The organism is Streptococcus hyovaginalis DSM 12219 (assembly GCF_000420785.1).
Lineage (GTDB): Bacteria > Bacillota > Bacilli > Lactobacillales > Streptococcaceae > Streptococcus > Streptococcus hyovaginalis.
The window spans coordinates 115,343-173,013 of sequence record NZ_ATVP01000005.1 but is presented as its reverse complement, the minus strand read 5'-3'; the positions used below and the strand labels follow the sequence as shown (position 1 = coordinate 173,013).

Annotated in this window: 54 protein-coding genes and 1 riboswitch (2 of these 55 running past the window's edge); of the genes, 13 read left to right on the top strand and 41 right to left on the bottom strand. The window is 40.4% G+C overall.

Annotated elements, in window-relative coordinates:
- The 15 genes from G574_RS0105060 to mnmM all read right to left on the bottom strand — a co-directional run.
- On the bottom strand, positions 1–299 hold the beginning of the coding sequence (locus G574_RS0105060) for a PTS mannose/fructose/sorbose/N-acetylgalactosamine transporter subunit IIC (protein ID WP_029691246.1). It extends 502 nt beyond the left edge of the window; the window shows 299 of its 801 coding nt (coding positions 1–299); its start codon is at positions 297–299; its stop codon lies beyond the left edge, outside the window.
- 180 nt (positions 300–479) lie between these two features.
- A complete protein-coding gene (locus tag G574_RS0105055) occupies positions 480–3,131 on the bottom strand; it encodes a valine--tRNA ligase (RefSeq protein WP_029691245.1) in 2,652 nt (883 codons plus the stop codon).
- 42 nt (positions 3,132–3,173) lie between these two features.
- Positions 3,174–3,764 carry a GNAT family N-acetyltransferase gene (locus tag G574_RS0105050; RefSeq protein WP_029691244.1) on the bottom strand — a complete coding sequence of 197 codons (591 nt, stop codon included), beginning with the start codon at positions 3,762–3,764 and terminating at the stop codon, positions 3,174–3,176.
- Between the two features lie 317 nt (positions 3,765–4,081).
- Positions 4,082–5,122, bottom strand: coding sequence for a hypothetical protein (locus G574_RS0105045; protein ID WP_029691243.1), 1,041 nt, complete (start codon positions 5,120–5,122; stop codon positions 4,082–4,084).
- Positions 5,123–5,131: 9 nt separating this feature from the next.
- Complete coding sequence (locus G574_RS0105040) at positions 5,132–7,276, bottom strand: hypothetical protein (protein WP_029691242.1); 2,145 nt, start codon at positions 7,274–7,276, stop codon at positions 5,132–5,134.
- 8 nt (positions 7,277–7,284) lie between these two features.
- Positions 7,285–7,488: a hypothetical protein gene (locus G574_RS0105035; protein ID WP_017770538.1), complete on the bottom strand. Its 204-nt coding sequence runs from the start codon at positions 7,486–7,488 to the stop codon at positions 7,285–7,287.
- On the bottom strand, positions 7,488–8,303 hold the full coding sequence (locus tag G574_RS0105030; RefSeq protein WP_029691240.1) for a hypothetical protein: 816 nt from the start codon (positions 8,301–8,303) through the stop codon (positions 7,488–7,490). The genes G574_RS0105035 and G574_RS0105030 overlap by 1 nt, the downstream gene beginning before the upstream one ends.
- An 8-nt stretch (positions 8,304–8,311) precedes the next feature.
- On the bottom strand, positions 8,312–9,097 hold the full coding sequence (locus tag G574_RS0105025) for an ATP-binding cassette domain-containing protein (protein ID WP_029691239.1): 786 nt from the start codon (positions 9,095–9,097) through the stop codon (positions 8,312–8,314).
- 7 nt (positions 9,098–9,104) lie between these two features.
- Complete coding sequence (locus G574_RS0105020) at positions 9,105–9,644, bottom strand: hypothetical protein (protein ID WP_029691238.1); 540 nt, start codon at positions 9,642–9,644, stop codon at positions 9,105–9,107.
- Entirely contained in the window at positions 9,641–11,233 is a 1,593-nt protein-coding gene (locus G574_RS0105015; RefSeq protein WP_029691237.1) for an Hsp70 family protein, read from the bottom strand. Before G574_RS0105015 ends, G574_RS0105020 begins: the two co-directional genes overlap by 4 nt.
- A 136-nt stretch (positions 11,234–11,369) precedes the next feature.
- Positions 11,370–13,259: a zinc ribbon domain-containing protein gene (locus G574_RS0105010; protein ID WP_029691236.1), complete on the bottom strand. Its 1,890-nt coding sequence runs from the start codon at positions 13,257–13,259 to the stop codon at positions 11,370–11,372.
- Between the two features lie 12 nt (positions 13,260–13,271).
- The gene (locus G574_RS0105005; protein ID WP_029691235.1) at positions 13,272–14,339 is read right to left on the bottom strand and encodes a DUF6574 domain-containing protein; all 1,068 of its coding nucleotides are present in this window, start codon (positions 14,337–14,339) and stop codon (positions 13,272–13,274) included.
- A 233-nt stretch (positions 14,340–14,572) separates the two neighbouring features.
- Complete coding sequence (locus G574_RS0105000; protein ID WP_029691234.1) at positions 14,573–16,639, bottom strand: cation:proton antiporter; 2,067 nt, start codon at positions 16,637–16,639, stop codon at positions 14,573–14,575.
- A 5-nt stretch (positions 16,640–16,644) separates the two neighbouring features.
- Positions 16,645–16,884: a hypothetical protein gene (locus G574_RS0104995; RefSeq protein WP_017770547.1), complete on the bottom strand. Its 240-nt coding sequence runs from the start codon at positions 16,882–16,884 to the stop codon at positions 16,645–16,647.
- A 50-nt stretch (positions 16,885–16,934) separates the two neighbouring features.
- The gene (gene mnmM, locus G574_RS0104990; protein WP_029691233.1) at positions 16,935–17,486 is read right to left on the bottom strand and encodes a tRNA 5-(aminomethyl)-2-thiouridylate-methyltransferase MnmM; all 552 of its coding nucleotides are present in this window, start codon (positions 17,484–17,486) and stop codon (positions 16,935–16,937) included.
- A 118-nt stretch (positions 17,487–17,604) separates the two neighbouring features.
- Between mnmM and G574_RS0104985 the strand changes: the two genes are divergently transcribed.
- Positions 17,605–18,624 carry a YeiH family protein gene (locus G574_RS0104985; RefSeq protein WP_029691232.1) on the top strand — a complete coding sequence of 340 codons (1,020 nt, stop codon included), beginning with the start codon at positions 17,605–17,607 and terminating at the stop codon, positions 18,622–18,624.
- Positions 18,625–18,684: 60 nt separating this feature from the next.
- On the opposite strand, the gene G574_RS0104980 is transcribed toward G574_RS0104985, so the two are convergent.
- From G574_RS0104980 to G574_RS0104955, 6 genes are all read right to left on the bottom strand, one after another.
- Positions 18,685–19,338, bottom strand: a complete 654-nt coding sequence (locus G574_RS0104980; RefSeq protein WP_029691231.1) for a phosphatase PAP2 family protein — start codon at positions 19,336–19,338, stop codon at positions 18,685–18,687.
- A gap of 74 nt (positions 19,339–19,412) precedes the next feature.
- Positions 19,413–19,967 carry an ECF transporter S component gene (locus G574_RS0104975; protein WP_029691230.1) on the bottom strand — a complete coding sequence of 185 codons (555 nt, stop codon included), beginning with the start codon at positions 19,965–19,967 and terminating at the stop codon, positions 19,413–19,415.
- A gap of 71 nt (positions 19,968–20,038) precedes the next feature.
- A riboswitch (FMN riboswitch) is annotated at positions 20,039–20,233 on the bottom strand.
- A 213-nt stretch (positions 20,234–20,446) separates the two neighbouring features.
- Positions 20,447–21,649, bottom strand: coding sequence for a glycopolymer--peptidoglycan transferase LytR (gene lytR / locus G574_RS0104970; RefSeq protein ID WP_029691229.1), 1,203 nt, complete (start codon positions 21,647–21,649; stop codon positions 20,447–20,449).
- Positions 21,646–22,170: a GNAT family N-acetyltransferase gene (locus G574_RS0104965; RefSeq protein WP_029691228.1), complete on the bottom strand. Its 525-nt coding sequence runs from the start codon at positions 22,168–22,170 to the stop codon at positions 21,646–21,648. The genes lytR and G574_RS0104965 overlap by 4 nt, the downstream gene beginning before the upstream one ends.
- Positions 22,163–22,606: a tRNA (adenosine(37)-N6)-threonylcarbamoyltransferase complex ATPase subunit type 1 TsaE gene (gene tsaE, locus G574_RS0104960; protein ID WP_029691227.1), complete on the bottom strand. Its 444-nt coding sequence runs from the start codon at positions 22,604–22,606 to the stop codon at positions 22,163–22,165. Before tsaE ends, G574_RS0104965 begins: the two co-directional genes overlap by 8 nt.
- 110 nt (positions 22,607–22,716) lie before the next feature.
- A complete protein-coding gene (locus G574_RS0104955) occupies positions 22,717–24,165 on the bottom strand; it encodes an NCS2 family permease (RefSeq protein ID WP_029691226.1) in 1,449 nt (482 codons plus the stop codon).
- Positions 24,166–24,348: 183 nt separating this feature from the next.
- Here G574_RS0104955 and G574_RS0104950 point away from each other — a divergent pair, with 183 nt between their 5' ends.
- From G574_RS0104950 to G574_RS0104925, 5 genes are all read left to right on the top strand, one after another.
- The gene (locus G574_RS0104950) at positions 24,349–25,161 is read left to right on the top strand and encodes a Cof-type HAD-IIB family hydrolase (RefSeq protein WP_029691225.1); all 813 of its coding nucleotides are present in this window, start codon (positions 24,349–24,351) and stop codon (positions 25,159–25,161) included.
- A gap of 291 nt (positions 25,162–25,452) precedes the next feature.
- A complete protein-coding gene (locus tag G574_RS0104945; RefSeq protein WP_029691224.1) occupies positions 25,453–26,445 on the top strand; it encodes a PTS sugar transporter subunit IIB in 993 nt (330 codons plus the stop codon).
- A 60-nt stretch (positions 26,446–26,505) separates the two neighbouring features.
- Positions 26,506–27,318: a PTS mannose/fructose/sorbose transporter subunit IIC gene (locus G574_RS0104940; RefSeq protein WP_029691223.1), complete on the top strand. Its 813-nt coding sequence runs from the start codon at positions 26,506–26,508 to the stop codon at positions 27,316–27,318.
- Positions 27,319–27,334: 16 nt separating this feature from the next.
- On the top strand, positions 27,335–28,249 hold the full coding sequence (locus tag G574_RS0104935; RefSeq protein ID WP_029691222.1) for a PTS system mannose/fructose/sorbose family transporter subunit IID: 915 nt from the start codon (positions 27,335–27,337) through the stop codon (positions 28,247–28,249).
- 719 nt (positions 28,250–28,968) lie between these two features.
- Entirely contained in the window at positions 28,969–29,328 is a 360-nt protein-coding gene (locus G574_RS0104925) for a DUF956 family protein (protein WP_029691220.1), read from the top strand.
- A 21-nt stretch (positions 29,329–29,349) separates the two neighbouring features.
- On the opposite strand, the gene G574_RS0104920 is transcribed toward G574_RS0104925, so the two are convergent.
- Positions 29,350–30,417 carry an acyltransferase gene (locus G574_RS0104920; RefSeq protein WP_029691219.1) on the bottom strand — a complete coding sequence of 356 codons (1,068 nt, stop codon included), beginning with the start codon at positions 30,415–30,417 and terminating at the stop codon, positions 29,350–29,352.
- Positions 30,418–30,704: 287 nt separating this feature from the next.
- Here G574_RS0104920 and serS point away from each other — a divergent pair, with 287 nt between their 5' ends.
- Complete coding sequence (gene serS / locus G574_RS0104915; RefSeq protein ID WP_029691217.1) at positions 30,705–31,982, top strand: serine--tRNA ligase; 1,278 nt, start codon at positions 30,705–30,707, stop codon at positions 31,980–31,982.
- A 38-nt stretch (positions 31,983–32,020) separates the two neighbouring features.
- On the opposite strand, the gene G574_RS0104910 is transcribed toward serS, so the two are convergent.
- The 3 genes from G574_RS0104910 to G574_RS0104900 all read right to left on the bottom strand — a co-directional run bounded on the left by G574_RS0104910 (position 32,021) and on the right by G574_RS0104900 (position 35,277).
- Positions 32,021–32,647, bottom strand: a complete 627-nt coding sequence (locus G574_RS0104910; RefSeq protein WP_029691216.1) for a ribonuclease P — start codon at positions 32,645–32,647, stop codon at positions 32,021–32,023.
- A 315-nt stretch (positions 32,648–32,962) separates the two neighbouring features.
- A complete protein-coding gene (gene rlmD / locus G574_RS0104905; RefSeq protein ID WP_029691215.1) occupies positions 32,963–34,318 on the bottom strand; it encodes a 23S rRNA (uracil(1939)-C(5))-methyltransferase RlmD in 1,356 nt (451 codons plus the stop codon).
- Positions 34,315–35,277, bottom strand: coding sequence for a hypothetical protein (locus G574_RS0104900; RefSeq protein WP_029691214.1), 963 nt, complete (start codon positions 35,275–35,277; stop codon positions 34,315–34,317). The genes rlmD and G574_RS0104900 overlap by 4 nt, the downstream gene beginning before the upstream one ends.
- 60 nt (positions 35,278–35,337) lie before the next feature.
- Between G574_RS0104900 and G574_RS0104895 the strand changes: the two genes are divergently transcribed.
- The 4 genes from G574_RS0104895 (at position 35,338) to G574_RS0104880 (ending at position 37,927) form a co-directional block, all read left to right on the top strand.
- Positions 35,338–36,117 (top strand): aminoglycoside phosphotransferase APH(3'), encoded by a 780-nt coding sequence (locus tag G574_RS0104895; protein ID WP_029691213.1) that lies wholly within the window; start codon positions 35,338–35,340, stop codon positions 36,115–36,117.
- A gap of 2 nt (positions 36,118–36,119) precedes the next feature.
- Entirely contained in the window at positions 36,120–36,896 is a 777-nt protein-coding gene (gene recX / locus G574_RS0104890; protein WP_029691212.1) for a recombination regulator RecX, read from the top strand.
- An 80-nt stretch (positions 36,897–36,976) separates the two neighbouring features.
- A complete protein-coding gene (gene ntdP / locus G574_RS0104885) occupies positions 36,977–37,510 on the top strand; it encodes a nucleoside tri-diphosphate phosphatase (RefSeq protein WP_029691211.1) in 534 nt (177 codons plus the stop codon).
- A gap of 102 nt (positions 37,511–37,612) precedes the next feature.
- On the top strand, positions 37,613–37,927 hold the full coding sequence (locus G574_RS0104880; RefSeq protein WP_017770574.1) for a DUF960 domain-containing protein: 315 nt from the start codon (positions 37,613–37,615) through the stop codon (positions 37,925–37,927).
- Between the two features lie 153 nt (positions 37,928–38,080).
- Here G574_RS0104880 and G574_RS0104875 read toward each other — a convergent pair whose 3' ends face one another.
- Genes G574_RS0104875 through G574_RS0104865 form a run of 3 tightly spaced genes read right to left on the bottom strand, consistent with a single transcriptional unit; the run spans position 38,081 to position 40,072 of the window.
- Positions 38,081–38,770 carry a Bax inhibitor-1/YccA family protein gene (locus G574_RS0104875; RefSeq protein ID WP_029691210.1) on the bottom strand — a complete coding sequence of 230 codons (690 nt, stop codon included), beginning with the start codon at positions 38,768–38,770 and terminating at the stop codon, positions 38,081–38,083.
- A 17-nt stretch (positions 38,771–38,787) separates the two neighbouring features.
- Complete coding sequence (locus tag G574_RS0104870) at positions 38,788–39,291, bottom strand: HD domain-containing protein (RefSeq protein ID WP_029691209.1); 504 nt, start codon at positions 39,289–39,291, stop codon at positions 38,788–38,790.
- A gap of 40 nt (positions 39,292–39,331) precedes the next feature.
- On the bottom strand, positions 39,332–40,072 hold the full coding sequence (locus G574_RS0104865; RefSeq protein ID WP_029691208.1) for a TrmH family RNA methyltransferase: 741 nt from the start codon (positions 40,070–40,072) through the stop codon (positions 39,332–39,334).
- 44 nt (positions 40,073–40,116) lie between these two features.
- Here G574_RS0104865 and G574_RS0104860 point away from each other — a divergent pair, with 44 nt between their 5' ends.
- Both G574_RS0104860 and yidC read left to right on the top strand, forming a co-directional pair.
- Positions 40,117–40,395, top strand: coding sequence for an acylphosphatase (locus tag G574_RS0104860; RefSeq protein WP_017770578.1), 279 nt, complete (start codon positions 40,117–40,119; stop codon positions 40,393–40,395).
- 81 nt (positions 40,396–40,476) lie between these two features.
- Entirely contained in the window at positions 40,477–41,397 is a 921-nt protein-coding gene (gene yidC, locus G574_RS0104855) for a membrane protein insertase YidC (RefSeq protein WP_029691207.1), read from the top strand.
- A gap of 509 nt (positions 41,398–41,906) precedes the next feature.
- On the opposite strand, the gene greA is transcribed toward yidC, so the two are convergent.
- From greA to G574_RS0104790, 13 genes are all read right to left on the bottom strand, one after another.
- Positions 41,907–42,398 carry a transcription elongation factor GreA gene (gene greA, locus G574_RS0104850; protein WP_029691206.1) on the bottom strand — a complete coding sequence of 164 codons (492 nt, stop codon included), beginning with the start codon at positions 42,396–42,398 and terminating at the stop codon, positions 41,907–41,909.
- A gap of 76 nt (positions 42,399–42,474) precedes the next feature.
- A complete protein-coding gene (mltG, locus tag G574_RS0104845; RefSeq protein ID WP_029691205.1) occupies positions 42,475–44,322 on the bottom strand; it encodes an endolytic transglycosylase MltG in 1,848 nt (615 codons plus the stop codon).
- An 85-nt stretch (positions 44,323–44,407) separates the two neighbouring features.
- The gene (locus tag G574_RS0104840; protein ID WP_029691204.1) at positions 44,408–44,905 is read right to left on the bottom strand and encodes a GNAT family N-acetyltransferase; all 498 of its coding nucleotides are present in this window, start codon (positions 44,903–44,905) and stop codon (positions 44,408–44,410) included.
- A 186-nt stretch (positions 44,906–45,091) separates the two neighbouring features.
- Entirely contained in the window at positions 45,092–46,423 is a 1,332-nt protein-coding gene (gene murC, locus G574_RS0104835; RefSeq protein ID WP_029691203.1) for a UDP-N-acetylmuramate--L-alanine ligase, read from the bottom strand.
- Positions 46,424–46,433: 10 nt separating this feature from the next.
- A complete protein-coding gene (gene zapJ, locus G574_RS0104830) occupies positions 46,434–47,123 on the bottom strand; it encodes a divisome accessory protein ZapJ (protein ID WP_029691202.1) in 690 nt (229 codons plus the stop codon).
- Positions 47,124–47,185: 62 nt separating this feature from the next.
- On the bottom strand, positions 47,186–50,281 hold the full coding sequence (locus G574_RS0104825) for a pilus expression-regulating Snf2 family helicase (RefSeq protein WP_029691201.1): 3,096 nt from the start codon (positions 50,279–50,281) through the stop codon (positions 47,186–47,188).
- Between the two features lie 768 nt (positions 50,282–51,049).
- Complete coding sequence (locus G574_RS0104820; protein WP_029691200.1) at positions 51,050–51,577, bottom strand: hypothetical protein; 528 nt, start codon at positions 51,575–51,577, stop codon at positions 51,050–51,052.
- A 41-nt stretch (positions 51,578–51,618) separates the two neighbouring features.
- A complete protein-coding gene (gene der, locus G574_RS0104815) occupies positions 51,619–52,929 on the bottom strand; it encodes a ribosome biogenesis GTPase Der (RefSeq protein ID WP_029691199.1) in 1,311 nt (436 codons plus the stop codon).
- Between the two features lie 60 nt (positions 52,930–52,989).
- The gene (gene dnaI / locus G574_RS0104810) at positions 52,990–53,892 is read right to left on the bottom strand and encodes a primosomal protein DnaI (protein ID WP_029691198.1); all 903 of its coding nucleotides are present in this window, start codon (positions 53,890–53,892) and stop codon (positions 52,990–52,992) included.
- Positions 53,893–53,894: 2 nt separating this feature from the next.
- A complete protein-coding gene (locus G574_RS0104805) occupies positions 53,895–55,070 on the bottom strand; it encodes a DnaD domain protein (protein ID WP_029691197.1) in 1,176 nt (391 codons plus the stop codon).
- Complete coding sequence (gene nrdR / locus G574_RS0104800) at positions 55,067–55,546, bottom strand: transcriptional regulator NrdR (protein ID WP_029691196.1); 480 nt, start codon at positions 55,544–55,546, stop codon at positions 55,067–55,069. Before nrdR ends, G574_RS0104805 begins: the two co-directional genes overlap by 4 nt.
- A 262-nt stretch (positions 55,547–55,808) precedes the next feature.
- Entirely contained in the window at positions 55,809–57,320 is a 1,512-nt protein-coding gene (locus G574_RS0104795; protein WP_029691195.1) for a HAMP domain-containing sensor histidine kinase, read from the bottom strand.
- Positions 57,301–57,671, bottom strand: partial view of a response regulator transcription factor gene (locus G574_RS0104790; protein ID WP_017770836.1) — the 3' portion only. Its footprint extends 319 nt past the window's final position; 371 of the gene's 690 nt are visible here — the last part of the coding sequence; its start codon lies beyond the right edge, outside the window — the gene reads right to left on this strand; its stop codon occupies positions 57,301–57,303. Before G574_RS0104790 ends, G574_RS0104795 begins: the two co-directional genes overlap by 20 nt.

Sequence of the window (57,671 nt, the reverse complement as noted above, 5' to 3'; positions counted from 1 at the left end):
GAAATTCCAATAGCAAACTCAATTCCATTATTACTAGCAGAAGCTAAAGCTGTCCCAATAATAGCTCCAGTTCCAAAGTCAGGTATTGACGCTCCACCAAAGGTCCCCACTCCTAAAACCATCAATTGAAGTGTGGCACCAACAACAAGTCCCGTACCAATATCTCCCATGATAATACCTGCCAAGAATCCCGCAATAACAGGTTTACTTAGTTGTAAACCAGAAATATAAGGATCTATACCGGCCAATATAGATAACAGGGTTAATAATATAACCTGTATTGTAGAAATATTTGACATCTTCAGAATCTCCTTATTATTCAATTGATAGCGCTAACATCTATATTATAACTATTTTTTAGAAATTCAGATGACTTTTACTAAACTTTTACTAGTCGTGGTGCTAGTTGATTTTCAGCGACAATAAAAACCCCAGCAAATTACTGGGGTTGAACGGTTTATGATTCACCTGTGAGTGACTTATTTTACAAGTTTCTTCATCTCTTCAATTCGTTCTTGTGTCGCGTCGTATTTGGCTTGGTAGTCGGCTTGTTTGTTGCGTTCTTTTTGGACGACTTCTGGTTTGGCGTTGGCGACGAAGCGTTCGTTGCCGAGTTTTTTGCCGACCATGTCCAATTCTTTTTGCCATTTGGCAAGTTCTTTATCAAGTCGAGCTAATTCTTCTTCGACATTGAGCAAGTCTGCTAATGGCAAGAAGATCTCAGCTCCTGTGATAACCGCTGACATAGCCAATTCTGGTGCTGTCAAATTAGCTGAAATTTCCAAGGTTTCTGGATTTGTGAAGCGTTTGATGTAATTGACGTTTGATGTGAAGAAGCTTTCCAACTCAGCGTCACTTGTTTTGACCAAAATAGTGATTGGTTTTGATGGGGCTACGTTGACTTCCGCACGCGCATTACGAACGGCACGAATCAAGTCTTTCAAGCTCTCAACACCCTTATGGGCGTCAGCATTGTCAAAGGCTTCATTGACCACAGGGTAGTCAGCTGTTACGATTGATCCTTCAGCATACTGGGCAAAGATTTCTTCCGTTACAAACGGCATGATTGGATGAAGCAAGCGGAGGATCTTATCAAGTGTGTAAAGAAGAACAGCGCGCGTCACCACTTTCTCCTCTTCATTGTCACTATAAAGCACTTCCTTAGTCAACTCAACATACCAGTTGGCAAACTCTTCCCAAATAAAGTTATAAAGGATGTGCCCCGCCACACCAAACTCGAACTTATCAAAGTTTTCAGTGACTTTAGCGATAGTTTCATTGAGGTTATGGAGAATCCAACGATCGGTGACATTACCAGCCTGACCGCTAGCCACTTGCGCAACTTTGTCAGTAGCAGTGTCCAAGTCCAGTCCTTCATTGTTCATGAGGATGTAGCGTGAAATATTCCAAATCTTGTTAATGAAGTTCCAAGAGGCGTCCATTTTTTCGTAAGAGAAACGCACGTCTTGACCCGGTGCAGAACCGTTTGAGAGGAACCAACGAAGGGCATCGGCACCGTATTTCTCGATAACATCCATTGGGTCGATACCGTTTCCAAGAGATTTAGACATCTTGCGACCTTCTTCGTCACGGATAAGACCATGAATGAGAACGTTTTGGAATGGTTGACGTCCGGTGAACTCAAGAGATTGGAAAATCATGCGAGACACCCAGAAGAAGATGATGTCATATCCCGTTACCAAGGTTGAGGTTGGGAAATAACGTTGGAAGTCTGCTGAGTCTGTATCAGGCCAACCCATGGTTGAGAAAGGCCAGAGAGCAGATGAGAACCAGGTGTCAAGAACGTCTTCGTCTTGCACCCATCCGTCACCTTCTGGTGCTTCTTCGCCAACATACATGTCTCCATTCTCATTGTACCAAGCTGGGATTTGGTGTCCCCACCACAGCTGGCGAGAGATAACCCAGTCATGGACATTTTCCATCCAGCTCATGAAGGTATCATTGAAGCGTGGTGGGTAGAATTCTACTTTATCATCAGTATCTTGGTTGGCAATGGCGTTCTTAGCCAATTGATCCATTTTAACGAACCATTGCGTTGACAAGCGTGGCTCAACCACAGCACCTGAACGTTCAGAATGACCGACAGAGTGCACACGTTTTTCAATCTCGACGAGGGCACCAATTTCTTCCAACTTGGCTACTACGGCTTTACGGGCTTCAAAGCGGTCCATACCGACGAATTCAGCAGCTAGTTCATTCATGGTACCATCATCGTTCATAACATTAACTTGTGGCAAATCATGGCGCTGACCGACCAAGAAGTCATTAGGGTCGTGAGCTGGTGTGATTTTCACGACACCTGTCCCAAATTCAGGGTCAGCATGTTCATCCGCAACGATTGGGATAGCTTTATTAACGATTGGCAAGATAACGTTTTGACCAATCAAGTCTTTGTAACGGTAATCATCTGGATTAACGGCAACCGCTACGTCACCAAACATAGTCTCTGGACGCGTTGTCGCTACTTGAAGGGCGCGTGAGCCATCTTCAAGCATATAATTCATATGATAGAAGGCACCTTCCACATCCTTGTGGATAACCTCGATATCAGAAAGGGCAGTCCTGGCTACTGGGTCCCAGTTGATAATAAATTCACCACGGTAAATCCAGCCTTTTTTGTAGAGGTCCACAAAGACTTTACGAACGGCTTTTGACAAACCTTCGTCAAGGGTGAAGCGTTCACGAGAATAATCGACAGAAATCCCCATCTTACCCCATTGGTCTTTGATGGTTGCTGCGTACTCGTCCTTCCATTCCCAAACTTTGTCCAAGAATTTCTCACGACCTAAGTCGTAACGCGTGATGCCTTCACCACGCAAGCGCTCCTCAACTTTAGCTTGAGTGGCAATACCCGCATGGTCCATCCCTGGCAACCAGAGAGTATCAAAGCCCTGCATGCGTTTTTGACGAATGATAATATCTTGCAAAGTCGTATCCCAAGCGTGACCCAAGTGCAACTTACCAGTAACATTTGGTGGTGGAATAACGATAGAGTAAGGCTTGGCAGCAGGATTACCTGATGGTTTGAAAACATCTTGGTCCAACCAAGCTTGGTAACGCCCAGCCTCAACCTCGGCTGGATTGTATTTTGGTGATAATTCTTTTGACATTTATTTTTCTCCTTTATATAGTAAATCATATTATTTCTCATCTTAACCGCGGGAACTCTTCATCTTCTCCCACTCACTTTTTAGCAGACCGTATCGTAAATCATGACAGCGATTGCCTTGAATATCTTTTCGGTCACGAATGCTAGCTTCCAGAGTAAAACCGAGTTTTTCAGCGATACGTCTGCTTTGTCTATTGTAGTCATAGCAAACAATTTCGACTTTATGAAGGTTAAGAAGTGTAAATCCAATCTCAATTAATGCCTCTACAGCTTCTGACATGATGCCTTTCTCCCAATAATCTGGATGGAGCATGTAGCCAATTTCAAAGACATCATCTTCATGACGGTGATTGAAATCGCAAGAGCCAATAATGCGGTCGTTCCCCTTGACTGTTATACCATAGCCTGATGGCAGATTTTCTTTTTCAAGATTTTTGTAGTAGTGATTTTCAAAATAATCATACTCGTCTTCCAAGGTTGCAATGGGGGGCAGACCAGCTGGATAAGCCACATTTTCTAAGCTAACGTAAGCAAACATATCTGGCACATCATCTATCGTCCGCTGTCGTAAAACAAGACGGTCCGTCTCCACAGCTGGTAACATCTTATCTTTTAGTTCTCCAACAACTTTCATACTTATCTCCTTGTTATAATACTCATAAAGCATCAAAAATCCCCGCCTAGCATGCGCTAGACAGGGACGAAAGTCATATAAGATTTCCGCGGTACCACCCACATTCGGGCTAATAATAAACCCGCAACTCAATTCTTCAATTTATCACTCAGCAACCAGTTTTGACATGTGTGCGGATTTCTCAGTCACACCGCTTCCTGTGACACATGGGATTCAAAACACCTCTGATAAAAACATTATAACAGACCTTTCAAGGAAACTCAATGGTAGGGTTAACTTATGGGCAATGCTTTTAACAACCTATGGAATCCGTAATATTAGTCTGTCTTAGCCTTTCCGAGCAAGTCGTTATAAACGCTTTGCATTTCAGAAGGAGCCTCGGTATATGTAACTGAGCTAGCTAACCCATACTCCTTTGCATAGTACACACGCCCATTATTGGCTAGTACGATGTGGAGGCTATCTTCCTGATCATCCACTTGGTTCTGGTAGAAATCAGCATAACTCGTTCTCACTAAGCGCTCTTTTTCTTCTTTTACACTTGCATAATAATGATGCCCAGACGGATGATAGTAAACACGAAAAGCTGCTTTTGTCTGGAAATCAGCCAATGTCTTCCCTTTTAGGTTAAGGTCAAGCAAACTAGTCGAGTAGGATTGAATCTGATGATCCAAATTATCAAAACCGGTCATATCATCACCCGACAATCCTGCGAAAACGGTGAGATTATCCACCTTGAAAGCCTGTACGCTGACGGGCTCTCCTATTGATTCTGAAAGATCATTGAAAGAGCCTCTAACGACGACTGCATCACGACCATAGGAACTGTCATATAGCCATTTGCCAAATGCTTCTATCACTTGGTCAATAGCCTTGGCATTCAAGTTTAATTTTGTGCGAACAGTTGTTGCTGACTTAGGTTGATTTTCCGTTAAATCATTGGTTTCCAGAGAATTCGGCTCTGATACCATGACTACCTTAGAGGTATTATCAACGGTACGGTATTTTTCTGATGTCAAAATCCCTAACTGGGCTTCCTTCCATGGCAAAAGACTCTGCTGGAGGGCTAACTTGCCACCATTGTCTGGCAATTCAATCACCCAAGCACCATTTTCACGCTTGTCCGTAATCTGACTAGCAAAAACCTCACCAGTAGATAGCTGGATTTTTATGCGCTGATCATCAAAACGCTGCACTTGGAAAAGAACCTCTTCCCCAGTCTGCTTATCCTCTGTCGTCACTTGGTAAGCTTTAGCTGGATCTTTTAAAATCAATTGTTGACGGTAGCGACCCGCTAGTAGGCCTAAGAAGAAGGCTAACAGCAGCAAACTAGCCAATAATTTTTGATGTTTAGACATAAATCACTCTTATTCTTTAGTAAACTGTACCATTTCGTTATAGCGATCATTTTCAGGATCAAAATCTGCCCCTATTTCGCGAATCCATTGGCCATAAGCTAGACTATTGCCATCCAAGGTAAAGCCAAACTCAGCGTCAAATCCCGCTCCACCAATGTTGCTTTTTGTAATACCAGCAATCGAATCGTAATCAACAAAACGATAGTGAGTGTCACTGACTTTTTCAACCTTAGAAACTTTAGAAATCATGTTTGTTTGCGTTGTACCATCATCATAAAATTTTGTCACTGTGCCATCAGCAGCAAAAACCACTTTGGTATCAAAATCATCTGGATTAGTATTGACCCATTCACCGATTAATTCTGGTGGAAATATCCCATCTGTTGTTTCCGTTTGCGTTTCAGACTCACTGGCAGTGTCAGAGCTAGCAGAATTTGCAGATGACGCGCTAGACTTGCTCTCAGATGACGTGCTAATTTCTTTTTCGTCACCCAATTCTTCTAACAAGCCTTGATAGGCTTTTTGCATATCATTTGGTGCTAGTTCATAGGTTTCTGCTGGTTTATCTGTTATACGATAATCTGTGACATAGTAGACTTTACCATTTGATGCTAAGACGATTTGATAGCTTGGTTTCGCATGATCTACTTTTTTCTCATAGAAAGGCACATAACCATAATCCATGGCTGCAGTCGTTTCCTCTGCTGATAGGTCACTATTAGCTAGCAAACCTTCACTTTCTTCAGCTGTCGAATCAAATCGTTGCTGTTTGACCTCTTTTAGAGTGTAGAGTCGGAAAGCTGCACTTGATTGGAAATCTTCTGCTTGCGAGCTGGACAAATCATTGCCAAGAAGCGTCAAATCAAACTCGGAGCGACTGTCATCCAAGGCTTTACCGTCAGATGATTTGTCAGCAACGATAGCTCTCTCAATATCACTAATCGCACCTGTTTCTTGACCATAAAGATAGGCAAGTGCAGGACCATCTTCCGTTTTGATTTGCCAAAAATGAGGATCCACGCCTACCTTGCTATCTGTATCATCGACTTGAGCCTGAACAAGTACGCTATCCTTAGCATAATCGCTGTCAAACAGCCAATCACCAAAGGCTTTAGCAATAGCTTCTGCACTGTCAGCAGTAAGATTATTAGTATCAGTCACTGTAAACTGGACAGGTTCTTCTGAAGCTTTGGTCTCACTTGGTGATTTCGTTTCTGTTTTTGATTCCGAAGAAGATGCTGTTGTTTTGCTATCTTCTAAGAAGATCACATTGAACCCTTCACCTGAAACGAGGATACGGTCTTTTGTGTCATCATCATAGGCTTCAAAAATGGTAGAAGAGCCACCATTGACGTCTTTCGGTGTTGCCATACCAGCCGGAATGACTGTGAACTGCCCTGGAAAATCAGTAGCAGTAAATGTTGCCATACCATCTGATTCCTCAAAATCAGTATAAGTAACATCTATGTTATTGATACTACCGGTACCATCCGCAGCAAAAACAAATGGTGTTCCACCATTTGCGCCCTCATAGGAACCGCTGATTGAAGAAAGGTCTCCTTTAGCAATCGATGCAATATCAAGTTTAGATGTCGTGGCAGTTCCGTTTACCTTAGTGCTTTTATCAGTACTTGATGATGCAGAAGATTTGGCAGTATCATCCTTTTCTTTTTGAGATGATGAGGCTTTAGACTGGCTAGACTGAGCAGCTTGTGATGCCTTTGTTTGGGTTGAAGACGATTTAGCCGTATTTTTTGGCGGTGTTGCTACTCTTGTAGCCTGTTGATCCGCTTGCGTGTAGTTTTTACTCTCAACTGCCATCTTGGTTCCAGACCATGGTAAAGCCGGAGATGCTAATTGAATACGCGTGCCACGGTCTGCTGGTAATGCGATCACCTTACCAGGTTTTTCTTGGTAAACTTCTTCAAAAACAGTTTGTTTGCCTGTTTCCAAGTCCGTTTTGGTCACCTTGGCCTTTTTATCATCCATCAATTCCACTTCATAACGATACTCTTTACCTGTTTTTTTATCCTTTACTGTCGTTGCATAGACATAATTGGAATTCAGCATCGATTTACTCTGAGTATACTTACCAGCTACTAAAAAAACTAAAAAGACAACCAGTAATCCCGCGATAAATTTTTTCTGTTTCATCTGTCACCTCACACAAACAAGTAGCCAACGATATAGCCAAAAATTGCCATTAGAATGATCATCGCTATTTTTAATAGCAAGTTTGCATCAAATTTTCGAGTTTTGGCTGATGCTGCTTGCGTTCCTCCACTTAATGCTGCTTGAATTTCTGCTTCTGTAGGAAAGCGACCATTCAATACTTGAAACTCTTTAATCCACTCTTCTCTTGTCATCATTTCTCCTTTTTAAACCGTAAAATAACTAAAAACAATAAGGCATATAGACCTGCGTGCACTAACAACCAAAACCAGTGATTCAAAATCATCTCACGACTAGCATCAAAATGTTCCAATTGGCTTTTAGGAATCGGAACCTGAAATTTTGCCATGGCAGAGGGCTGGTCTTCTAAAGCATTAGACATGCCAAATACCTTGTGCCCATAGCTTAGAAAAACAGCCGAGCTAATTCCCCTAATAGCCTTAGGTAATTGTAAAACCGTCCCTGCCAAAGAAAACTGCATAATGCCTACCATAACTGCCAAGATAACAGAGGTAATGTCACTAGCACCCACCAAAGCCGAGATGACCAAGGCCGTAAAATGAGCACACAGAAAAACGAGAAAAACTGTTACCCCAATCTCCAGTGAAAAACTGTCGAAAAGCTGTCCTTTCGTTTCCAAATCTTTATCAAAAAATTGACTGATGCTCTGAAAACCCAGGATAAAGACAATCGTTTCAACAAAAGTAAATAGAACATTAAACAAAAGGGTTGCCCAACCAAAAGACCACCGACTTAAGGTAGAGAAAAAATCACGATTTAATATAGTTTTTTCTTTACTAATGTAGATACTATTTTGAACCAAAATCAATAGACTAGACGAAAACAAAAGTAAAAATAGGGTCATTCGGGTATTTTCAAAATTGACCAAAAAATCTTTCTTCTGGATATAAATGATCAAAACTTCGAAGACTAAGATACCCACTAGAACCTTAATAAAATCACTGTAATTATGCTTAAATTTATACCAACTTAACCGTAACGCCGCCATACTCCCACCTATATTTTATAAATTTTTCCAGAAGCTAGCAACTCTTGATAGATATCTGCAATATTTAAATCTAAATACTTGCTAATCGTATAAGAATCCGTTGTTTTAAACTCATAAAGCAACTCCTCAAAGGTACCTACAAATTTAGGAAGACCTTTAGATAAGAAAATCAAACGATCAAAAATTGCTAAGTTTTCTGTGTTATGTGTTACGACGACAATCGCCTTGTTAGACGTTTTGGCCAAAATACGCAAGGTCCTCAATAAATTACGGTCGCTCAAAGCGTCTAAACCACTCGATGGCTCATCCAGAATAAAATATGGCGATGGACTCAGTAGCTCGATGCCGATACTAACCCGCCTTTTCTGTCCGCCACTAAGGTCACTAATCTTTTGGCGCCAAAAATCAGACAAACCAAGATCTTGAACAATAGCTCTCACACGTTCTTGCTTATCGGCACTTGGCAGACCTTTCAGATAACTATCCGCATAGACATTAAAAATATCACTGACCTTCAGATACTCTCTTAATAGATTTTGCTGAGGGACGTAACTCCACTGCGGTCTTTGATTGGTCACAACCTGGCCATCTTCAATGATTTGAAACTCTTGGCAAGTTGGTTTTAGTCGCTCTAGTAAAATCTCCGTCAAGGTCGTTTTGCCACTCCCAGATCCTCCTAGAATACCAACAACCTCTCCTGTCTTTAGAGTGACATCTAAGTGGTTAAAAAGCAAGTCACTCTTAGAACCATATTTAAAACAAATATGCTTAAATACTAACGTATGCTGTTTCATAAATCTCCTAATTTGAGAGAAATAAACTAATGGTTACCATTACCAAAAGAACAACCAAGACCAGACTCGTATCCAAGTCCAGAAAAACCATCATTGCTAGCAAGGCTACGACAATCACAATTTGTAGCAACCACTTATGCCACCAGGGTGTTGCCATTGGTTTACTCTCAGTATTTCCTTCTGGCCATGACAAGAGCGCCTCTCTATCTGGCATATCTTGTTCCTCTGTTGCCAATTGCTCCTCTTGTGATACTTGAGAAGGCGTTGTATGATTCAAATAATATTGAACCAATTGATAATCATAGGTCGTTTTCCATTTCTCACTTAAAAATTGGCGTTTTATAGTCGGCAATGCTTGTGATAATGCTCGACTATTCTCCGTAAACTCTCCTAGGGTTTCTCGATTATCTAGCTCTTCACCTATTGTCACCAAAGCAGTATAAATCTGACTGGCAGAGTCCTCTTGACGAATTTTTCCTCGTAACTCTGCTAAATAGGGAAGCTCTACCCCTGTTTCTAAATCAATTCCTTTGTAGTAATCAATCATAGTATCAATGCATCAAACAAAGCTTGCACTTCTGTCAAATCTTCTTCAACAACTTCTTCAATGGTATCAATGTTAGCATTGATTTGATAAGAACTCAACACCGCTTTTGTGATCCCATCAACAACATGAATATGGATAATTTGCTCTTCATCAAATTCAAACTGAATCTCCGCAACCTCTTGGCCTAGAGAACGTTTTTGGCTTAAATACTCCACAATCTTCAAGATAGGTTTCACATTCATAGGATTCTCATAGTTCCCTTCTGTCAACCGCAATTGAAAATTAGATTGCCCATCTGCTACCGCGTAAATTTTTTTCGTGAATCGAGCTGGAATTGGAGTATTACGAGGGACCACCACACTATTGAAAAAGTCACCAACAAAAGCATAAGACTTGCGAGGGTTCTTCTTCAACAACATACCTATGCCTTGTGAGGTCACATCACGAATCACGATTTGCGACGGATCTTGTTGGTCACCCTTGTTGGTCTCTTTAAAGCTAACTTCCTTGTTCACAATCAAATCAGCAATAATACTCGCGCCTTCTGCGACGATAGTATCTGGGTTAATGTCATATTCTGGACGTTTGCTTAACAGTCTCTCCATCATTTGCCTTACAACAGGAATACGGGTCGAACCACCAACAAGTATGGCGTGGTCTATGTCAGATAAAGAGAGCCCCGCAGCCGATACTGTCTCTGCAACTTTCAACTCTGTATCTTTAATTAAATCAGCAATGACAACTTCAAATTCCGAGCGTGACACTTCAACGCCATATTCTCCTGTTTCGGTGACAAATTCATAAAAGGCAAGATCGTTAACCGAGAGGGCGATTTTCATCTTCTCTACTTGATAGCGCAATTGCATCTCTTCTTTAGGCGTCAACATGGTCATATTGAGCCCTTGCTCTTCAAATTTATCCTTGACTAACTTGACCATGCGCTTATCAAAATCAAGGCCACCAAGTCGGTGATTGCCATCTGTCGCTAAAATGTCATACTGATTTTGGGACACATGCATCACAGTAACGTCAAAGGTGCCTCCACCTAGGTCATATACCAAGACATTTCCTTCAATCCCTTTTTTATGCGCATAGGCAATGGCTGCGGCAGTGGGCTCATTGATTATCCGTAAAACATTGAAGCCAGCTAACTTGCCCGCTCGTTTAGTCGCTACCCGTTGCTCAGACGTAAAGTAAGCTGGAACTGTAATCACAGCATCTTGGATAGTATCTAATCCCATTTCCATGGCCAACTTATCCGAACGCAATTTAAATTCATGCAAAATGAGAGCAGATAAGATCTCAGCACTCACCCTTTGCTGATCAAGAGCTTCGCTCTCAATATTACGAGCCATATCTCGCTTAAAATCATTCTTGAAGTGATCAATACGGCCAATCTCTGTGCCTCTGCTAATAGCATCTTTGCCATAAAAAACACGATTTTTACCATTTATCTTCGAAAAATAAATAGCAGACCTCAAAATGGTCTCATCATTAGCACCTATCGGGATAATCTCTGGATTACCCTCTTTAACAATCGCCATAGCTGAGTTGGTTGTCCCCAAATCAATACCTAAAGCTTTTTTCATCTCTCATCTTCCTTTTTATGCAAAATAAGGGAGTTAAGTATGCTCCAAAATCGATGGTTTAGAGTCTTACTTTAGCTCCCATTAGTGTCTTTGTTAGCGGTACACTCTCCAATGATGTTACTTTTCCGCCAATGTCCTAGTTAACTGTATCCTCACGGTTGATGAGTTTAGAGTCACTGGCCTTACCCGTAATGCGATAATCGGTGTAATCGTTAAAACTGTAATCCGAGTCCTTAGATTGCCCCACATACTCTGCATTCACTGACCAAGCAGTTTTATCATCATAAAAACCTGAGTTTCTAAACTTAGAATCATAAGCATAGTAGAAACTATTGACCACCGTAAATTCAATAACATAATTTTTCGCACCAACTTGCTTAACATTGGTAACATCAATATCTTCAAAACTAATAGACTCTGCTGGACGATTCTTAGCATTTGTCGTATTGGTTTCGATCATATTAACAACATCTTGATACATGCTGTTGTCCGTTCCACCTTGGAAAATCTCTGTCAAACCATCTGGCGTGGTATGCGAATCTTCATACAAGTCCAATTTATTATAGGCTGCAGTGACCAAATAATCTGCCGTATCGCGATCCAACAAGCCTTTAGCATCTAAAGTAATGGTATCGCCATCCTGCAAATCTTTAATAGCGTAAGTCTCTGATTTTAATTGAGAAGAATCTTCAAATGTCTTTTGCACAAAAATTTTAGCATTCTTTGTAACAGCCAAATTCGAAACATCTACCATACCATCTTTTAGTGTGGCTATTTTCTTGGAACCAACATATAGATCACCATCAGAAACATTACTATTAACAGTAAAGGATAGATAGTTGATGTCTAAAGAGACCTCTTGTTTGCCACTGAGGGCTTGTTTCGAACTAGCCTCTACAGACTGATCACCAACCTTACCACTTAAGGTGAACTGATAAGTTCCAGGATAGAGACGAATAGCTTTTGAAAATTGGTCAGAATCAGACCGCACCCATTTTTTGCCATTGATCATCACGTCCATATCCTCAGTATTTGTAGTGACAGTCGTATCAGCTGGAGTAACAGCAACTTTCCAATCTGGGAAAAGCAACCATTTTCGTCCAACCTCTTTCATAGATGATCCTGTTGTTAAAGCAACCAATTCAGGAGCTTTTTGATCCGTTGATTCTAAATAACTGATTTCCGATTTCTTAATAGGATTCGTCGAATCAGACCACACCTCATAATCAAGACGTTCAGCCACTTTAGAACTATACTGCTTTAAATAGCGCTTAGCTACAGACTCCCTAGAGTAATAATGATTGCCAAATAGAAAACCAACGACCAGTAAGAAGGCCGCTATGCCACCTGCTATGTAAGCATATTTCTTCATAGGAGTCAGTGGTTTTTTAGCTACTTTTGCCCTATTCGCTAAAAATTGATTAATCACGCGCAAATCGAAATCACTGGATTTCCCTAATTTAAATTCTTCTGGACTAGGTTTACGACCGACATAGTGCTCAAAAGCTTGGAGCCACTCTGCTTGTCGCGAATTTGCTTTAGGTGCCGAAGTTGGAGCATTACTCTTAACATCAGGTGTCTTGGGTGCTGCTACTGGCATGTGCACCTCTGGTTTTGCTTCTTGATAGCCCTCATCTGCGACATCATACAATAGCTCTTCTGATGCTTCTGGGCGTGACTCTGGCACAGCTACCTCTTCAGTATGATCCGCACCCGCTTCAAAGTATGAATCATCCGAAACATCATAAAAAATCGCTTCTTCTTGAGCATTAGTTGCGGTTGCTGAAGTCCCTTGATCCTGTGATTCAAAATCGTCAATATTTGGATCATCTAGCGTACTTCCTGATACCCTATCTTCAAAATACTTCTGATCAGGTGTATCAGATAAAGTCTCTGCGATTCCTGCAATTTGAGGGATATCAGATTGTAAAAATCCCTTTTCTTTCCCCTCTTTAAACTCCAAGGGACTTGGTTTACGACCCGTTGCCTCTTCAAATGAACGAATCCATTGTTCTTGATTTGTCATCAGAAAACCTCCCTAAAATAACGACATGTCTTTTAGTGAGGATAAGGAATCCAATACAGATGACAAGAGCAATTTATCTAAGAAATAGACAACAATCAAGAAAACAAGAACCGAAACAATCGTCGTATAGGTACTGTTTAAGGCAGATACTGACGTCGAAGTCGTTTTAATCATTGACACTAATAGTACAATCAAACCAATTATCGTAAGAATCAACAGATAAGTTGCTACTGAAACGAGGGATTGTAGTGCTGGGATCTCTCTAATCAAAGACGAGAAACCTGATAACATTTCGTTCAATTCGCCACCGGATCCTATGACCGTAGAGGATAGACGAGAAACATACTCAGAGCTGATGAGTAAAGAATCTTTAACCAAAAAGGTCACTAGAAAAGCAATAGCATTTAGAACCAATAATAACGGCGCTGTTCCGAGCAATTTTCCAAAGCGTTCCTTAAAAGAAAGCGATGATTTATCAAGCAAGGCCGGTATAGTATAAGCGATGCCATAGACAAGCAGTAATAAAAGAAAGAAGTAAAGCCACTTGCCGAGACCAAATTGGCTAGACACAAAATTATTTAAGCGATCATAAACTTCTGGAGCATCAGTTTTGATAGACCCGTCTGGTGTTGACAGATTAATAATGGAGAATAAGAAACGGCGGATATAATTCAACAAGGCTCCTGCTAATAGTGCAGCTGCTAAAACCAGTGAAATACTTCCAAACACAAACTGATCCTCATCAGACGTCACTTGAGGATTTTTTAAAGCCTTAACAAGCCATGAAAAGTAATTTTTCCCATAGTGCTTTACTTTTTCACTATTAGCCTTAGTTGACTGCGATTGCAAAGGTTCTTGAGGTAAAATAACCTCCTGATTTGACTGTCTAGCAGCCGTCTGTGTTGTAGTTTCTACCGACTCTTCCTCTGCAACATCATAGATGACTTGTTGCGCAACAGGTTCAGATGGCACGCTATCCGCTTCGAACTCCCCATTGGCTAAAGCTTGTGCCAATTCTTGATCCGTTGCCGATCTGCCATTAATCGCTTCAAAATACTCTAACCATTCCTCTTTTTTCATAGTAATCTCCTAATCTCTCTTAAAAAATTGGTTACATTATACCATGTTTTACTTTAAGTTTCAATTAAGCTTTCTAACAACTCTAACTTATTTTAGTGTGGTCACCTGATCTTTCCATACCCGTTAGATATTGCCTTCCGAACGATGCCGCAGTGACAAAAAAATAACCTAGAAACAGGTTAGTGACCACGTGTATTCTAGATTATCTTTTGTTCAAAAAGAGTTATTAAATCTCACTGCTTTTGCCTAGCAAAACTTAGAAATTCATATGAGAGACTTGTTGTTGTATCGTTTAAAGAATAGTTTTCCAGCTCGTTAACATTGCTCCTAAGTAGTTGTGCATAGGTATTGGAAATTAAACCTTGTTCCTCAAATTCAGCAATAGTCTTTCGTTCTAAATAATAACCTCTTAAAATATCGTCATTACTATTTGGAATAAGATGCATGATGATCCGCTCTACAAAAAGCCCCGATTTAATAAGCTCAGCATCTCGTAACCGCGCATTCTGCAAGAAATCAATCAAGGAGAGGTTATAGTAACCTCCCAGAGCTTCTAGGCCTTCCAAGATAATCTCGGTATTATTAAGATACAAAGATGTAATGCGATCACGATTCTCATCAGTCAAGCGCCGCGTTGTTTTGGCTCGCTTTTTAAAAGCTCTAATGCGTGAACCAAATGTCACAATTTCATGAAGACTAGCTCTGACCACACGTAGAAAAATGCGAAAGCCATAAGTAAAACTAGAGGTAAAGCTACGGTTAACCTGCTTTTCTAGTAGCTTAATATATCTCTGGTAAATCCGATATTCCTTAAGATCAATCTCACCTTGATCAAATGCCAACTCTAAACCTTCACTCTCAATACCAATAATAAAGAGTTGCAAGTCAGCTAAATCCTTCTTAACTTGATTAGGTTCCTGCTCCAAAATCAGGTGTTCGATACGCGCATTGTAATTATCAATAACAGCATATAGAGACGCTTTCTGAGGATTTTGCCGACTATCCTCCTGTAGCATCGTCAATACCTTAGTCAAAATAGAGATTTTTATGAGGTTATCGACTGGCTCTTCAATCGGAGGCGCTAAAAAGGGAAGGACAACCAAACCTGTCAAAAAACTCAATAAGGTCACCGTAGCTACCATAAAGAGTAAAAGGCTATACTGTAGGTTATCCAAACGCGGTAATAGTAAAATCGTTGCAATAGAGACCGTTCCTTTAACACCTGAAAATGTCAGTAACAAAATATCCTTGAAAGACCGACGGAAAGAGCGATGCCGCTTCCACTTCCGATATAAATAGACCAGACTGATCATCACGAAACGGATTGCAAAAAGAAATACTGTCAAACCAATCACTAATGCCGCGAGATAGCCATTACTGTAGTCAGGACTTGTCAATACTGGCACCACGATAGAAGTCAATTCCGTCCCAAAGATAAGAAAGACAACACCATTTAGCATAAAGTTGACGGTTCGCCAGATCACATTGGTTACCCGGTAAACTTGCGCATCAAATAAAGTGACTTTACGTAATCGCCCGGCCTGCATCACTCCTGCAATAACCACAGCAATAATCGCAGAAACATTTAAAGCTGAAGCTACAAAGTAAACCACAAAAGGCAAGGTTAACTCTAAAAGGAGAGCCCCTGTTACATCTGCTGCATCAAATTTCTCCAAAATAGATAAGAAGATACGGTTCAAAAAGACAAATAGAAAACCAATTAAAACACCACCTAAAATAGCCAAAATCAATTGGAGGCTAGCTTTACCTAATGAAAAATACCCTGTCACCAAAGCTGTAACCGCAAACTGAAAGGCTACCAAACCACTGGCATCATTTAGAAGACCTTCTAGCTTCAAAATATTTTCAATACGCTTAGGAAAGGCGAACCGTTTAGAAATCGAAATAAAAGCAACCGCATCTGTAGGACCTAAAGCAGCACCCAAAGCAAAATAAGCTGCCATAGGCAGTTCGATGGGTAATAATTTGCTGGCCAAGGCGCCCACTCCTAGAGTAGTGACAAAAACCAGAGGCAAGATCAGGTATAAAATAAAATCACGATACCTCAAAAAACTACCAACATCAGCTTCCTCACCTTCGCGAAAGTTCAGTGGAGCAATCACAAATGCAAGAAACAGTTCTGGATTTAAATTAATGCTTTTTCCACCACTCAACAGGCCAAAACCAATTCCCAACAAGAGTTGAACCAGAGGCAGTGGCATTCGTGGAAAAATACGATTGATAACATTCGAAACAATTAATGAAAAAAGGAAGGCTATGACAAGAATGGGTAATTCCATACTGACTATCCTCCCTCATTTTTAGAACGACATGCCTGTTTTAAAGAAGCAATCCGTTCATCCACATGACGATGATCTCGGTGTGCCATCTTTAATTGACAGCGTTCCATTTCTAAAGTCATTAATTTTTTTTTAATCCGTTTTGATTGTTCAAATGTCCCTTGTTTCAATTCCTCTGAAACGGGATCGTCAATATACTTTCGTCGTAACTCAAAAAGACGTTCCGTTAATGATTGTTCAGACATGTTAATATCTCCTTTAATCACTAGATTATAACAAATTTTTCTCAAGAGGACTAGGAAGAAGTCCGTTTCTCAATCATGATTAAAAATGGCGGCGTATTAATTTGGTTCAAGGTTTGGTATAGCATTACCGTATACTTTTTCTGATCCAGTTGCTTCACAAAATCCAAGACAGCGTCTTTTTCCATTTCACCACCTTCATGGCCATAGTAAATCATTACAGCTATGCGCCCCTTATCTTTTAAAGCCGTCAAAGCCTTGCTAAGTGACTCTAGTGTTGTATGCGGTTTGGTGACCACACGTTTATCAGCCTTAGGCAGATAGCCTAAATTAAAAATAGCCGCATCTAGAGGCTCATCAATGTAGTGATCAAGCTTTTCATGACCATCTAAAATAATGTCAACATTGTCTAACTGTTGCGCTTTTAAGCGTTCTTTAGTTGCCAAGACAGCTTGTTCTTGGATATCAAAGGCATAAACCCATTTCACGCGCTGCGCAAAAAAGGCAGTATCGTGCCCATTTCCCATAGTGGCATCTAGGACAACGCTCTTGTCATCAAGAATGTCCATTAAAAAGTCGTGTGACATCTCAAGTGGTCGCTTCATCTTATCTCCTTTTGCTTATTCTGTTCTAGAAAAGTTTTGTGTGATTTTTCTAACATTAACTATACTTTCGTGCTCATGAATACTATAATTAAAGCAAAAAGATATCCAGGAGGCAACCATGCCCACTTTTAAAAGACGCCTACCAGGTCTCAGTCTCTGCATCAGTATTGCTGCAGTGGCTTGGTTCTTAGGCGAACAAATGCCCCTTATCGGTGCTCCCGTTTTTGGGATATTCATTGGTATGATTGTGGCGATTTGGCATAGCAATCGTGATATGACGGCAGAAGGAATCACCTTCTCCTCTAAAATCATTCTGCAAACGGCCGTAGTTCTTTTAGGTTTTGGTCTCAACCTAAAGCAAGTTTTAGCTGTTGGAACTCAGTCCTTACCGATTATCATCGCAACAATCTCAACAGCACTATTGATCACCTTTCCCTTAAAAAAATGGCTTAAACTAGATCGCCATATCTCCATTCTAGTAGGCGTTGGTTCTTCCATTTGTGGTGGATCAGCTATTGCAGCTACCGCACCTGTCATCAAAGCAAAAGAAGAAGACATCGCCCAAGCCATATCTGTTATTTTCCTCTTCAATATCTTAGCAGCCATGATCTTTCCCACGATAGGATATTATCTCGGATTATCCAACGAAGGTTTTGCCTTATTTGCAGGTACTGCTGTTAATGATACTTCCTCTGTAACAGCTACAGCAGCATCTTGGGACCGTCTCTACCATGCTAATACCCTAGAAGGTGCTACTATCGTCAAACTAACCCGAACACTTGCTATTATACCCATCTCACTAGGCTTATCACTCCTAGAAATGAGGCAAAATCAGAAAGCGAACACTAGCAAAGAACAGCAAACTTTTCAAATCAAGAAGATCTTTCCTATGTTCATCTTCTATTTTGTACTGGCTTCACTGATAACAACGCTATTTCCCCTACCTCTCCCTCTAGTTTCTAGCTTAAAAACAATATCAAAATTCTGTATTGTCATTGCCATGAGCGCTATAGGACTCAACACTAATATTTCAGGATTAGTCAAGCGTGGTGGTAAAGCCATCATCCTCGGTGGGATTTGCTGGGCAGCCATTACTTGTGTCAGCCTCATGATGCAAAAACTCACTGGTTTATGGTAATCCCAAATCCTATCCCTTTAAGAAAGCATGCAAACAAAACTAGTTGGACCTGTTGTCCAACTAGTTTTGTTTGCTTTGAAAACGTGCTTCGAAACGTTTTTGATCATAGAAGGGATAGATAAAGTTCAAGCATGCAAACCCTAGCAAAAAGCCTCCTAAAACATCTGTAGGGTAGTGTACCCCCAAATAAATGCGAGATAAGCCAATTAAAACGATAAATAAACCTAATAAGGCTTCAACCGCGATTCGAAGCCCCTTCGACTGAATACGCTGACGAACAATAATCAAGAGAAAGCCATAAATCATCATTGCCCCCGTCGAATGACCACTTGGAAATGAAAAACCATGAGCTGAAACAAGATGCTCGATCGTCGGTCTAGCTCTGCTATAGAGGTATTTAGCCCCCACAATCAATGCCCCTGAAAGACCTCCAGTTAAAGCAAGAAACTGTGCCTCAACCTTCCACTTTTTCAAAGCATATAGACAGACGCAAGCTAAAATAACCAAGCAAACAAAGGTCAAGGTGTTACCCCAAAAAGTGATGCCACTAAAAAAAGTCGTTGCTTGATTAGGAAGATTTCCTCTCACTGCCGTCTGAATCGTCTCATCAACAGCTACCAAATGCTCAGGATAAAACTTTACAGTATAACCTAAGATCATAAATAAAACGAGGGCAACTGACCCTCTTAACAGATACGTTTGTTTATTTTGCATAGAGGTATTATACCATACTTCACTAAAGTTTCAAAAAAACTAGCCAGATTATTCTAGCTAGTTTAAGGGTATTTCTAATAACGTTTGAGAACGTTTTTGGTACCTAGATAAGCTGGATAAAAGACTAGTGACAGGATGAGCCCTTGCAAAAGGTTAAACGGTAAAACTGCTGGCACGATATAAGAAGACATAGTTAAAGCTTCCGGCGGCCATCCCGCAAACTTCACATAAAGAGGAATCGCGTAGAAGAGATTCAGTACCAACATTGCCAATGTCAAGATTACAGTAGCAATAACAGAGGCGACGATGTAATTTATGAGTGTTTGGCGCTTTTTCCAAACAAAGGCAAATACCGTCACAAATAAACCTAAAGCAACCACATTCATCGGCATACCAACCCAGGTATTAACCCCTTCAAAATTCAGAATAAATTTCAATAGTGTGCGTAAAAGCAAGACAACGTAAGCCGATTTTAAATCAAACAACAATAAGGCTAATAAAACCGGAATAACACTAAAATCAATTTTCAAGAAACTAGCCACTGGTAAGATCGGAAAATTTAAAAATAGCAGCAAAAATGAAATAGCTGAAAGAATGGCAATATAAGCCAACTTACGTGTGTTTGTCATAAAAAAATTCCTCCAATTTGAACAAATTGAAAGAAGTTCCGTTCTTAAAGCTCGCCAAAAACAAGCTAAATTCCGGTCTTCTCCCATCCAGACTTTACTGTCGGTTGTGGAATCTCACCACATCAGCTTTCGCTCACGGACTTCAAATCTCCCCATTCTCATCAACCTACTTTTCCACAAACTATCAGCTTGCATCAAGTAGATCTTTGCAAATCGGTTAACCTGTCACCGCCGGTCGGGAATTACACCCTGCCCTGAAGACTGTCTTATTATAACAAACTTCTCACTACTTAGCAAGAATTAGTTTTCTTGTTCACAATTAAAATTGAAAAAGAAGCTGGTAAGACCCGCTTCTCTTTCACCATATAACAAAGTAATTGTCGCATAGACTACCTACCCTAGAATTTCTTCGTGCAGAAAACATGAGAAACATTGCTTCTTAGAACAAACATCTAGCAAGTTTTTACAAACATTATCTCTTAATAACCAACCTGTGCTTCACCTATAGTAGATTCCGGATAAACGACACCTTGACTTTGATCATAGTAAATCGTCCCCTGATCTACTGCTGGGACAGAAGGTTGTGGTACTTCTACACTGTAACTCCCGTCATCATAAGGGATACTTGCTTCGACTTGACTACTACTTTCTCCGTAAGTCGAAAGACCATATAGCTCTTCATAAGTGATCACATTGGTCTTGAGATTCTCCAAAGTTCCTTTGCGTTTGCCTAATTGTTTCTTGATAGTGTTTTGAGTCTTTAGGATGGTTTCCGCTGTCGGAATTTGATAAGATCCCCCATCAACCGTTGCGTCTTCACCTCTAAGTTGGTATTCTTTGACATGTTGAACAGTATCAATATATTTAAATAAACTTGGTATGGTAGCATTGTTAATCAAAATATCCGTCTGCATATTGCCACTAACGGCTAGCAAAATCTTTTTATAAGAGGTCACGCTATTGCCTAATTGCAAGACCTTCCTCATAACCTTTTGAATCACTTCTCGCTGACGCTTTTGACGACCGTAGTCCCCCTCAGGGTCATCATATCTCATGCGAGAATAGACCAAGGCCTGCTCCCCATTAATACGATGGGTACCTGGTTCCACTGTCGCTGTATAGTCTGGTTCGTTTTGAGAAATAGAGATCGGAAAATCAAAATGATTGGTAACGGTAATGCCATCAACAGCATCTACCAAATCCATGAGCCCTTGCATATTGATCTGCATGTAGTAGTCAATATCAATATCCAGCATTTCCTCAACTGTCATCATTGCCATCTCAGCACCACCAGCAGCATAAGCCGCATTCAATTTTGCGCGCTCTCCAGTCTGGTCGTTACTTTTAGGACCTTTTAGAGTTACCATAATGTCACGCTCTAAACTAGTCATAGTCGTTTTCTTAGTTTTAGGGTTGACTGTGACCAAGATCATAGAATCGCTGTTGCCTTCCCAAGTTGATTGTCGCTCTTGGATTCCAGTGTCAACCCCCATTAACAAAATCGAAAAAGGCTCCGTTTTATCAATAGCTTCGCTGGTTTTTCCATCGTCATAGTTTTTAAATGTCTTTGATAAAGCATCGCTTGAAAAAATATAGGCCGATCCAAGATAAACACCTATTGCTACTATTGTTGTGGTGATGATTAATGTCATCATTAGAACAATTTTTTTACCTAATTTCATTTGTTCTCGTTACCTATCATTTTACTCATCATTAAAATATCCAAATACTCGTCATTCACTTTAACGGCTGCTTTTTGAACGCCTTCTCGCTCAAACTCAAAATCCTCATAAAGTTTGATTGCTCTGGCATTTCGTATTTGAACACTTAGCTCCAAGCGTCGTATTAAGGGGCTTTGTTCAGCCCAGTCACAGATCATTTCCATAAGGTAATGTCCAATACCATTTCCTGAATAAGCTTGACTCACTGCAATAAAAAGATCACCAACATGATTGAAATGCGGATCATCACTACTAGCAACATTGGCCATACCAATAATGCAATCCTGCCATTTCGCTACTAAACAAATGGCATTTAACTGCTCCAAGTTGCTCTCTATAAAGCGAGCAAGGTCATCTTCTGAAAGCAGTGGCCCAGACGCCACAATCAAATCGGTCTCTTCGCAGACTTCTCTCAAAAACGTGACCATAGCTTGAGCGTCACCTACTTGAGCTTCTTCTATAATCAATTCTGCTTCAGACATGGGCCAGTTCTCTCACCAATCTCTCAGCTCTCTGTCCATGGGACTCCAAGCGAATCTGACGACCATCACCCTTGACAGAAAGAGTGAGCTTCAAATACGACAATGGCAGATGACTTTCGACCAGCTCCCCCCACTCGATAACTGTCACACCACCTGAAAATAAAAAGGCATCCAGATCAATCGAATCCGGATCATCACCAATACGGTAAACATCCAGATGATATAGTGGAAGTCGTCCCTCATATTCTCGAACTATAGTATAGGTCGGACTCTTGATCATCTGATCAATCTCAAGCCCCTTAGCAAGACCCTTGGTCAAGGTTGTTTTGCCTGTTCCCAAGTCCCCTGTTAAAATCAAGAGGTCTCCTGACTCTAACAAGGTCCCTAGTTTTTGACCAAAAGCTAGTAATTCCGATTCATTTTTAAGCTCATACATAGCCTCCATTATATCATAGAGATACCTCTTTGTCATGATTCAATCCCATCTCTGAACCATCAAAAAATCACCAGTCCTTAAAAACTGGTGACAAATCTGATGAGATTTTTTTATAGAATGGCCAAAATCACAAAATTAAGAACAAAGAGTGCTGTAGCTCCCCATAAGATTGGGTGAATCTCGCTCGCTTTTCCTTTGACCACTTTCACTAGACAATAGAAGATGAAAGCTGCTGCAATACCGTATGAAATAGAGTAACAAAGTGCCATAAAGAAGGCTGCAAAGAAAGCTGGAAGTGCATCTTCAAAGTTGCTCCAATCCACATCAAGGAAGGATGATACCATCATCACACCGACAATGATCAAAGCTGGCGCCGTTGCCGCAGCTGGTACAATACCGATTAGAGGCAAGAGAAACACAGACAATAAGAATGCCACCGCTGTCGAAACAGCCGTTAAGCCTGTACGACCACCTTCAGCAATCCCTGCAGCAGATTCCACGTAAGTAGTTGTGTTGGATGTCCCAAACAAAGCACCAATTGAGGTTCCGATAGCATCCGCAAAAAGGGCACGATCCATTTTTGATGAAAATCCTGAAGAATTTTCAAGAGACGCTTCATCCTCTGCAGAAAAGATTCCCGTGCGGCGACCAGTACCGATAAATGTTCCCAAAGTATCAAAAGTATCAGAAAGTGAGAAGGCAAAAATCGTCATTAATACAAGAGGCAAACGCGTCGAGTCGCTAAAGAGAGACCCCATTCCGTCAAAAGCTGCCAAAAAAGTTGTCCCCAACTCATCAAAAGCAGAAGCTAGGTTGTTTGAGAAGCTCACACTAGATAAATCAACAACTCCCATAGGAATCCCCAAAAGTGTCGTCGCAATAATACCAATCAAAATGGCACCACGAACATTTTTAATGACCAGTATAGCTGTCAAAAAGAGACCAATAACTGCTAAAATAACTGCCGGATCAGTAAAGGTAGAAATAGCTGGTACTACACCTCCGTTAGCAGCGATTGAGCTGACACCCTTCGATAAGTCAGCACTTGCAGGTGCTGCCCCATTGATGGCTACAATATTATCTGCCGAGAGGGAAAAATCAATAATATTAGCATTTTTAAAACCAAGATAAGCAACAAAAACTCCAATCCCACCACCAATGGCATGCTGGAGACTAACTGGAATGGCTTTGATGATGCTTTTACGTACCTTGGTAACTGTGATAAAAATATTAAATAATCCACAGATAAAGACCATAGCCAAAGCTTCTTGCCAGCTAAAGCCCAAACCAAAGACAACCGTGTAAGTAAAGAAAGCGTTGAGCCCCATCCCTGGTGCCAAAGCATAAGGAACATTGGCAAATAATCCCATAATCAAGGTTGAGATCACTGATGAAATGATAGTTGCTAGAAAAACAGCTTGAGTTGGCATTCCTGCTGCCCCTAAAATCGATGGGTTTACGAAAAGAATATAACTCATCGCAAAGAAGGTGGTCAAACCAGCTACAATTTCCGTGCGGACAGTTGAACCATGCTCTTTTAACTTAAATAATTTTTCCATTTTTAAAAACAGAACTCCTTTTTTAGAACGATATATCAATATTATCACAATAATGTTCGTTTTTCAATCCTATATCAAAGCTTTTTCGATTTATTTTCAAGTAAAAGAATATATTTCTACCTTTTTTAAGAACAATAGGTATGACAAGTGAGTTTTTATGCTATCTTTTGGTATAATACTACTATGACAAAAAAAATGATTGCTATTGATTTAGATGGAACCTTACTCCACAGTGATAACACAATCTCAGACTACACCGTAGATGTTATTCAAAAAGTTCAGAAAAAAGGGCATAAGGTAGTTATCGCAACTGGGCGTCCTTACCGCATGGCTATAGACCATTACAAACGCTTAAAATTAGACACTCCCATGATTACCTTCAACGGCTCACTGACCAATCTACCTGGACATCGTTGGGATTTTGAACAATCGGTTACCTTGGATAAATCTTATCTTCTTGATATCCTCAAACACAGTAATTTTTACGAAATGGACTTCATTGCGAGTGAATACCGCAAAAACTTCTATATTACAATGGATCATACTGACCGCATCGAGCCCTCTTTATTTGGGGTCAAAAAAATCACAGAAAGCATGCGTTTAAAACCTGAAAAAATTACTAGAGATCCTAACGCCCTGCTCATGCAGACACGCTCTACGAATAAAATCGCTTTAGCCGACACCATTCGTGAACACTTCCGCAACCAAATTGAAGTAGATTCTTGGGGAGGACCACTTAATATTTTAGAAGTTTCTCCAAAAGGGGTTAATAAAGCCTTTGCGCTTTCTTACCTGATGACAGTTTTTAACAAAACTGCTGATGACTTGATCGCCTTCGGAGATGAACACAATGATACCGAGATGCTCCACTATGCCAAAACAGGGTATGCTATGAAAAATGCCAGTCAAGTCCTACTTCCCTATGCCAACGAGCAACTAGCCTATACAAACGAAGAGGATGGAGTTGCCAGACAACTGGAAGCACTTTTTCTGTAATTTTCGCCCTAATTTCTTTATTTTTAGAAAATATCATTTAAACCATCAGAAAAGAGCATTTTTTAGGAAATGCCTCTTTTTTTCTGTCGATTTCGATCACATTTATTGACAGTTTTTGAAAAACACCGCCATCTTTTGCATTTTTTTGTCAAATGGACTTGCATTTTTAGTGAAAACGTTTTAAAATGAGTTGTTCTTAATTTTTAGGATAAAAAAGAGTGCCTTTTGGCCATATCTGGAGAGATTCTTCTTTATCCTAAGAAAAATAAATTATTAGGAGGAAGAACACGAATGGGTATCGGTATTATTATTGCCAGCCATGGTAAATTTGCTGAAGGTATTCATCAATCTGGTTCTATGATCTTTGGCGACCAAGAGAAAGTTCAAGTTGTCACTTTCATGCCAAGCGAAGGACCTGACGATTTGTATGGACACTTCAACAATGCTATCGCTCAATTTGATGCTGATGATGAAATTCTTGTCCTTGCTGATTTGTGGAGTGGTTCTCCATTTAACCAAGCAAGTCGTGTTATGGGAGAAAACCCTGACCGCAAGTTTGCCATCATCACAGGTCTTAACTTACCAATGCTTATCCAAGCCTATACAGAGCGTATGATGGACGCCAATGCAGGTGTGGATCAAGTTGCGGCCAATATCATCAAAGAATCTCGAGATGGTATTAAAGCACTTCCTGAGGAGCTCAATCCATTGGAAGAAGCCTCACCAACTGAGAAAGTTGTCACTGCACTTCAAGGTGCCATCCCTCCAGGGACTGTTATTGGCGATGGGCAATTAAAAATTAATCTAGCACGTGTTGATACACGTCTCTTACATGGTCAAGTCGCAACAAACTGGACACCAGCTTCAAAAGCTAACCGTATCATTGTTGCTTCTGACACTGTTGCTAAAGACGATTTGCGTAAGCAATTGATCAAACAAGCAGCTCCTGGTGGAGTAAAAGCTAATGTTGTTCCAATTGATAAACTTATCGAAGCGTCAAAAGATCCTCGCTTTGGAAATACACACGCTCTAATTCTCTTTGAAACACCACAAGAAGCCTTGCGTGCAATCGAAGGTGGCGTCCCAATTAAAGAACTTAATATTGGTTCAATGGCTCATTCAACTGGTAAAACAATGGTTAACAATGTTTTGTCTATGGATAAGGATGACGTTGCTACATTTGAAAAGCTACGTGATTTGGGCGTTGAATTTGATGTTCGTAAAGTTCCTAGTGACTCACGTAAAAACCTCTTTGATCTTATTAAAAAAGCTAACGTTAAGTAGTCCCTTGTTATTAATTTGGATTACCGTTAGTACCTTGTTATTACTCGAAAGGATTTCAAAATGTCAGATATTTCATTTATTTCTGCTATTTTGGTCATTGTTGTTGCCTTCTTTGCAGGTCTAGAAGGTATCCTCGACCAATTCCAATTCCACCAACCACTTGTTGCTTGTACCCTCATCGGTCTCGTTACAGGTAACCTCACTGCAGGGATCATGCTTGGTGGTACACTGCAAATGCTTGCCCTTGGTTGGGCTAACATCGGTGCAGCCGTTGCCCCAGATGCTGCCCTAGCTTCTGTAGCTGCTGCTATTATCATGGTAAAAGGGGGAGATTTCACTCCAAAAGGAATTACCTTTGCTTACTCAACAGCTATTCCTCTTGCCGTTGCTGGTCTTTTCTTAACGATGATCGTTCGTACCATCTCAGTTGGTTTGGTCCATGCTGCAGATAAGGCTGCATCTGAAGGGAACATCTCTGCTCTTGAGCGCACTCACTTCATTGCCCTTCTTCTTCAAGGTCTTCGTATTGCTATCCCTGCTGCACTCTTACTCGCAGTTCCTGCAGAGTCTGTACGTAGTGTTCTAGAGATGATGCCAGAATGGCTCAGCGGAGGTATGCAAGTCGGTGGTGCTATGGTCGTTGCCGTTGGTTACGCTATGGTTATCAACATGATGGCAACACGTGAAGTATGGCCATTCTTTGCCCTTGGTTTTGCATTAGCCGCTATTTCTGAACTAACACTTATTGCCATGGGGGTTATCGGCGTTGCCATTGCCTTTATCTACCTCAACCTCTCTAAACAAGGTGGGTCTGGAAATGGTGGTGGTTCTGCATCACTCGATCCAATCGGCGATATCCTAGAAGACTACTAAGAAGGGAGTGCTTACAATGACTGAAAATCAAATCAAATTATCAAAAGCAGATCGCCAAAAGGTTTGGTTCCGATCACAATTCCTTCAAGGATCTTGGAACTACGAGCGTATGCAAAACTTAGGTTGGGCATACTCACTTGTTCCTGCTATCAAAAAATTGTACACCACTAAAGAAGATCGTGCTGCTGCTCTTGAGCGCCACATGGAATTCTTCAATACTCACCCATACGTTGCAGCACCAATTCTTGGTGTTACACTCGCTCTTGAAGAAGAAAAAGCAAACGGAACAGATATCGATGATGAAGCTATTCAAGGTGTTAAAATCGGTATGATGGGACCTCTTGCTGGTATCGGTGACCCAGTCTTCTGGTTTACAGTACGCCCTATCCTTGGTGCTCTTGGTGCATCATTGGCGAAAGCTGGTAACATTATGGGACCAATTATTTTCTTTGTTGCTTGGAATGCTATTCGTATGGCCTTCTTATGGTATACACAAGAATTTGGTTACAAATCTGGTAAAGAAATTACCAAAGATATGTCAGGTGGTATCCTTCAAGACATCACTAAAGGAGCTTCTATCCTTGGTATGTTCATCCTTGCTGTCTTGGTTCAACGTTGGGTTTCTATTAACTTCACTGTGCCACTCCCATCAACACAATTAGCTGAAGGGGCTTATGTTGAATTCCCTAAAGGCAATGTTACTGGAGCTGAACTTCAAGGGATCTTGGGACAAGCTCTAAGCGGATTGAGCCTAACTGCTGAAAAAACAAATACTCTTCAAGCACAATTGGATTCATTAATCCCTGGATTGATGGGACTTATCTTAACATTCATCTGTATGTGGTTGCTTAAGAAGAAAGTATCTCCAATTACAATGATCATTGGTCTCTTCGTGATTGGTGTACTTGCTCGTCTTGCAGGAATCATGTAAAATATAAAAGAGTTTCCAAGCGGAAACTCTTTTCATTATAATAAATAGTGTCTGAAAAAACAGCAATGTCAAAAAGAAACTGCCAGACAGGCATATGCATCTTATCATAGCGCTAAATGGAGCTGGGAAATTAGGTTATACTGAAAAGATCATCACTAACATTTGCCTCAAAGACTAGCAATTTCTAGGCCACAGTCTATCGTTCTACTTATCTCATCCGAAGTTGTCTATAGTTGACTATAAAAGCAAAACTCTTTCATGACCAAGATAGACATAGGATACAATCTCACGATATGCGACTTGTCGAGGCAAATAGAGGCAGCAGTTGTGGCCGTCATCGTTTGGCAAATTGTGGTCATTTGCGGTACAGATTGTCGAGCGAACATCACCACCTCTCCTTTGACACGCCAATCTATCTTACTATGGATTGATCCTCTCTTCATTGAGCGCGTTCTTTCTCACTTCCTTAAGGCAAAAAAGAAGCATACTTTATGTCATGCCTTATAGACTGGTAAGATTAAAAATAAAACAACTTAAGCTCTTAACAGATTGATTTGAAGTATAAACTGAAAGTGTCTGGCACTTAATAACCCAAATCCAAAATGAGCTTTTGGGATCGTTTTATCATTAACTACTGCAACGATCGATTGACACAAATACAAAGAAGAAGACTAAGTCTAGAGCTTGATCTCAGACTCATTATTTCTAGAAAGGTAATCATGGCACAATCTCAAAATAAAAAAGTACTCCTCCAAACCACTGGTGTATCCTACCTCAGTATGGGGGGGAACGTTGGAAAGTTCCTGGTTGGGGACGTTGCGTTTGAGTTTTACAACGACCGTAATGTCGAAGATTATATCCAAATTCCATGGACTAGCATTGATAAAATCGGAGCTAATGTCTCAGGAAAAAAAGTGAGTCGACATTTTGAAATTTTTACCGACTCAGGAAAATTCCTCTTTGCTTCTAAGGATTCAGGAAAAATTCTCAAAATTGCTCGGGAAAAAGTCGGAAATGACAAAGTGGTTAAATTACCGACACTATGGCAAACCTTAATACATAAACTCAGAAAACGCTAAAAAGCTGTGATAGATGCTCTATCACAGCTTTCTCACTTTATTTTTAAAGGTAAACCAATCATCGACTTTAGCTACCTTGTTGGATACATCTAAGGTTTTAAATAGCCAAATGCGAATCTTTTCAATCATACTTGATCCTAAATATATCAACAGACTAACACCCAAAACGATAATGGGAAATACAAAGACAGAAGCATCAACAAAATGTTCCGCAAAATCTCGCATCGCAAATTTCACTACAAGCGGGTGTAAATGAACCAAATAGACGCCAAAAGTAGCTGGGGCAAAAAAGCGAATCCATTTGATCAAGCGACCTGTCGGAGAGATATCAAGGTTAACAAAGAGTATAAATAAGGCTAAAGCACCCAATGTAATCGTCGGAGAGGTATACCAGTACCACTTTTCACTGACTGTATATTTTAAAATCAGGGTTGCGGCAATAGAGAAAATATAAAGACCAATCAACCAAAAAGGTTTATTAAGCCGCTTGATATCAATTCGCGCAAGAAAAGCACCAACAATATATAAAAGAATCAGCCAGGTCATGCTAAACCCCTTTGATAAGGAGAACTCTGAGACACTTGTATCCAACAACACTGGCAATAAAGAAAAGACAACAAAACCTGTCACAATCATTTTACCAAGGTCGGATAATCCCATTCTTGGCAATGCGATATTGAAAAATGGCATGGTTAACATCAAGCCAAAATATGCCGTGACATACCAATATTGTCCAGTAATAACAGGGAAAAACGCCCCTATCCAGTCTTGAGCTTCAATGGGTTTGCTTAAGAGTAAAAAGAAAAGGGTAATGCCAATCGTATAGAAGGCAACTTGAAGCCATAAATTAATTAATTTAGAATATTTAAAATGCGACCTAAAACCAACGTAACCACTGATCAGAGCGTAACAATTGACAGCAACATACACACTAGCTTGAATAATCCACGTTTGCAAAAAGTGGGCATCCACCGTTCCAGAAACAGAATCACGAATGCCACCTTTTCCAAGAACATGTGTGACAACAATCATAAACATGGCAAAGATTCTTAAAAAATTAATGCCCGCATTATAAACTCTCTTTTCCATGCTAGTATTTTAACATATTTCGATAAACGCCCAAAAAACACTGACCGATAGTTTACAAAACTTCTATCTTTTTGCTATAATGGAGGCAGCGGATAAGTAATGATGACAAGCTGTTTTAGAGAGTCTACGGTTGCTGAAAGTAGACCAGTTTGCATGATGAAATTCTACCGTGTTATTAGTTATTATAGTTATTAAGTGCACTATTTGTGAAGTTGGATGGAACCGCGCCTCGGCGCTCCAACACCATACACAAGTAGTGCTTTTTTAGTCAGAAAGAGGTATAAGCCATGTTAGATATTAAACGTATCCGCAACGATTTTGATGCCGTTGCGGAAAAACTTGCGACACGTGGTGTTGCTGCTGAAACACTTGCTGAGTTGAAAGACTTAGATGCTAAACGCCGTCAACTTTTAATCACATCTGAAGAATTAAAAGCAGAGCGTAACCTTGCTTCAGATAAAATCGCCCAGGCTAAACGTAATAAAGAAGATGCGTCTGAACAAATTGCTGCTATGCAAAAAGTATCAGCTGACATCAAGGCTGTCGATGCTGAATTAGCAGAGATTGATGACAAGTTAACAGCTATTATCACTATTTTGCCAAATACACCGCATGACTCAGTTCCTGTCGGTGCTGACGAGGACGATAATGTCGAAGTGCGTCGTTGGGGAACACCTCGTGACTTTGACTTTGAACCTAAAGCTCACTGGGACCTTGGTGAAGACTTCGGCATTCTTGACTGGGAACGTGGAGCAAAAGTTACTGGAGCACGTTTCTTATTCTATAAAAACTTAGGCGCTCGTCTTGAGCGTGCCCTCTACAACTTCATGTTAGATGAACATGCTAAAGAAGGCTATCAAGAAGTGATCCCTCCTTACATGGTCAACCATGAGTCTATGTTTGGGACTGGCCAATATCCAAAATTCAAGGAAGATACCTTTGAGTTAGCAGAGAGCCCTTACGTTCTTATCCCGACAGCTGAAGTACCACTCACCAACTACTACCGTAACGAAATTATCGACGGCAAAGAATTGCCAATCAAGTTTACAGCCATGAGCCCTTCATTCCGCTCTGAAGCTGGTTCAGCTGGTCGTGACACGCGTGGTCTTATCCGCCTCCACCAATTCCACAAAGTTGAAATGGTGAAATTCGCTAAACCTGAAGAGTCTTATGACGAGTTAGAAAAAATGACAGCCAATGCTGAAAACATCCTTCAAAAACTTGGGCTACCATACCGTGTTTTAGCTCTTTGTACTGGAGATATGGGCTTCTCAGCTGCTAAGACATATGATTTGGAAGTTTGGATTCCTGCACAAAAGACTTATCGTGAAATCTCTTCATGTTCAAATACAGAAGATTTCCAAGCCCGTCGTGCGCAAATCCGTTACCGTGATGAGGCAGACGGTAAAGTTAAACTCCTTCACACCTTAAACGGTTCAGGACTTGCTGTTGGTCGTACGGTCGCTGCTATTCTTGAAAATTATCAAAACGAAGATGGCTCTGTCACCATTCCAGAAGTCCTTCGTCCACACATGGGCGGTACTGAAGTGATTGCACCAAACTAAAACCTTATGACATTCAAAAAGTGAGCTCCGCTTGGAACTCACTTTTTTGTAGCCTCATAATAAGGAAATAGATCTCTAAAAGCTTCTAGCAGTTTTGGAACTAGCTCTTGGATAGTCATAACTTTTGTCATTGGGATGTCCTTTTTAACTAAAACTTTTCTAATCTTGCCATCAGCTAGCTCCTCTAGCAATTTTTGTCTATTGCTTTCCGTTCCTTCTTCCCGATGACTTTCACCATTTTCTTGAACCCAATAATAGAGTGGCTCAGTTATCGGAACGTCTAAAACCTTCGCCTGTTTAGCCAGTGTTTCAGCTGATTTCTTACGTTCAATGAAACTAACTTCAACCGAAATTCCAAAATTATCCTTTTGACCATATAGGCGAATGGCAAGACCAACTTCATCATAGTCATCATCAATGCCATGGAAATAAGTCCAAAAATGTGGCCGTCCTATCTGAGCTTGATTAGCCCAGTTGCTGACACGCTCCATTTTAAAACCAGGCAAGGCTTGAGACAAAGCTTTGGACAAAGTCGTCATTTCAGCACGCGCAGCCTGTCCTTGCGCTTTAAAAGCCATCATAGCATCTGCTTCTGCGCCAGCTTTTTCAGGTTTAACGTATTTAAGACCTTGATAGGCTAAATAGTTGTTTATATCTGAAAACATATCAACTCCTTGAGGATAAGCAATCCTACTAACTATACCTTAGAAATAAGTAATGGCTATCTCAAGTCGCAACCACGTGATTGACCTTCTCACATATACCTACTTACGAACGAGCTTAATAAGAACTTTAGTCCCAACCGTATATAGGAATGAAATAGCTTTTGTTTATATTAGTCCAACCATAAAAATGAGAAGACAAAGCTTTATCTCCTAACTAGTTTAACAACTGCCTCTATCCTTGCGGTATGTGGGAGTGAACATGTCCAATGGACATGTTTAGCCTTGTCGCCTGAAAATCAAGAAGCGACAGGTTATTTATCTGCGCAATAATTTAACTACAGCCTCGGTCCTCGCGGTATGTGGAAACATGTCCACACTTTGAATATAGTCAACATCATAGACTTTGCTCAGCTGGGTTAAATCACGCGCCAAAGTTGAGACATTACAAGAAACGTAGACCATTTTTTTCGGTTGGTATTTAACAATAGTTTTGAGGAGGGCATCGTCTAAACCAGTTCGTGGTGGGTCCACAACAAGGGCATCAGCTCGATAACCTTCTTGGTACCATTTAGGAATGATTTTTTCTGCTTTACCTGCTTCATAATGGGTATTATCAAAGCCCATACGACACGCATTTTTCTTAGCATCTTGGATAGCTTCTGGGATAATATCCATCCCGCGCACGCTTTTGACCTGCTTGGCAAAGGCAAATCCAATAGTACCAACACCACAATAGGCATCAATCAAATGGTCTTCTGGACTAACATCAAGGGCCTTGACTGCCTCACCGTAAAGCACCTGTGTCTGTTCAGGATTGAGCTGGTAGAATGCTCTTGGAGACAATTGGAAACTATAGTCCAAAACTTCCTCTTCGATAGCATCCTGCCCCCAGAGAATCTCTGTTTCTACCCCATAAATCTCACTAGATTTGGAGGTGTTGAGATTAAAGGCAACTGTTTTGATTTGAGGAAAGGCTACAATTAAATCCTTAATAACAGCCGTCAGATTAACCCATTTGCTCGAAATAAAGATGATTTGAACCTGGTCGGTAGCTTCTGCCTTACGAACCATGACCGTCCGAATTCCATGGATTTTGCGCTCATTGTAGATAGGCACTTTGTATTTGTCTAAAAGATTGGTAATCTTGTTAATGATTTCCTGCGTCAACTGATCCTGCACCAAGCAATCTTCCAGAGAAACAAGTCGGTGGCTTCCTTCAGCATAAAGCCCAGCCTTGACGGAACCTCCAAAGGAGCGGGTTTGAAATTGCAACTTTGCGCGGTAATGCTGCGGCTTATCCATCCCTAATGTTGGACGAATCTCGTAGTTTTCAAAACCTGCTGGTTTAAATTTCTTGAGAGCTTGCTTAAGCAAATCCACCTTAAAATCAAGCTGCTTATCATAGCGAAGATGCATAATTTGGCAACCACCGCAAGCTTCATAGATAGGGCATTCCGGCACAACACGGAACTTAGATTTTTTATTAATTTCAAGAATCTTGGCTTCAACAAAGTTACGATTAACAGATGTCACTTGGCAAAAGACTTCTTCTCCTTTAAGGGCACCTCGAACAAAAACTAGCGTTTTTTTATAAAAGCCAATCCCTTCGCCATTAATTCCCATGCGTTTGATTTTTAAAGGGATCCGTTGTTTAACTTTTAGGGTACTCACGATTGAAACACAACCCCCTTCTCCTTGAGTTTCTTAATTGTTGTTGATCCAATTTTAGGTATCTCTCTAAACTCTGCTTCCGACCATTCTTCAATATCAGAAACATATTGAATACCAAAACTAGTCAGTGTGTTTAGTTGGACACTACTAAAGACTTCCAAGTTCTCGATAAGCGGTGATTCTTCAATATCTAATAATTGCTGAATGATGGCCATAATATAATGACTAGACGGAATCAAGATAGGCAAAAATGTACTTAAGGAAACATAAACAGCTGTCATACTATTAGCTTGATAGGAGTCTAAACTACTCACTTCCATGATAGCTTCCAAGGGCATCATAGGCTGATTACAAAAAGCAAAAAAACCGTCCACTTTAAATAGCCAATCATCCAAGATGTCTCTAACGGATTCCTCCTGACCAGCTAAGATAGAAGAAATAATATAAGGAATATCCATCATCAAATCCCCCTGATGATAGTCCTTACTGAAATAGAATGCTTTTAACTCTTCATGCTTTGACATAAGCACATACGACGACATGATTTCATAACGCGTCCTTAAACCATCTGTTTCCTCTACCTGATAGATTTCAAGAAAATGGTCCAATGCTTTTTGGTAAAGGCCATTTTGTTTATAAGCTGTCGCTAGTGCCATCTTATTTGACAGATAAGGGCGCTCGCCCAAGTTAATCCAACCAACAGGCTCAGAAGTTAGCCAGCTATCATGTCCCTGAGCTTCCGTTCTTTCTAAGTCTCTGAGCGTTTGATAGCTCATTTTGGCTAATGCTGCTTCTCCTTCTAAGTCTTCAAACGCTTCTCCGAATGCCAAATCATCGTAAAGTTCATCTAACTCCTCATCGGAAAATCCCGCCAACTCACTTTGAAGGAGCTCTTCAAAATCCTTTTCAGCCAAATACTCACTGAAATCTATAATCTTATCATTATCTTTCTTACTCATACCAACGCTTCTTTCAAGGAATCTTTGCTACCATTTTACCATTTTTGCTATAATAAAAGTATGAAAAATCCTGAATACCATATAAATGATGGGGAACTTCCGGAAAGTCTTCATCCCTATCTCCAAAATCAAAAATGTTATGATTATTCTTCTCACTCCGGAGCTTTAGTCTTAAAAATTGGAGATGATTATTTTTTAAAAATAGATTCAAAAAGAAAATTACAAGAAGAAGCGCGGATAACAAAGTGGTTCTATCAACATCACTTAGGAGTTGAAGTGATGGAATATATCAGTAAGGATAGGGACTATCTCTTAACAAGAGCCGCAGTCGGTTCTGCTTCAACATCTTTCTTAAATTCTCCAGAGTCAATCTGTGCTATTTTAGGTCAAGAACTACGAAAACTGCATCATTCCAAACCCGACAATTTTCCCGATAATCATCTCCTCGAAAACTATCGTCAAAAAGTCAAAAAGAATCATCAAAATGGTGTTTTCTATGAAAAAGCATTGCTCCCGATGTTTCACATTTCAAATCGAGAAGAAGCATCTCAATTCGTGTCAGAAAAAGGACATCTCTTAGAAACCAACGCCTTCATTCACGGCGATGCCTGTTTACCAAATATCATTTTAAAAGATCCACAAACTTTCTCTTGTTTTATTGATTGGGGTCTTGCTGGCTATAGTGATAAGCACATTGATATTTTCTGGGCTATCTGGTCTATTCATTATAATTTGGAAAATGATAACTATATCCAAATCTTTTTAGATAACTATTCTAGAGCTGATATCAACTGGGAAACCCTACGAGTTGTCGCCGCACACGAAGCCTTCGGAGACTAAGCATGAAAATCACCAAAATCGAAAAGAAAAAGCGTCTCTATCTCTTAGAGCTGGATGAGACTGAGAGACTGTACATCACCGAAGATACCATTGTCCGCTTTATGCTAACAAAAGGAATGACTGTCTCTGAACAAGAGCTCAACGACATCCGTCAGTTTGCCCAATTTTCTTACGGGAAAAACCTGGCTCTTTATTTCATTTCTTTTAAACAGCGGACTGAAAAAGAAGTTAGAGATTATCTCTATAAACATGAGATTGAGGCGTCTATCATTCCGCAAGTGCTTGATAATCTTAAAGATGATAACTGGATTAATGATCAGCAATTCATCATCTCTACTGTCGAGCAAAATCTCTCTAGCGGTGACAAGGGGGCCTTTGTTATCAAGCAAAAACTCATGCAAAAAGGTATTTCCAGTGCTACGATTGATGGCGTTTTAGCAGACTATGACTTCACAGAAGTTGCTGAACGTGTCGCACAGAAACTCTTGCGCAAGTATGATGGCAAGCTAGCTTTTAAAGCTCTAAAAGACAAGCTCAACCAAAGTCTAACAAACAAAGGATTTTCCTACTCAGAAGCTAAACTGGCTATTGACAGCCTCGATTTGGAGAAGAATGAGGTAACCGAGGAAGAACTTATCTACCAAGAATTAGACAAGCAATACCGAAAATACAGCCGAAAATATGAGGGCTATGACTTAAGACAGCGACTAACACAAGCTTTGGCGCGAAAAGGCTATGATTTTGACAGCATTCGTTCGGCTTTAAGGGACTATTTGTAAAAGACTGTAGCATAAAGTGCATTTTTCTGACAATTATGATAAACTAGTAAAGATAAAGAAATTGTAGAAAGATGATTGCCATGAAATTACCCAAAGAAGGCGACTTTATTACAATTCAAAGTTATAAACATGATGGTAGTTTGCACCGCACTTGGCGTGACACTATGGTACTCAAAACAACTGAAAATGCTATTATTGGGGTTAATGATCACACTTTAGTGACCGAACACGACGGTCGCCGCTGGGTGACACGTGAGCCTGCAATTGTGTATTTTCACCAAAAATATTGGTTCAACATTATTGCTATGATAAGAGATAATGGTATTTCTTATTACTGCAACCTGGCAAGTCCCTATGTTTTGGATCAAGAAGCTCTTAAGTATATAGACTATGACCTTGATGTTAAAGTCTTTGCTGACGGAGAAAAAAAACTTCTTGATGTGGATGAATATGAAGTTCACAAACGCAAAATGCGTTATTCTTCTGATATTGATTTCATTTTAAAAGAAAATGTTAAAATCCTCGTGGACTGGATTAATCATCAAAAAGGACCATTTTCACAGGCTTATGTTAATATTTGGTACAAGCGCTATCTGGAGCTTAAGAAACGGTAAAGTTGCCCTAGGAGCTGAGAAATGGTCTCAGCTCTTTCGCATTTATCTTTTCACTAGTTATAATACAGTACCGGTCTGTTCATTAAGGAAAGGAGACCTGTTATGGCATTTGAAAAAACCAAAGCTCGCTACGCCAGCTTTGGAGTAGCTACTTCACTACCAAGTGAACTGATTGACACCTTCTGGGATATCTTAGATAACTACCTGCGTAACGTTGTCCCTCTAGATAATATTCTCCGTTTTAAAATCATCAAATCCGAAAAAGGGATTAGTTACGAATACCACGATCCTGGTCACAAACTGTTGATGGTATTCGATTATAAATACAGCTTCGACCCCTTCTTTCCAGAATATTTTTACATCGTCGACAATCACGGCAAACAAACAATCCTTCTGGCGCATGAATTAAATGACTAAAAGACACTGGAATAAATGAGTGCCTTTTCCAAAATCCGTCGCCATACCCTTAGACAAATAGATTAGACGATAAAAAGCGAATACCTTGGTATTTCTGTTATACAGAATACTAAAGTGTTCGCTTTTTGTTATCTTTTCTGCTGATCTCAGCTATTAGTCATTACGTCCAAATAAGCGCAAGAGGTTCAAAAAGAGATTGATAAAATCAAGATAGAGACTTAGTGCCATTGAAATAGCCCAACCATCTTGAACATTACCTCCAGTTTGATGATAAACACGTTTGATCATTTGATTATCATAGGCAATTAAACCTGAGAAAATTAGCACTGACACGATACTAATGATGAAATTCATTGTACCACTTCCCATAAAGATGTTAACGATACTTGCAATAACGATACCAATCAAAGCTGCCATTAATGCTTTTGCCATGCCTGACAAATCTTTTTTAATGGTCGCACCGATTCCCGCCATGACAAAAAAGACTAGAGCAGAGCTGACAAAGGCTTGGACCACGGTCGTTTGCGCATACTGAACAATAATAAAACTTAAGGTAAAGCCGTTCAGTGCTGAGTAGGTCAAGAATAACGGGAGTGCTGCTGCAGTGTTCTTGCGAGCGGCATTAGAAGCTAGGAAAACAAGTGCCAACTCAATAAAGAAAGCGCCCATATAGACCCATGGGTACTGAGTCATTATGGTTAACAGGTTTTGTTGAAAAGGGTAGAGCATCAACCAAGAGACAAAAGCCGATAAGCCAATGCCAATACCAACAAGACTATAAATTTTTGTAAAGAAGGCTGATAGGCCACTCTGGGACTCTGTAAAAATAAGATTATCGTTCATTTATTTCTCCTAAACTATTAGCGATTATGACTGCCTAAAAACTTGCGGCTGTAGCGAATGGGTTTTGCCAAACCTCGACGCATCGGAATGGTCGCTTCTTTGACTGCCCAGTATTTATCCACCATTGTCACGATATAAGACTCTTTGTAACGTGGAAAAGCAAGCGTCGCTCCCCACATATGCTTTAAAATAATATCTTCTTCTTTTTTGTTGAGATCTGTTAATTTTCTAGCATTTCGAATCGCAATCCGAGGATGAACCCAAGCATGACTTTTATTAAATTTGGTCACACGCCAATCATAATAAAAGAAATCATGCAAGAGACCACCACGGGCGGTACTTTTTTTATCCCAACCAAATTTACGAGCAATTTTAAAGCTGGTATAAGCCACATTGATAGAGTGTTCCATACGTGTCGAATGATGATGTTGGACGATACCATCTAGTTTTTGAAATCGAGGATGGTCGATTAGATGTCCAACCAATGCCATGAATTCAGCATCATTTTCATATTTTTTCATGGTATTCACCTCACTTAGACTACTATTATACCATATTGGCTTAAAGCAAGCTAAAAATCACTATACCAGCTGCTACTGCCACATTGAGACTTTCGGCCTGACCAGGCATGGAAATATGAACCAACTGGTCCGCTATATCTGCTGTTTCAGAGCTAATCCCCTGACCTTCATTCCCCATGACCAAGGCAAATGTCTCCAAATGATCTAACTCACGATAATCGACAGACTGCTCTGATAATGTTGTCGCTAAAATAGGTAACCCTGTTGCTTTCATTTTAGCAAAAACAAAAGGCAATGACTGACGAAACACCGGCAAGTGAAAATGACTTCCTTGCATAGAACGGAGCGTTTTAGGATTATACAAATCAGCCGACTTATCTGACAAAATAACACCGTCTAAACCAGCCGCATCAGCCGTTCGTACCATCGTCCCTAGATTCCCAGGATCCTGCACATCTTCCAAAACAAGATAGCGACCAGTTTGAAAGTCTGGCAAGTCTCCATCTTCTAGAACCACTTCTGCTACAATGCCTTGAGGAGTCGGAGCATCTGACAGCTCTTTGAGAATATCAGACGTCACCAAAATAGCTTCTTGATCAGCTGGCAAGCGATCGATCATCTCTCCTAAAACAAAAATATGTCGGAATGTAGCCTTGGCTTTGACCGCTTCCTCAAACAAGTGCCATCCTTCTATCAAATAAGAATCATTACGATGTTTTTTTTGCAATAATTTTTTAGTCTTTTTAATGAGATTATTGGATTTTGAGGTTATAATAGACATAAGGATATTATAGCACAGTTCTTGAAAAGATAAGGAGAAGCTCTATGAAAAAAGTTCGTATGATTGTTTCTGGACGTGTTCAGGGAGTTGGTTTTCGCTACTCTACCTACGCATTGGCTAAGGAAATAGGCAACATCACTGGTCGCGTTTGGAACAACGATGATGGTACTGTTGAGATTTTAGCCCAATCGGATGATGCTAATAAGATGGCTAAATTTATTCAAGAAGTACGCAAAGGGCCTTCACGCATGAGTCGTGTCACCTATGTTGATGTGCAAATGGGGCAATTTGAAGATTATAGCGATTTCCGTATGGCGAATTAAATTTAGGACTTGAGAAGTATTGTGAAAAACCCTAAAAAACTGTAAAATAGGTAGGTATTACTAAATTAAAGGAACAATATTGTGAAAAAATCAACTAAAAAATTACTTTTATCAGGGCTAGCTCTGTCTATGCTGCTCTTTCTTTCGGGGTGTGTCCGAACTGTTAACGGTAAACCTGCCGGCTTTGTCTGGGATACCCTTGGCAAACCCATGGAGAAAGTCATTCAATATTTTGCCAATGACCTAGGTCTTGGCTTTGGGCTTGGTATTATTGCAGTAACGATCATTGTGCGGATTATCATCTTGCCACTTGGCCTCTATCAAGCACAAAAAGCTGCCTATCAGTCTGAGAAAATGGCTTATCTCAAACCTTATCTCGGCCCAATTCAGGAGCGGATGAAGACAGCAACGACACAAGAAGAAAAATTAGCGGCACAAGCTGATTTCATGGCTGCTCAACGCCAGTATGGTGTTAGCATGTTTGGCGGTATCGGGTGTCTACCACTCCTCATTCAAATGCCATTCTTCTCAGCACTTTATTTTGCAGCGCGTTACACAAATGGTATCCAAGGCTCACAATTCCTTTGGTTTGCTTTGGATAAGCCCGACTTGCTCCTCACAGCTATTATCGCAGCCCTTTATTTCTTCCAATCTTGGTTGTCTATGAAGGCTGTTCCGGAAGAGCAACGTGCCCAAATGAAATCAATGATGTACAGCATGCCTCTAATGATGGCCTTCTTCGGATTTTCATCTCCAGCTGGGGTATCGCTTTATTGGTTCATCGGTGGCTTCTTCGCTATCGCACAACAACTCATCACAACTTATGTCATCAAACCTCGTTTGCGTCAGAAGGTTGAAGCTGAATTTGCGCAAAATCCACCCAAACCATTAAAATCGTCTGGTAACTCACGTAAAGACGTTACACCAAGCAACTCACCTATCGAAGGTGCTATTGAATCTAAAAAGCCAAAACGCAACGCTGGTAAACAAAATCGAAAATAACCATTCTTAAAACTGAATGTTATTGTGGGGTCGGAACAGTAAGTCCGACCCCACTTTTTGTTTCTACTCATGAACTGCGTTATGAGTGACGCACACATTTTTAAAGGAGAAAAATCATTTTTTGTAATACGTGAGTAAAGTGTTATTTCTGCCATGAGCATGTATCATGGCATTTTTGCTATCACATAAAACCTGGATCTCATCCTACTAGCAATTGCACCAAAGATTTTGCACTCAAATAAAGGACATCTCTCTTTTTGAATCATTTAGGAATCGGGACTCTAGGCTAATAAGGAAAAGTAGCGATAATTAACTTCAATGACTAACTCCAAGAACTAACTTACCGATAGCATTACAAGCCATCTATCCTTAGACATAAAAAAGGCTGGAATAAATCCAGCCTTAAATTATTGTGTTAGTCGATTCGTAACATCAACTAGAAATGAGGATTCATTGACCAGATCTTTGTCACCTTCGTCTGGTACCCTCTTACTTCCTTCTGTCTTAGTTTAGTTATTATCGGCTGTTTTCTCCACGCTGATAATTTCGACATCATAGCTTCCTGCAGGTGATTCGATAGTTACCTTGTCACCTTTATTTTTACCAATAAGCGCCTGTCCTATTGGGCTATCGTTGGAGATCTTTCCAGAGAAAATATCTGCTCCTGCAGCACCAACGATGTGGTAGGTATCCTTATCACTTGTGCCAACTTCTTGAACAATAACTGTTTTACCAATAGCCACTTCGTCTTTAGCAACAGCATCGCTATCAATAATTTCCGCATTACGGAGTTGGTTTTCCAAAGTTGAGATTTCTCCCTCAACAAAAGCCTGTTCATCTTTAGCAGCATCATACTCAGAGTTCTCTGAAAGGTCACCGTAAGAACGGGCAATTTTAATCCGTTCGACAACTTCTGGACGTCTAACGAGTTTTAACTCTTCTAATTCTTTTTCTAACTGTTCTTTTTCAGTCTGTGTCATTGGAAATGTTTTTTCTGACATGGTATAGTATTCTCTTTTCTAAAATAGTCTTAATTTATAAAAGGAATAGGGCTGGACATAGGCCAGTCCTATCATTCTACTCATTACTGCTGCCGCTGCTTTCTAAGTGAGCATTAACATACTTAGCAACATTGGCTTCATGAGTCGCAAAATCCTCTGCATAGTAGACATTGCCTGTTGTAACGTCAGCCACAAAATAAAGGTAATCAGTATCCGCAGGATTGACAGTGGCTTCAATCGCTGACAAGCCAGGACTATCCACTGGTCCCGGCATCAAGCCAGGATGTTCATAAATATTATATGGGGAATCAATTTTCGTGTCTATAGCGGCATCTTCACGTAAGGTGGTTTCTTGGCCAAGTTTGCCCATGGCATATAAAACAGCAATGTTACTCTGAAGAGGCATTTGAATCGTCAAACGGTTATAAAAGACGCTTGCGATGTTTCGACGATCTTCATCAGTAGAGCCTTCTTTTTCAACTAAAGAAGCTAAGCTTAGGACTTCATTAACTGTCCGTCCGCTAGATGATATCTGATCATAATAGGGAGCCAGGGTAGTGTCCATGGTTAATAACATTTGATCAACCACATCCTCTAAATGAGACTCTTCATAGTAATTATAAGTGGCCGGGAATAGATAACCTTCCAATTGATACTTGGCCTCATCAGCACTCGGAATATCTGCCAATAATTTAGGGTATTTTTGTACCATTTCATTGATGAAGGTTTGATTGGTCATCAATGCCAAGAAATCATCTGATTTGAATGGTGTTTTATCACCAGTATCCTTTGTATTAACATTATCTGTTATGGCCTTGGCAATCTGATCAATCGTATAACCTTCTGTTACCAAGATTTTACCTAACACTGGTTGCTGAGGCTCAGCGGTACCACCTTGTTGCAAGGCCTTAATAATCTCTTCAACAGTCATACTTTTTTGCAAGTTATAATAGCCACTTTGAAGGTCTGAAACATTTTTAAATCGTGCATAGTAATTAAAGATCGAGGCATTTTTTATAAGACCATTTTGTTCCAGGATTTGCCCGACAAGCTTATTTCCTGACCCTTCGGGAATCTCAACGGTTACAAACTGCTTTGACTTGGCATCAACTGCCCCAAGTGATGAGGAGACGTAGCGATAGCCTAAAAATGCCGTTAGCAGACCTACAATTACAATAATAGTGACTAAAATTCCAGTAATTTTAGCTGCAATTTTATAATTTTTCTTTCGTCGTGTCATTGGTGTCCTAACTTCTTCGGTAACTGTTTTGGATGCTTCAATTTGAGCAACAACTGCTTCATTCTGCGCTTCCAAACTAGCAACCATTTGTTCAGAAGGGGGCACGGCCGATTCACCTGAAAAGTCACTAACCTCTGACTCGCTCTTTGTTATCGTCGAATATCTTGAAGCAGCTAAATGAGGCGCGGCAGAAACAAGCTCTTCCTCTCTGGATTCAGCAGAGTCATCATCTATTTCTGATGTCCAGTCTCGTACTTCTGAAGTAGCAGTATTAGCCAAGTCAGAATCGACTGTTCCATTAAGTGACTGCGAACCAGGCTCTGGACTCGTTGGGGACAGCGTTTCTGAGTGGAAGATAGAAGCACTCTGCGATACGGTCTCTGTAGAATGCTTATGATTATCCAAAGCAAAAGAGGTCGACTGGTTATTAGTGAACTCAGATTGCATAGCAGCAAGTGACTCTCGCTCCTCTTCTTGCTTTTTTAGAGCTTCTGAAGCTTGTCTTTCTAACTCTTGCTCTTTTTGAAGACGCTCTGCTTCTGCTTCGGCAGCTCTTCTTTGGCGCTCTGCTTTTTCTTGCAACAGGCGTTTACGATTTGCTTCTTCAAGCTCTTTTAAAATACGATCTTTAAAATTCTGATCACCAACTTTTGAAGTCTTATCCTCGTCTTTAAAGTCAGTCAAAGCTGCCCCTCCTACTTAATAATCAACCTGCATTATATCTTAAAAAAGCTGATAATGCAATGATTTTAAGACTTGTTACCTATTCTTAACATTCAAATTCTGGATTTTCCCAAACGAGATTAAACCATTTGGCCCCGCCGTGCTGTGACAGAGACTCCCCTTCGTCACTAAAACCATTCATCTCATAATAGGAAATCAAATAATCGTGACAGGTTAAGGTGATTCCTTGACGGTTTTGAGCAACTGCCAAATCCTTTAATGTTGCCAATAATGTTGTCCCGATTGCCTGCCCCTGATACTCCTTAGCAATTGAGAGACTAGTGATGGCAATGAAGCCTTTTTCAGTAGAGTTCGGACTAACATCATGAAACAGGTCGTCACTAATGTAGCGCTCCGTAATAACCGGGCCCTCGATATAACCTGCTATTTGTTCATCAAAAGTAGCTACGAGAAAGGTATCAGCTATTGTTTCAATGCGTTTTCTGATGACCTCTGGCTTCGCTGCCTCTTCTGGCGAAAAATTACTCGCCTCAATCTGGGTAATCCTTTCCCAATCTGTTATTTGAACATGTCTAATTTCCATCTATCATTTACCTCATATAAAAAGAGCTAAACGCTCTTTAAGTTTGTAGACAAAATCTTTTCAGGCCCTTTCTTAAGCGATGTCAAGCGTAGTAAACTGTCCTGTTCCTAAATTCACTTCGCAAACAGTTCCCTATCTCTTTGACCCGCCTACTCCGAATAGTTTAGAAAGTTATCCTTTTTATGCCTACTGATTATTTTTGGTTAAGTTGGCCAGTAATTCTTCAAATGACCGTTCATACAATTGAATGTCGCCAGCTCCCATGAAGACATATACCGCATTATCATGGTTAAGAAGTGGAGACACATTCTCAACGGTAACTACTTCTGAAGGCTTGTTAATGCGTTGAGCTAAGTCCTCTACTTTGACATCACCATTGTCTACCTCGCGCGCCGAACCATAAATTTGAGCTAAATACACAGCGTCTGCTTCATTGAGTGCTAAAGCAAAATCATCCAATAAAGCAATGGTACGCGTAAAGGTATGCGGTTGGAAAATAGCCACAATTTCTTTAGAAGGGTACTTCTGACGTGCCGCATCCAAAGTCGCAATAATCTCAGTTGGGTGATGAGCGAAATCGTCAATAATAATCGTGTCATTAATCCGTTTTTCGGTAAAACGACGCTTAACCCCAGAGAAAGTTTTGAGATGCTCTGCCACCAATGCCATATCTAGACCACCAATGTAGAGATTAGCAATAACAGCCACCGCATTCAAAATATTGTGACGCCCATAAGCAGGCACATGGAATTTTCCAATAACTTCCCCCTTATGGTAAACACTGAAATCAGATCCGTGCACTGTCCGAGTGATGTCACCAGCATAAAAATCATTTGACTCATCAAAGCCGTAGTAGTAAATGGTTGCAGGGGATGTGAGGCGACGAAGGTAGTCATCTTCACCATAGACAAAGAGTGCTTTTTTGACTTGTTTAGCGTAAGCATTGAAAGCGTCAAAAACATCATCAATACTTGTAAAATAGTCGGGATGGTCAAAGTCAATATTGGTGATAATAGAGTATTCTGGATGATAAGGCATAAAGTGGCGCTCATACTCGTCTGATTCGAAGACAAAATATTTACTTGAGGCTGAGCCACGTCCAGTACCGTCACCAATGAGATAAGAGGTATCGGTAATATTCTTGATAACATGCGCTAGTAAGCCAGTTGTGGAAGTCTTACCATGAGCTCCTGCGACACCCAAACTCGTAAACTGCTCCATGAATTCCCCTAAAAATTCATGATAACGTTTGTAAGGATAACCTTTTTCAATCGCATAGGCAAGCTCGACATTATTGTCCTGGCGAAAGGCATTGCCGGCAATCAGTTCTACTTCATCAGTAATATTAGCTTCAGCAAAAGGTAAGATTTGAATACCAGCTTGTTCTAAACCTCTTTGGGTAAAATAGTATTTATCGACATCTGATCCTTGAACCTTATGTCCCATTTGATGCAGCATCAGCGCAAGGGCACTCATTCCTGAGCCTTTAATCCCAATAAAATGATAAATTTTTGACATACTCACTCCTTTAGTCATTAAAACGTGTCAAATTTAGCTCTTGAGCAATTTGGCGTTCACGTTTTTCTTGTCTCTCTTGATGATTGTAAATTTGACTTCTTTTTAAGAAATCATAGCTATTTTTTTTCGGTTTTGAATCAGCAACACGTTCTGGTTGCTTGTAAACTTTAGGAAGATCCACAAGGATATAGGACTCTTGCCGTAATTTCTGAGAATACACGGATAGCTCCGTCTGATGTTTCTCAGGCGTTTTCGCCTTTGCATTAGGTGCCTGTCGAGACGCTGTACGACTTCTTACTGGTCTCTCAGATGGTGATGTCTGCTGAGACGATTTAATCATAACTGGGCTTGCTGTTTGCCGAGATAAACTTGTCAAGGGCTGAGAACGTTGCAACTCTTGTTCAACATAACGCTGCCTTTTTTGACGAAGGTCTTCTTTAGCCTTTTCTCTCGCCTGCTCAGCATAAGTGCGTCCATGTTCTTTCGTTTGGGAGACGACTGCTTGCCCGGTCTCCTTAAGAGGAGGCGTATTCCTCACAAATGAAAGATCTCTTGTCACATCAGAGTAATCCTTGTCATAGTAAGTTCCATTGATATTCGTAATGAGATCTTTATTATCATAAAGGTGCATTGCTGTCGACTGGCCAATTACTGGCTCATCATCTGGCACCAAGGGAAACATACGTCGTCTGGAACTCATGGGCTCACTTCCTTTCTGTAACAGTCCTATTATAAACTAAAGACCTCACTTTTTCAAAATCTCTATCCTTGAGAAAGTCCTAATATCTCTTTGATATCGTCAATACTCATATGAGCTCTTGTCTCATTACCATCTAATACGGTAGTCACGAGATCCTTTTTAGTCTTTTGCAAATCCAAAATCTTCTCTTCAATGGTGCCTCTCGTGATTAAACGGAAGACATCTACATTTTCTGTCTGCCCTATACGGTGCGCACGACTAATGGCTTGCATTTCAACCGCAGGATTCCACCATAGGTCAATCAAAATAACCGTATCGGCACCTGTCAAGTTAAGACCAACTCCCCCTGCTTTTAGCGAAATCAGAAAGGCGTCCTTAGAACCCATATTAAAGGCTTTGGTCATTTCTTGTCGCTGATCTGCTGGCGTTGAACCTGTCATTTTATAAGCTGTCAAGCCGATCTCTGCCAGGTTTTCCTCTACAATATCCAACATACCTCGAAATTGTGAAAAGATCAGGACACGGCGCCCATTTTCCTTGATCTGGAGAAGCAAGGCTTTCAGGCTATCTAACTTGCCACTCTCTCCTGAATAATCCATAAAGAGACTAGGGGTATCACAAATTTGCCGCAATCTTGTGATTCCTGAAAGGATTTCAATTTTTTGACGATTGATTTCAACATCTGAAGATGTGCGAATGCGCTCTTGCATTTGTCGTAATTGCGCAATGTAAATCGCTTTTTGACTTTCTGCCAATTCATTGGGATAGGTTATTTCAGTTAATTGGGGTAGCTCTGGTAGAACATCTTCTTTTTTACGCCTTAAAATGAAGGGCTTGATATAACGTGCCACTTGTTCCGCTTTGAGTTTGGTAAACACCTTTTCAGACGGCAATAGTCCAGGCAAAACAATTTGAAAAATAGACCAAATTTCCAAAAGGTTATTTTCGATAGGAGTACCAGACAAGGCAAAGCAATTCTTAGCATTAAACTGCCGTAGGTAATGCGCTATCTTGGTTTTAGCATTTTTCATCACTTGTGCTTCATCCAAGATCAAATAATCGTATGCTCTTTCTTGATAGTGAGCAAAATCTTGACGGAAAGAATGGTAACTGGTGATGGTAACCTGATGATTCTCAGCGATCGTATGCTGGCGATCCGCCTTTGTTCCATAAGAAACCGCGACATCAATCTGCGGGGCAAACTTATGGAACTCTTCTTGCCAATTATAAATCAGACTAGACGGTGCTAAAACAAGAATACGTGATTCTCGCTTAATGGTATGACTCAAGAACGCTATGGTTTGCAATGTTTTTCCCAGACCCATATCATCTGCTAATATACCACCAAAGCCATAATGGTCTAGCATGGCTAACCATTGAACCCCTTTTTGCTGATAATCTCTGAGCTGAGCTTCTATGGTCAAAGAAGGCAAGTCAAAGCCTTCAGGGTGACGCAAATCGTCTGCCATCTTCTGAAAATCATTTGAAAAAGAAACTTGCTGCGTTTTCGGAACCAATTCAGAAAGATGAAGGGCTGCTGCTTGATTGAGTTGCAAATGACCGCTGGCGATTTGTTTCGCCCTCAAATCCTCTAAAGTTTTACTGATTTTTTGCGTTTCTTCATCAAAAACCACCATTTTTCCTGTCTGCGACATAAAATGAGATTGATTAGCAAACAAGGCTTGTAAAGCACTGTCGACATCGGCCTCTTCCAGCTGATCAAAATCAAAAGAAATATCTAACAGGCCTCCCTGTCGTTCAATACTAATCCTAGGCGACGCTTCAATTCGCATCTCCTTAAGCCTATCTGATAAGGTCACCTTCCCCAATTGATTGAACTGCGCGAGGGTGGTCTCAAAGAAGGTAACCAAATCTGCCATACTGGCTAAACGTTTACCCCCCCTTAAATCAGTACCAAAACCTTCTTGACGAAGCAAGCGGAAAACAGCAGCTTCCTTACGGTAATTAACCGCAAAAGGGACTTGTTGCAATTCTGACTTAGAGGCAACGTTCAGAGCATCAAAAGATAGTACCGCCTGGACAGTTAAGAACCGATCATCCTGCCAATCAAATGAGAAATGAAGAGCGAAATCTCTTTGTTGAAAGGTTTTAGGAGCCTTCACGGGCCCCAATTCTTCAAAGTCCGATAGAGAAGCTGCTAACTGGTTTTGATCTGTTAAATCAAAATAAACGTGTTTGGCTAGATCATCCGCAATCGGCAGTGTTTTTAAAGCCATCACTAGCTTTTGTTGCTTACTGTTCAAGAAATAAAAGTGACCGTTGGCAAATAAATATTGCCCATCAAAATAGGAATGATAACGTCCCTCCTGAACAAGGAGCTCAATGGCTTTCCGATGCACTAGTACTTCAAACTGAAACAAGCGATGCTCCGGCTGTAGATAAGTACAGTCAAAAAAATGATAGGTCTTTAACCCAATTTCTAATTGAACTTGCGGCAAGTCATTTAACAACAGGAGGCCTTCCTCAAAAAAGCCTGAAGGGAGCCGTAAATGCCTGTGATGATTAGGAAATAAAAAGGAAAGGTCTTGTTGTGACACATCCGGGGTTAGGCGCCACAAGAATGTGATCATCTGCTGGCTAGCCTCATCAAACTGATTCAATGAGAGCTGCTCATAGTACTGCTTGCCAATTTGATAATAAGATTCTTTTTTGACCACATTGAGAAAACTTTTGATATCACGAATCACATAGCTGCGCGTATCTGGTAAACGACGAATGCGCAATGTCCACCATATGGTATTGGCATAGGGGCTTTGTTGGCCTTCTGCACTTAAACTAAAGCGTTCTTCAGCCTCATCAGTTGTCTTTAAGGTGGCAAGAAAAAGACTACCAAACGATTGCCTTACTTCTTTTTCTTTCTCATCATTTTGGTGCTGAGATAAACTCTCTAAAAGCGACTGGCCTTGTTGGTCATTTTTTAGAAAATACTCCACTGCTGCCAAGTGCTCACAATACGCCTTTTCATGGAAAAGGGAACACTGACAGATAATCTCTTGATCATCTAATGAATAGTGAATAGAAACACCGTTAACGACAGCGGTGAGCAACTGTTCTTCCTGAGATGTTATTGAAACTAATCCCGCTTCATAATAAGCAATTCCTTGATTACGAATGCGACCTGGGATTAACCTTGCCATGTTATTTACTCCTCGTTCTTACGCTAACTGAAAGCGATGAGATCGTTCTTGATTTCTTAACAAACAATAGTTTATCCCTTTATTATAGCAAAAATAGAGAGAATAGGCAGTTGCTAGCTCGTTAATGGCAAGTCAGATAGCATCTTTCAAGTACTTTCCTTAAATTTCTCGCAATCTAATTACCTAGATAGCAGTAAAAACAATCTAGTAGACAGTGTTCGCATACTGATACGATAATCCCTCCTGATCAACCGCGATCAAAAATAGAGAAATGCCTAGTCATTTCTCATAACCCAAAGATTGCGTATGTAGCACCTTCATGATTCACCACCTCAAACAGTCCAGTGGACTGTTTGAGCTGACGTCACAATCTTTTACCAAGTAGGTCATCTTTGGATAGCTTTTGAGCTTTCAAGTAACAGTATCAAAAAATTTCCCAGCTTTTTAGTGCAAAACTTCCGAGCAGTATCACAAGCTGCTTTCCTGACTGTTTATTGCATCAAATACTGTAGGCCCCTAAAAAAAACAAAAAACTGAGAGATGCATCAGCCAAAACGCTAAATCTCAGTTAGTTTTAAATCATCAATCGTACAGTTCTGACAAGAGACCCACCAAGCCTGTAACCACCAGAGCGTCAAGACGACTAAAATCATTAGACTCGTCGTTCAAATCGAGGTCCGAAAAAACTCTGACTAAAACAACTTCCTCTCAAAGAAAACACTTACACACGAGACGGATCGGCAACAGCTATGCACACCTGTTTAATGCTTAAGATTTGGTCCAAGAAACTAGGGAAGCTAAAACCTCTGCTAGTTCCTCCTGCTGTTTGGGGGTCAGTTTACTTTCTTTGGCATTATGTCCTTCTACTGTCCCAACATGTGTTTTCACTTGGCCACGGCTATTAATGGCAACCAAAAAGGGCACAGAGACAGACTTTTTACCCAAATGACTTTGGTAAAAATGTTCTAATACTCTTGCATCATCCTTCTGGTAATTATCACTGTGGATATTGACCGTATAAGCCCTTGTTTGCTGATCTTCTAAAACCTTAGTCAATAGTGGGACTGACTCCTGACACCAAGGACATTCGGGGAAACCATAAAAATAAAGGCCTTGTTTTTTAGCTATCATTCGGCTCAGAACTAGGCTCTCCTCTTCTTGAAAATACTGAGGACCACTAACATCGTAAGTTGAACTGGTTTTTGGCGTACTAGGGGATGTTGCAACAAAATGGTAGCCAATAGTAACACCAACAATGAGGAGGAAAAGTATCCCCAAACCTTTTACTTTTTTCATAAAATACCTAAAAAGCGACCTCAGTCGCTTCTTTCTATTTACTAACTACGTTTACGAGCGATAAGATGGATCGGTGTCCCTTCAAAACCAAACGCTGCCCGAATTTGATTTTCCAAGAAACGCATATAAGAAAAATGCATCAACTCTTCTTCATTAACAAAAATCACGAAAGTTGGTGGCTTGACTGCCACTTGTGTCCCATAGAAAATCTTGAGGCGCTTCCCTTTATCAGTCGGTGTTGGATTGATAGCAATTGCGTCCATAATAACATCATTAAGCACAGCTGATGGAATACGGCGATTTTGACTCTCACTAATACGCTTGATTATTTCCGGCAATTTGTTAAGACGTTGTTTGGTCTCAGCCGATACAAAGATAATCGGGGCATAGGCCAAAAACTGGAATTGGTCACGAATATCCGCTTCCCACTGATTGACCGTATGATTATCTTTCTTAATCGTGTCCCATTTGTTAACGACAATAATCATCCCTTTTCCAGCTTCATGGGCAAAACCAGCAATGCGTTTGTCATAGTCACGAATACCTTCTTCAGCGTTGATGACCATGAGAACAACATCTGAACGATCGATAGCACGCATGGAGCGCATGACAGAATATTTCTCCGTATTTTCGTAGATCTTTCCAGACTTACGCATACCAGCGGTATCAATCATGGTATACTCTTGACCTTCGCTATCCGTAAAGTTAGTATCGATAGCGTCACGGGTCGTTCCAGCAACTGGACTAGCAATCACACGTTCTTCACCTAAAATGGCATTGATAAGACTAGATTTTCCGACATTAGGACGCCCAATTAAACTAAATTTGATAATATCAGGATTTTCTTCTTCATGTTCAGAAGGAAGATTTTCCACGATAGCATCTAAAACATCACCCGTTCCAATACCATGAACAGACGATACTGGGTAAGGATCGCCTAATCCAAGCGTATAGAAATCATAAATTTCAGCACGCATCTCAGGATTGTCAACCTTATTGACTGCTAAAATAACGGGTTTATTAGTTTTGTACAAAATGCGTGCCACATATTCATCCGCATCAGTCACGCCTTCTTTAGCAGATACCACAAAAACAATAACATCTGCTTCAGTCATAGCGATATCTGCCTGGTGCTTAATTTGCTCCATGAATGGCGCATCCACATCGTCAATACCACCGGTATCAATCAGCGAAAATTGACGATTAAGCCACTCTGCACTTGTGTAAATACGGTCACGCGTCACGCCTTCAACATCTTCAACGATGGAAATACGTTCTCCTGCAACACGGTTAAATAAAGTTGATTTGCCAACATTCGGACGACCGACTATGGCAACAGTTGGTAAGGACATAATACCTCCCTATCTTATTTTCTATAATTCTTTTAACATCACAAAAGATGATCCTGGCAATTACCTTCTGTTCTCACCTTGCAAGTGAGTCTCTTTAGCCAAGAAACGCACACGTTCCATAATACGCTTGGCCTGCCAAGTCTCGTCACCATTTCGGCCATTGGCCAACTTACGTTCTAAATCGGCAAAGCTGTAGTTGGACGTAAAGAAAGTTGGTAAGTTTTCTTGCATTCGGTATTGCAGAATAACTTGTAAGACATCATCGCGTATCCAAGATGAATTTTGCTCCGCACCAATATCGTCAAGAATCAAAACTTCGCTAGTTCTAACAGCATCAATCTCATCTTTGACAGAATCGGTTTTTATGGCATTTTTGATATCAATGGTAAAGCTTGGGTAGTGAAGAAGAGTTGTCTTAACATTTTTCTTCTCCGAAAGTTCATGCGCTAAAGCTGCCATGAAAAAGGATTTCCCAACCCCCATATCGCCATAGAGATAAAGACCTTTTTGCTCAGGACTAGGATATTGGCTAATAAAATCAACCAAGCTCTCATAAACATCTAGGCGCTTCACATCATCCAACAAGACATCATCAAATGAAATAGATTTATAGGACTTTGGCAAGCTGACCAAGTTAATCCGATTCTCAATCGCTTTTTGCTCCTGAGCTTCTTTTAATTCTCTCGTCTCCAAATAGCTCACATCTGCGTAGCCTTCGTTCATGATCAGAATCGGTTCATAGCCTTTAGCAATATAGGCTTCTTCTCCATCTCGAAACTTGCGCTGCTCATTGATAAATTGATTGAACTTAGGTAAGCTACGTTTGATCTCATCTTGGGTTAAACCATGCTGGTTGATAAAGGTCACCACATCTGGATCTGACAAGATCAATTGGGTTACCTGGTTGGCATCAAAATGTCTAGAATGTCCCGACCTGTTTAAAGTTTGTCCTACCTTTTCCATAATCAGTCCTTTCTAAGACGCTCCATGGCTTTACGCTTTGCTTCTTCTAATCGTTTTTGTTCCTCTTCAGATGTCTGATTTTGATAATCCTGATTACTCCACTCCGGAACATTGCTTTTCTGAGGACTAGACACCTTGGTTTTGCCCTTCTGGTTTTTGGCATAGCTTGAAGGCTGGCGCAACTTGATGACCGCTGCCTCGGCTGTTTTTATGCCATGGTAAGATAAATCGTTAGCCAATTTCTGAGCGTATAACTTATTAATATTGGCTGACTTGTTTTTGGTGATGGTATAAAGAAGAATCACATTGATCACTTCATCCAAAAATCCTATCTCAGCAAGTTCTGACACTAATCGCCGCTCATCCGCTGTGATGGTAGCTTTACGCGCTTTTTTGATCTTAGCTAAAAAGACCTCTGTACGATCGGCTTGCGCTTCGGTTACAAGTATTTTTTCTTGAGGGGTCAACTCATTTCCCGTCTGCTGAGAGACTTGCCCCTGCTCTTTTTTCGCGCGCATTCTACTTAAGGAAATGGTTAACTTATAGGCTGTTTCTTTGGCTAACAAATAGGTATCATACCAGGTCATTTGATAAGTTTCTGACAAACGATATAAGCCAATCACATCTGTTTTTTCATTGGAGAAAGACAGACCATCACGTACCATCAAATTTTTGAAAGCTTCAATATCAAAAGAGGATTTAGCATCAGATACGCCCATGGACAAGGTGACTTCTCCTTGATCATCAAAAACATCTGAAAAACGTTTGGAGATGTCGTGGCTATTTTCCGGAATAGCTACCTCTAGCTCCTTGACAGCAACTTCCCCTATCTTTTGCACTAGCATCTGGCGATAATGGGGTACCTTGAGAAACTCTTGACCAGACAAAGGGCTCTTAAGTTGAATCAGGTAAGATTCTCTCTGTTTGAAAAAGACCACTAAATCCATAGCTGTCAATGTTGCTAGAGCTTTTTCAAAAGATAACATCCCCAAAAGCGTATGGTTTAAGATTTCAGAAAACTTATGCTTTTGGCGACCATCATCCCAGAAAGTTACCAAATAATGGTAGGCAACAAAAGCCTCTTGTCCAATGATGGGATAATAGTAGGTCATTAACGATTGTGATGAGAGATCAATCCGATTAGCTTTTATAAATGAAAAGTCATCAATAGGCTTCATTTTTTATTAACCTTTTTACCACGAACACGATTGGTGATCTGTTGCAAGAGCTCCTCGATTTCATCGACATCTTTAAAGCTGCGGTAAACAGATGCAAAACGAACATAAGTGATTTCATCCAACTCTGCCAACTCATCCATCACCATATTACCAATCACATGACTAGGGACCTCATTTTCATAATTGCTACGAATAGCTTGCTCAATACGGCTAATGACATTTTCAATATCTTCGCTGGAAACAGGGCGCTTTTGAGCACTCATGATGATACCGTGTAAAATCTTATCCCGCGAGAAGGCTTCCCGCGTCCCATCTTTTTTAACGACTAAAAGCGGTACTTCTTCAATCCTCTCAAAAGTCGTGAACCGATTGTGGCAATTTTCACATTCTCGGCGTCTTCTAATAGTAGTACCTTCCTCAGCTTGACGGCTATCGACAACACTAGATTTTGTCGTATGACATTTCGGACAACGCAAACAATCACTCCTCCCTAGATGAATTCCTTTTATCTTTACAAATGGATAACAAGCCTCTATATCCCTGTTTATTAATAGTTCATTATATCATAGAATACCTGAGATACCAAACATTCACAGCCAATCAATGGTAAGATGACAGCGCCATTCAAGTCACCTAACCACTTCCTCTGAACCTCTTATGAATAAGCCCATATCGTCAACTAAGCATCAGCCCTAAACCAAAGAAGTACATGTTAGTGATGCTAGACTTCTGGGGGCCCTACATATCTTTTGTTTCCATCACCAAGGGGATATCGATAACAAAAGCAGTGCCACTATTAACTTCACTATAAACATTTAAACGACAGTTATAAGCATCACAAATTTGCTTAAGAATCGACAAACCAATTCCCAGTCCCGCTTTTGTCCCTTCACGATTACGCGATTTATCGGTACGGTAAAAGCGTTCAAAAATATTTTGGAGATCTTCCTCAGCAATCCCTTCACCATGATCACGTACAGTAACACGCGCATAATCCTCAAAATGGTCTAAATACAATTCAATTAGACTCTTTTGGGGTGAATATTTAACCGCATTATCAAGCAAAATGGTTAAAACTTGTTCAAAGTGACTTTTAGACATTTTAGCATGAAGATCCGTGGTTTTAACCGTCAGCGAAAACGCAAAATCAGGCCGCAGCACTTCAAAATTATAGACAGCAGCCTGCATAGGAACAACCAGATAGGTCGTTTCTTGGTGTTTTTCCGACAAATCACCTTGAAGACGCACCAAATCTAGCATCTCACTGATCATCACATTCATTCGTTGCGCCTCATGGCGACTAGCTTCTAAACTTTCTTCTAAAATGTCAGGATCATTTTTGCCCCATCGGCTCAGTAAATCTAGATGGCCCTTGATAACCGCTACAGGTGTCCTCAGTTCATGACTAACGTTACTGATAAACTGTTGCTGTAAGTGGTTTTGTTCTGCAATGCGTTCCAACATCGCATTAAAAATATGCGAGAGTTCTTCAATCTCATCACCACTACTAATCTGCAGGCGCACATCAAGATCTGTAGGATCTGCCTCAATATGTCGCATCACCTTTCTCAAACTATAGATTGGACTTAAAAAGGTGTCAATACTATGGCGCATAATAATCAAAACTAAGATGATGGTCCCTATCTCTAAAAATAGCAACAAGATGAGCAAGCGGTTCTTCAGCGTATAGTAGAACTCTAAGTTATGAAAAAGTTTAGCATAACCAATGATTTTCTTACCCGTCTGATTATAAATCGGAACATTAATGCTAAAACCTCGCTCGTTATCTATCCGGTCAGACTGTAGAGTATTCAAGTGTCCCAGAACTAAAGGCTTAGTTTCTGTCCCTGTTGTAAATAACAAATCTTTATGAATATTATACAGATATGCCGTCTGGTTGGAATATAACAAGTGAGACACCGAGTGATTTCCGACAATAGCCATCCCTTCTGTCAAAATGGTGTCCGAGCTGATATTTTCCACAGTGTGCATGGTTTGCAGATACGTAATTAGGTTATCCCTCGTTAATGGCTCGTCTATTTCAGACAAATGCCTTTGAACCAGATCAGTCGTTTCTCTGACGGTTTTTTCCTCGCGTCTTAGCAACAAATCATTCGAAAATAATAAAACCAGACCTGTAAAAGTCGTAAAAATGAGAAAAAAGAGCCCTGTTGTAACGAGGACCATTTTTTTTCTAAGTGGTAATTTATGAAGTTTTTGATAAAACTCATTATTTTTCACGAATGACATATCCCATACCACGCACTGTTTGAATGTACGACTCTTTACCACTGACATCTATCTTGCCACGCAAGTAGCGAACATAGACATCAACCACATTGGTTTCGACAGCTTCATCATATTTCCAAACATGGTTTAGCAACTCTTCACGAGTCATAACGCGATTCATATTAGACATCAATGCCGACAACAAATCGAATTCTCTTTTCGTCAAAGGAATGGTTTCCTCACCACGAACAACTGAGCGATTTTGAGGATCCAATTTCAGGTCGCGGTAGCTAGCTCCGCCAGTTTTAGCCCGTTTACTATCCTCGATTTCTTGACGACGAAAGGCTGCCCGAACACGCGCAAGTAACTCTT

Excerpts from the sequence above, each read along its gene's own strand:
- G574_RS0104840 (WP_029691204.1), bottom strand. The coding sequence starts at position 44,905 with ATGGAAATTAGACATGTTCAAATAACAGATTGGGAAAGGATTACCCAG.
- G574_RS0105010 (WP_029691236.1), bottom strand. The coding sequence starts at position 13,259 with ATGACAAATCAAGAACAATGGATTCGTTCATTTGAAGAGGCAACGGGT.
- G574_RS0105035 (WP_017770538.1), bottom strand. The coding sequence starts at position 7,488 with ATGACAAGAGAAGAGTGGATTAAAGAGTTTCAAGTATTGAATGGTCGC.
- G574_RS0105020 (WP_029691238.1), bottom strand. The coding sequence starts at position 9,644 with ATGATTGATTACTACAAAGGAATTGATTTAGAAACAGGGGTAGAGCTT.
- dnaI (WP_029691198.1), bottom strand. The coding sequence starts at position 53,892 with ATGGAAAAGGTAGGACAAACTTTAAACAGGTCGGGACATTCTAGACAT.
- G574_RS0104950 (WP_029691225.1), top strand. The coding sequence starts at position 24,349 with ATGACAAAAAAAATGATTGCTATTGATTTAGATGGAACCTTACTCCAC.
- G574_RS0104920 (WP_029691219.1), bottom strand. The coding sequence starts at position 30,417 with ATGGAAAAGAGAGTTTATAATGCGGGCATTAATTTTTTAAGAATCTTT.
- G574_RS0104910 (WP_029691216.1), bottom strand. The coding sequence starts at position 32,647 with ATGTTTTCAGATATAAACAACTATTTAGCCTATCAAGGTCTTAAATAC.
- G574_RS0104985 (WP_029691232.1), top strand. The coding sequence starts at position 17,605 with ATGCCCACTTTTAAAAGACGCCTACCAGGTCTCAGTCTCTGCATCAGT.
- G574_RS0104865 (WP_029691208.1), bottom strand. The coding sequence starts at position 40,072 with ATGTCTATTATAACCTCAAAATCCAATAATCTCATTAAAAAGACTAAA.
- recX (WP_029691212.1), top strand. The coding sequence starts at position 36,120 with ATGAAAATCACCAAAATCGAAAAGAAAAAGCGTCTCTATCTCTTAGAG.
- G574_RS0105050 (WP_029691244.1), bottom strand. The coding sequence starts at position 3,764 with ATGAAAGTTGTTGGAGAACTAAAAGATAAGATGTTACCAGCTGTGGAG.
- G574_RS0104875 (WP_029691210.1), bottom strand. The coding sequence starts at position 38,770 with ATGAACGATAATCTTATTTTTACAGAGTCCCAGAGTGGCCTATCAGCC.
- G574_RS0105005 (WP_029691235.1), bottom strand. The coding sequence starts at position 14,339 with ATGAAAAAAGAGGAATGGTTAGAGTATTTTGAAGCGATTAATGGCAGA.
- serS (WP_029691217.1), top strand. The coding sequence starts at position 30,705 with ATGTTAGATATTAAACGTATCCGCAACGATTTTGATGCCGTTGCGGAA.
- G574_RS0104860 (WP_017770578.1), top strand. The coding sequence starts at position 40,117 with ATGAAAAAAGTTCGTATGATTGTTTCTGGACGTGTTCAGGGAGTTGGT.
- G574_RS0104975 (WP_029691230.1), bottom strand. The coding sequence starts at position 19,967 with ATGACAAACACACGTAAGTTGGCTTATATTGCCATTCTTTCAGCTATT.
- G574_RS0104895 (WP_029691213.1), top strand. The coding sequence starts at position 35,338 with ATGAAAAATCCTGAATACCATATAAATGATGGGGAACTTCCGGAAAGT.
- murC (WP_029691203.1), bottom strand. The coding sequence starts at position 46,423 with ATGTCAAAAATTTATCATTTTATTGGGATTAAAGGCTCAGGAATGAGT.
- G574_RS0104935 (WP_029691222.1), top strand. The coding sequence starts at position 27,335 with ATGACTGAAAATCAAATCAAATTATCAAAAGCAGATCGCCAAAAGGTT.
- der (WP_029691199.1), bottom strand. The coding sequence starts at position 52,929 with ATGTCCTTACCAACTGTTGCCATAGTCGGTCGTCCGAATGTTGGCAAA.
- G574_RS0105055 (WP_029691245.1), bottom strand. The coding sequence starts at position 3,131 with ATGTCAAAAGAATTATCACCAAAATACAATCCAGCCGAGGTTGAGGCT.
- ntdP (WP_029691211.1), top strand. The coding sequence starts at position 36,977 with ATGAAATTACCCAAAGAAGGCGACTTTATTACAATTCAAAGTTATAAA.
- greA (WP_029691206.1), bottom strand. The coding sequence starts at position 42,398 with ATGTCAGAAAAAACATTTCCAATGACACAGACTGAAAAAGAACAGTTA.
- G574_RS0105025 (WP_029691239.1), bottom strand. The coding sequence starts at position 9,097 with ATGAAACAGCATACGTTAGTATTTAAGCATATTTGTTTTAAATATGGT.
- G574_RS0104900 (WP_029691214.1), bottom strand. The coding sequence starts at position 35,277 with ATGAGTAAGAAAGATAATGATAAGATTATAGATTTCAGTGAGTATTTG.
- G574_RS0104870 (WP_029691209.1), bottom strand. The coding sequence starts at position 39,291 with ATGAAAAAATATGAAAATGATGCTGAATTCATGGCATTGGTTGGACAT.
- G574_RS0104965 (WP_029691228.1), bottom strand. The coding sequence starts at position 22,170 with ATGTCTGAAGCAGAATTGATTATAGAAGAAGCTCAAGTAGGTGACGCT.
- G574_RS0104955 (WP_029691226.1), bottom strand. The coding sequence starts at position 24,165 with ATGGAAAAATTATTTAAGTTAAAAGAGCATGGTTCAACTGTCCGCACG.
- tsaE (WP_029691227.1), bottom strand. The coding sequence starts at position 22,606 with ATGTATGAGCTTAAAAATGAATCGGAATTACTAGCTTTTGGTCAAAAA.
- G574_RS0105040 (WP_029691242.1), bottom strand. The coding sequence starts at position 7,276 with ATGAAACAGAAAAAATTTATCGCGGGATTACTGGTTGTCTTTTTAGTT.
- lytR (WP_029691229.1), bottom strand. The coding sequence starts at position 21,649 with ATGAAATTAGGTAAAAAAATTGTTCTAATGATGACATTAATCATCACC.
- G574_RS0105000 (WP_029691234.1), bottom strand. The coding sequence starts at position 16,639 with ATGGAATTACCCATTCTTGTCATAGCCTTCCTTTTTTCATTAATTGTT.
- G574_RS0104940 (WP_029691223.1), top strand. The coding sequence starts at position 26,506 with ATGTCAGATATTTCATTTATTTCTGCTATTTTGGTCATTGTTGTTGCC.
- G574_RS0104925 (WP_029691220.1), top strand. The coding sequence starts at position 28,969 with ATGGCACAATCTCAAAATAAAAAAGTACTCCTCCAAACCACTGGTGTA.
- G574_RS0105030 (WP_029691240.1), bottom strand. The coding sequence starts at position 8,303 with ATGGCGGCGTTACGGTTAAGTTGGTATAAATTTAAGCATAATTACAGT.
- zapJ (WP_029691202.1), bottom strand. The coding sequence starts at position 47,123 with ATGAGTTCCAGACGACGTATGTTTCCCTTGGTGCCAGATGATGAGCCA.
- mnmM (WP_029691233.1), bottom strand. The coding sequence starts at position 17,486 with ATGAAGCGACCACTTGAGATGTCACACGACTTTTTAATGGACATTCTT.
- G574_RS0104945 (WP_029691224.1), top strand. The coding sequence starts at position 25,453 with ATGGGTATCGGTATTATTATTGCCAGCCATGGTAAATTTGCTGAAGGT.
- G574_RS0104820 (WP_029691200.1), bottom strand. The coding sequence starts at position 51,577 with ATGAAAAAAGTAAAAGGTTTGGGGATACTTTTCCTCCTCATTGTTGGT.
- G574_RS0104805 (WP_029691197.1), bottom strand. The coding sequence starts at position 55,070 with ATGAAGCCTATTGATGACTTTTCATTTATAAAAGCTAATCGGATTGAT.
- G574_RS0104995 (WP_017770547.1), bottom strand. The coding sequence starts at position 16,884 with ATGTCTGAACAATCATTAACGGAACGTCTTTTTGAGTTACGACGAAAG.
- G574_RS0105045 (WP_029691243.1), bottom strand. The coding sequence starts at position 5,122 with ATGTCTAAACATCAAAAATTATTGGCTAGTTTGCTGCTGTTAGCCTTC.
- G574_RS0104825 (WP_029691201.1), bottom strand. The coding sequence starts at position 50,281 with ATGGCAAGGTTAATCCCAGGTCGCATTCGTAATCAAGGAATTGCTTAT.
- G574_RS0104980 (WP_029691231.1), bottom strand. The coding sequence starts at position 19,338 with ATGCAAAATAAACAAACGTATCTGTTAAGAGGGTCAGTTGCCCTCGTT.
- G574_RS0105015 (WP_029691237.1), bottom strand. The coding sequence starts at position 11,233 with ATGAAAAAAGCTTTAGGTATTGATTTGGGGACAACCAACTCAGCTATG.
- G574_RS0104795 (WP_029691195.1), bottom strand. The coding sequence starts at position 57,320 with ATGTCATTCGTGAAAAATAATGAGTTTTATCAAAAACTTCATAAATTA.
- G574_RS0104880 (WP_017770574.1), top strand. The coding sequence starts at position 37,613 with ATGGCATTTGAAAAAACCAAAGCTCGCTACGCCAGCTTTGGAGTAGCT.